General features: G+C 35.5%; 56 protein-coding genes, 1 tRNA gene and 2 other RNA genes (1 of these 59 only partly in view). 35 read left to right on the top strand and 24 right to left on the bottom strand.

Translation table 11 applies throughout. The features are described from left to right. The 4 genes from uvrA to ssrS all read right to left on the bottom strand — a co-directional run. A protein-coding gene (gene uvrA, locus HAW63_01580; GenBank protein MBE8162662.1) for an excinuclease ABC subunit UvrA crosses the window boundary here: on the bottom strand, positions 1-1,921 show its 5' portion. 917 nt of this gene lie to the left of the window's left edge; 1,921 of the gene's 2,838 nt are visible here — the first part of the coding sequence; it begins with the start codon at positions 1,919-1,921; its stop codon lies beyond the left edge, outside the window. Positions 1,922-1,934: 13 nt separating this feature from the next. Further along, positions 1,935-5,138: a penicillin-binding protein 1A gene (locus HAW63_01575; protein ID MBE8162661.1), complete on the bottom strand. Its 3,204-nt coding sequence runs from the start codon at positions 5,136-5,138 to the stop codon at positions 1,935-1,937. A gap of 92 nt (positions 5,139-5,230) precedes the next feature. Next, on the bottom strand, positions 5,231-6,730 hold the full coding sequence (locus HAW63_01570) for a hypothetical protein (GenBank protein MBE8162660.1): 1,500 nt from the start codon (positions 6,728-6,730) through the stop codon (positions 5,231-5,233). 18 nt (positions 6,731-6,748) lie between these two features. Further along, a non-coding RNA gene (ssrS, locus tag HAW63_01565) (6S RNA) lies at positions 6,749-6,907 on the bottom strand. 191 nt (positions 6,908-7,098) lie between these two features. On the opposite strand from ssrS, the gene xseA reads away from it, so the two are divergent. Genes xseA through HAW63_01550 form a run of 3 tightly spaced genes read left to right on the top strand, consistent with a single transcriptional unit; the run spans position 7,099 to position 9,651 of the window. Next, positions 7,099-8,445, top strand: coding sequence for an exodeoxyribonuclease VII large subunit (gene xseA / locus HAW63_01560; GenBank protein MBE8162659.1), 1,347 nt, complete (start codon positions 7,099-7,101; stop codon positions 8,443-8,445). Positions 8,446-8,459: 14 nt separating this feature from the next. Further along, the gene (locus HAW63_01555; protein MBE8162658.1) at positions 8,460-8,669 is read left to right on the top strand and encodes an exodeoxyribonuclease VII small subunit; all 210 of its coding nucleotides are present in this window, start codon (positions 8,460-8,462) and stop codon (positions 8,667-8,669) included. 34 nt (positions 8,670-8,703) lie between these two features. Beyond that, positions 8,704-9,651 carry a polyprenyl synthetase family protein gene (locus tag HAW63_01550; protein MBE8162657.1) on the top strand — a complete coding sequence of 316 codons (948 nt, stop codon included), beginning with the start codon at positions 8,704-8,706 and terminating at the stop codon, positions 9,649-9,651. On the opposite strand, the gene HAW63_01545 is transcribed toward HAW63_01550, so the two are convergent. Together HAW63_01545 and HAW63_01540 are read right to left on the bottom strand one after the other, a co-directional pair. Then, the gene (locus tag HAW63_01545) at positions 9,610-10,620 is read right to left on the bottom strand and encodes an arginase (protein ID MBE8162656.1); all 1,011 of its coding nucleotides are present in this window, start codon (positions 10,618-10,620) and stop codon (positions 9,610-9,612) included. The two genes, HAW63_01550 and HAW63_01545, sit on opposite strands and share 42 nt — an antisense overlap. A 48-nt stretch (positions 10,621-10,668) precedes the next feature. Next, positions 10,669-11,262 (bottom strand): DedA family protein, encoded by a 594-nt coding sequence (locus HAW63_01540; GenBank protein ID MBE8162655.1) that lies wholly within the window; start codon positions 11,260-11,262, stop codon positions 10,669-10,671. A 154-nt stretch (positions 11,263-11,416) separates the two neighbouring features. On the opposite strand from HAW63_01540, the gene HAW63_01535 reads away from it, so the two are divergent. The 5 genes from HAW63_01535 (at position 11,417) to HAW63_01515 (ending at position 17,968) form a co-directional block, all read left to right on the top strand. Next, a complete protein-coding gene (locus HAW63_01535) occupies positions 11,417-13,027 on the top strand; it encodes a peptide ABC transporter substrate-binding protein (protein MBE8162654.1) in 1,611 nt (536 codons plus the stop codon). Positions 13,028-13,045: 18 nt separating this feature from the next. Then, on the top strand, positions 13,046-14,083 hold the full coding sequence (locus HAW63_01530; protein ID MBE8162653.1) for an ABC transporter permease subunit: 1,038 nt from the start codon (positions 13,046-13,048) through the stop codon (positions 14,081-14,083). A gap of 24 nt (positions 14,084-14,107) precedes the next feature. Further along, the gene (locus HAW63_01525; protein MBE8162652.1) at positions 14,108-15,133 is read left to right on the top strand and encodes an ABC transporter permease subunit; all 1,026 of its coding nucleotides are present in this window, start codon (positions 14,108-14,110) and stop codon (positions 15,131-15,133) included. 68 nt (positions 15,134-15,201) lie between these two features. Next, the gene (glpK, locus tag HAW63_01520) at positions 15,202-16,701 is read left to right on the top strand and encodes a glycerol kinase GlpK (GenBank protein MBE8162651.1); all 1,500 of its coding nucleotides are present in this window, start codon (positions 15,202-15,204) and stop codon (positions 16,699-16,701) included. Then, complete coding sequence (locus tag HAW63_01515; protein ID MBE8162650.1) at positions 16,676-17,968, top strand: aminopeptidase P family protein; 1,293 nt, start codon at positions 16,676-16,678, stop codon at positions 17,966-17,968. Before glpK ends, HAW63_01515 begins: the two co-directional genes overlap by 26 nt. Positions 17,969-17,984: 16 nt before the next feature. Here the strand turns inward: HAW63_01515 and HAW63_01510 are convergent, their stop codons facing one another. Continuing rightward, a complete protein-coding gene (locus tag HAW63_01510; GenBank protein MBE8162649.1) occupies positions 17,985-18,962 on the bottom strand; it encodes an alpha/beta fold hydrolase in 978 nt (325 codons plus the stop codon). A gap of 3 nt (positions 18,963-18,965) precedes the next feature. Continuing rightward, positions 18,966-19,706 carry a haloacid dehalogenase-like hydrolase gene (locus tag HAW63_01505; protein MBE8162648.1) on the bottom strand — a complete coding sequence of 247 codons (741 nt, stop codon included), beginning with the start codon at positions 19,704-19,706 and terminating at the stop codon, positions 18,966-18,968. Positions 19,707-19,734: 28 nt separating this feature from the next. On the opposite strand from HAW63_01505, the gene HAW63_01500 reads away from it, so the two are divergent. Continuing rightward, positions 19,735-21,351: an FAD-dependent oxidoreductase gene (locus HAW63_01500; GenBank protein MBE8162647.1), complete on the top strand. Its 1,617-nt coding sequence runs from the start codon at positions 19,735-19,737 to the stop codon at positions 21,349-21,351. Positions 21,352-21,373: 22 nt separating this feature from the next. On the opposite strand, the gene HAW63_01495 is transcribed toward HAW63_01500, so the two are convergent. Then, positions 21,374-21,931 (bottom strand): hypothetical protein, encoded by a 558-nt coding sequence (locus tag HAW63_01495; protein MBE8162646.1) that lies wholly within the window; start codon positions 21,929-21,931, stop codon positions 21,374-21,376. A gap of 148 nt (positions 21,932-22,079) precedes the next feature. On the opposite strand from HAW63_01495, the gene HAW63_01490 reads away from it, so the two are divergent. From HAW63_01490 to HAW63_01475, 4 genes are all read left to right on the top strand, one after another. After that, complete coding sequence (locus HAW63_01490; protein MBE8162645.1) at positions 22,080-24,344, top strand: aconitate hydratase; 2,265 nt, start codon at positions 22,080-22,082, stop codon at positions 24,342-24,344. 80 nt (positions 24,345-24,424) lie between these two features. Beyond that, entirely contained in the window at positions 24,425-25,129 is a 705-nt protein-coding gene (locus HAW63_01485; protein MBE8162644.1) for a hypothetical protein, read from the top strand. A 75-nt stretch (positions 25,130-25,204) separates the two neighbouring features. Then, on the top strand, positions 25,205-26,053 hold the full coding sequence (locus tag HAW63_01480) for a purine-nucleoside phosphorylase (protein MBE8162643.1): 849 nt from the start codon (positions 25,205-25,207) through the stop codon (positions 26,051-26,053). 30 nt (positions 26,054-26,083) lie between these two features. After that, entirely contained in the window at positions 26,084-27,454 is a 1,371-nt protein-coding gene (locus HAW63_01475; GenBank protein ID MBE8162642.1) for an amidohydrolase, read from the top strand. Here the strand turns inward: HAW63_01475 and HAW63_01470 are convergent. After that, a complete protein-coding gene (locus HAW63_01470) occupies positions 27,451-27,954 on the bottom strand; it encodes a hypothetical protein (protein ID MBE8162641.1) in 504 nt (167 codons plus the stop codon). The genes HAW63_01475 and HAW63_01470 overlap by 4 nt on opposite strands. 197 nt (positions 27,955-28,151) lie before the next feature. On the opposite strand from HAW63_01470, the gene HAW63_01465 reads away from it, so the two are divergent. Both HAW63_01465 and HAW63_01460 read left to right on the top strand, forming a co-directional pair. Then, positions 28,152-28,796 (top strand): matrixin family metalloprotease, encoded by a 645-nt coding sequence (locus tag HAW63_01465; protein ID MBE8162640.1) that lies wholly within the window; start codon positions 28,152-28,154, stop codon positions 28,794-28,796. Between the two features lie 100 nt (positions 28,797-28,896). Next, positions 28,897-29,145: a hypothetical protein gene (locus HAW63_01460; GenBank protein ID MBE8162639.1), complete on the top strand. Its 249-nt coding sequence runs from the start codon at positions 28,897-28,899 to the stop codon at positions 29,143-29,145. 24 nt (positions 29,146-29,169) lie between these two features. Here the strand turns inward: HAW63_01460 and HAW63_01455 are convergent, their stop codons facing one another. Continuing rightward, complete coding sequence (locus HAW63_01455; protein ID MBE8162638.1) at positions 29,170-29,586, bottom strand: hypothetical protein; 417 nt, start codon at positions 29,584-29,586, stop codon at positions 29,170-29,172. Between the two features lie 102 nt (positions 29,587-29,688). Between HAW63_01455 and HAW63_01450 the strand changes: the two genes are divergently transcribed. Beyond that, positions 29,689-30,273, top strand: a complete 585-nt coding sequence (locus HAW63_01450) for a hypothetical protein (GenBank protein ID MBE8162637.1) — start codon at positions 29,689-29,691, stop codon at positions 30,271-30,273. A 15-nt stretch (positions 30,274-30,288) separates the two neighbouring features. After that, on the top strand, positions 30,289-31,131 hold the full coding sequence (locus tag HAW63_01445) for an NAD-binding protein (protein ID MBE8162636.1): 843 nt from the start codon (positions 30,289-30,291) through the stop codon (positions 31,129-31,131). On the opposite strand, the gene HAW63_01440 is transcribed toward HAW63_01445, so the two are convergent. Both HAW63_01440 and HAW63_01435 read right to left on the bottom strand, forming a co-directional pair. Then, positions 31,128-31,505 carry a zinc-ribbon domain-containing protein gene (locus HAW63_01440; protein ID MBE8162635.1) on the bottom strand — a complete coding sequence of 126 codons (378 nt, stop codon included), beginning with the start codon at positions 31,503-31,505 and terminating at the stop codon, positions 31,128-31,130. The two genes, HAW63_01445 and HAW63_01440, sit on opposite strands and share 4 nt — an antisense overlap. A 112-nt stretch (positions 31,506-31,617) precedes the next feature. Then, positions 31,618-32,001 (bottom strand): histidine biosynthesis protein HisIE, encoded by a 384-nt coding sequence (locus HAW63_01435; protein MBE8162634.1) that lies wholly within the window; start codon positions 31,999-32,001, stop codon positions 31,618-31,620. Positions 32,002-32,309: 308 nt separating this feature from the next. Here HAW63_01435 and HAW63_01430 point away from each other — a divergent pair, with 308 nt between their 5' ends. The 8 genes from HAW63_01430 to HAW63_01395 all read left to right on the top strand — a co-directional run bounded on the left by HAW63_01430 (position 32,310) and on the right by HAW63_01395 (position 38,675). Then, positions 32,310-32,891, top strand: coding sequence for a hypothetical protein (locus HAW63_01430; GenBank protein ID MBE8162633.1), 582 nt, complete (start codon positions 32,310-32,312; stop codon positions 32,889-32,891). Positions 32,892-32,903: 12 nt separating this feature from the next. After that, the gene (locus tag HAW63_01425) at positions 32,904-33,332 is read left to right on the top strand and encodes a hypothetical protein (protein ID MBE8162632.1); all 429 of its coding nucleotides are present in this window, start codon (positions 32,904-32,906) and stop codon (positions 33,330-33,332) included. A 23-nt stretch (positions 33,333-33,355) separates the two neighbouring features. Then, on the top strand, positions 33,356-33,757 hold the full coding sequence (locus HAW63_01420) for a hypothetical protein (protein ID MBE8162631.1): 402 nt from the start codon (positions 33,356-33,358) through the stop codon (positions 33,755-33,757). Between the two features lie 55 nt (positions 33,758-33,812). Then, positions 33,813-35,039, top strand: coding sequence for a protein kinase (locus HAW63_01415; GenBank protein ID MBE8162630.1), 1,227 nt, complete (start codon positions 33,813-33,815; stop codon positions 35,037-35,039). A 39-nt stretch (positions 35,040-35,078) separates the two neighbouring features. Continuing rightward, positions 35,079-35,897: an undecaprenyl-diphosphate phosphatase gene (locus HAW63_01410; GenBank protein MBE8162629.1), complete on the top strand. Its 819-nt coding sequence runs from the start codon at positions 35,079-35,081 to the stop codon at positions 35,895-35,897. 49 nt (positions 35,898-35,946) lie between these two features. Further along, complete coding sequence (locus HAW63_01405) at positions 35,947-37,101, top strand: cystathionine gamma-synthase (protein ID MBE8162628.1); 1,155 nt, start codon at positions 35,947-35,949, stop codon at positions 37,099-37,101. 100 nt (positions 37,102-37,201) lie between these two features. Then, a tRNA-Phe gene (locus HAW63_01400) sits at positions 37,202-37,277 on the top strand. 159 nt (positions 37,278-37,436) lie between these two features. After that, complete coding sequence (locus tag HAW63_01395) at positions 37,437-38,675, top strand: VWA domain-containing protein (protein MBE8162627.1); 1,239 nt, start codon at positions 37,437-37,439, stop codon at positions 38,673-38,675. Here the strand turns inward: HAW63_01395 and HAW63_01390 are convergent. From HAW63_01390 to HAW63_01360, 7 genes are all read right to left on the bottom strand, one after another. Continuing rightward, positions 38,672-39,259 carry a gliding-motility protein MglA gene (locus HAW63_01390; GenBank protein ID MBE8162626.1) on the bottom strand — a complete coding sequence of 196 codons (588 nt, stop codon included), beginning with the start codon at positions 39,257-39,259 and terminating at the stop codon, positions 38,672-38,674. The genes HAW63_01395 and HAW63_01390 overlap by 4 nt on opposite strands. A 70-nt stretch (positions 39,260-39,329) precedes the next feature. Then, a complete protein-coding gene (gene recR, locus HAW63_01385; GenBank protein MBE8162625.1) occupies positions 39,330-39,950 on the bottom strand; it encodes a recombination protein RecR in 621 nt (206 codons plus the stop codon). A gap of 5 nt (positions 39,951-39,955) precedes the next feature. After that, the gene (locus tag HAW63_01380; protein MBE8162624.1) at positions 39,956-40,267 is read right to left on the bottom strand and encodes a YbaB/EbfC family nucleoid-associated protein; all 312 of its coding nucleotides are present in this window, start codon (positions 40,265-40,267) and stop codon (positions 39,956-39,958) included. Between the two features lie 32 nt (positions 40,268-40,299). Beyond that, on the bottom strand, positions 40,300-41,973 hold the full coding sequence (gene dnaX, locus HAW63_01375; GenBank protein ID MBE8162623.1) for a DNA polymerase III subunit gamma/tau: 1,674 nt from the start codon (positions 41,971-41,973) through the stop codon (positions 40,300-40,302). Between the two features lie 35 nt (positions 41,974-42,008). Further along, positions 42,009-42,105: signal recognition particle sRNA small type (gene ffs / locus HAW63_01370), an RNA gene on the bottom strand. 58 nt (positions 42,106-42,163) lie between these two features. Next, positions 42,164-42,835, bottom strand: coding sequence for a hypothetical protein (locus HAW63_01365; GenBank protein ID MBE8162622.1), 672 nt, complete (start codon positions 42,833-42,835; stop codon positions 42,164-42,166). Between the two features lie 5 nt (positions 42,836-42,840). Continuing rightward, the gene (locus tag HAW63_01360) at positions 42,841-43,488 is read right to left on the bottom strand and encodes a hypothetical protein (protein MBE8162621.1); all 648 of its coding nucleotides are present in this window, start codon (positions 43,486-43,488) and stop codon (positions 42,841-42,843) included. Between the two features lie 147 nt (positions 43,489-43,635). Between HAW63_01360 and HAW63_01355 the strand changes: the two genes are divergently transcribed. Then, the gene (locus HAW63_01355) at positions 43,636-44,877 is read left to right on the top strand and encodes a zinc carboxypeptidase (protein MBE8162620.1); all 1,242 of its coding nucleotides are present in this window, start codon (positions 43,636-43,638) and stop codon (positions 44,875-44,877) included. Positions 44,878-45,037: 160 nt separating this feature from the next. Further along, positions 45,038-45,628, top strand: a complete 591-nt coding sequence (locus HAW63_01350; protein MBE8162619.1) for a hypothetical protein — start codon at positions 45,038-45,040, stop codon at positions 45,626-45,628. 19 nt (positions 45,629-45,647) lie between these two features. Here HAW63_01350 and HAW63_01345 read toward each other — a convergent pair whose 3' ends face one another. Then, a complete protein-coding gene (locus HAW63_01345; GenBank protein MBE8162618.1) occupies positions 45,648-47,378 on the bottom strand; it encodes an aromatic amino acid hydroxylase in 1,731 nt (576 codons plus the stop codon). 1 nt (position 47,379) lies between these two features. Next, the gene (locus tag HAW63_01340; protein MBE8162617.1) at positions 47,380-48,327 is read right to left on the bottom strand and encodes a sodium:calcium antiporter; all 948 of its coding nucleotides are present in this window, start codon (positions 48,325-48,327) and stop codon (positions 47,380-47,382) included. Positions 48,328-48,581: 254 nt separating this feature from the next. Here HAW63_01340 and HAW63_01335 point away from each other — a divergent pair, with 254 nt between their 5' ends. The 3 genes from HAW63_01335 to HAW63_01325 are packed head-to-tail and all read left to right on the top strand — an operon-like array spanning position 48,582 to position 50,895. After that, positions 48,582-48,962 (top strand): TraR/DksA family transcriptional regulator, encoded by a 381-nt coding sequence (locus HAW63_01335; GenBank protein MBE8162616.1) that lies wholly within the window; start codon positions 48,582-48,584, stop codon positions 48,960-48,962. A 41-nt stretch (positions 48,963-49,003) separates the two neighbouring features. After that, entirely contained in the window at positions 49,004-49,924 is a 921-nt protein-coding gene (locus HAW63_01330) for a protoheme IX farnesyltransferase (GenBank protein ID MBE8162615.1), read from the top strand. Then, on the top strand, positions 49,921-50,895 hold the full coding sequence (locus HAW63_01325) for a heme A synthase (protein MBE8162614.1): 975 nt from the start codon (positions 49,921-49,923) through the stop codon (positions 50,893-50,895). The genes HAW63_01330 and HAW63_01325 overlap by 4 nt, the downstream gene beginning before the upstream one ends. Before the next feature lie 4 nt (positions 50,896-50,899). Here HAW63_01325 and maiA read toward each other — a convergent pair whose 3' ends face one another. Beyond that, a complete protein-coding gene (gene maiA, locus HAW63_01320; GenBank protein ID MBE8162613.1) occupies positions 50,900-51,538 on the bottom strand; it encodes a maleylacetoacetate isomerase in 639 nt (212 codons plus the stop codon). 129 nt (positions 51,539-51,667) lie between these two features. Between maiA and HAW63_01315 the strand changes: the two genes are divergently transcribed. Further along, positions 51,668-52,645, top strand: coding sequence for a 2-keto-4-pentenoate hydratase (locus HAW63_01315; protein ID MBE8162612.1), 978 nt, complete (start codon positions 51,668-51,670; stop codon positions 52,643-52,645). A 29-nt stretch (positions 52,646-52,674) separates the two neighbouring features. Here HAW63_01315 and HAW63_01310 read toward each other — a convergent pair whose 3' ends face one another. After that, positions 52,675-53,664 carry a hypothetical protein gene (locus HAW63_01310; protein MBE8162611.1) on the bottom strand — a complete coding sequence of 330 codons (990 nt, stop codon included), beginning with the start codon at positions 53,662-53,664 and terminating at the stop codon, positions 52,675-52,677. A gap of 253 nt (positions 53,665-53,917) precedes the next feature. Here HAW63_01310 and HAW63_01305 point away from each other — a divergent pair, with 253 nt between their 5' ends. From HAW63_01305 to HAW63_01290, 4 genes are all read left to right on the top strand, one after another. Continuing rightward, positions 53,918-54,559 (top strand): epoxyqueuosine reductase QueH, encoded by a 642-nt coding sequence (locus HAW63_01305; GenBank protein ID MBE8162610.1) that lies wholly within the window; start codon positions 53,918-53,920, stop codon positions 54,557-54,559. Between the two features lie 147 nt (positions 54,560-54,706). Then, on the top strand, positions 54,707-55,219 hold the full coding sequence (locus tag HAW63_01300) for a hypothetical protein (GenBank protein ID MBE8162609.1): 513 nt from the start codon (positions 54,707-54,709) through the stop codon (positions 55,217-55,219). 184 nt (positions 55,220-55,403) lie between these two features. Further along, entirely contained in the window at positions 55,404-55,754 is a 351-nt protein-coding gene (locus tag HAW63_01295; GenBank protein ID MBE8162608.1) for a hypothetical protein, read from the top strand. A 31-nt stretch (positions 55,755-55,785) separates the two neighbouring features. Continuing rightward, entirely contained in the window at positions 55,786-57,264 is a 1,479-nt protein-coding gene (locus tag HAW63_01290; GenBank protein MBE8162607.1) for a HAMP domain-containing histidine kinase, read from the top strand. The last annotated feature ends 18 nt before the right edge of the window (positions 57,265-57,282 follow it).

Raw genomic sequence — 57,282 nt, 5'->3', positions numbered from 1 at the left:
CACAAGTAAAACGATTTAAAGGTATTTCTAAATTAATATTTTTTAAATTATGTCCATGGCAACCTAGCAGTTTTATTTTTTTTACTTTTTTTAAGTGGCGAGGTTTGGCGTGCAGGGCAGGGGCGTGAACTAAGGCTTTTGCTGTGGGGCTAGAGGAGTTTAAAAAATCTTTTGTATTTCCCGAAAAAATAACCTCCCCACCATGAATACCCGATTTTGGCCCCATTTCTATTATGTGCGAGCTATTAGAAATTACCTCGGGGTCGTGTTCTACCACAACAACGGTATTGCCTTGTTCTCTTATTTTTTTTAAGGCGTTGATAATTTTATCGGTATCGGCAGGGTGCAAGCCTATTGTGGGTTCATCTAAAATATATAAACTGTCTGATAGTTGAGTAGAAATTTGTTTTGCTAAATTTAAGCGCTGAAACTCTCCTCCAGAAAGGGTTTTGGTAAGTCGATTTAGATGTAAATAAGATAAGCCCAAATTGTTTAAATAAGTTAAATCATTTTTTAATTTTTTAATAACCACCGCACCTTGCTGTGCATCGGTTGCTTTTAATAAGTTTTGTTTTTTTTGCAATTGAGTAATAAATTGCAAAGCTTCTTCTACGCGAAGATTTAAAATATCAGATATCGAATGTTTTTGAATAAAAATATTAAGATAGTCGGTTTTTAAGGCGCCTCCGTGGCAAGTATTACATAAACAAGGGCTTTTATATCGAGATAAAAAAATACGAACATGCATTTTGTATTTTTTAGTTTCTAAGTATTTAAACAAGCCCTTGATTCCAAAAAATTTTTTACTGCCATCCCAAATTAGTTTTCTTTCAAAAACTTTTAAGTCTTTCCAGTTAGTGTGGAGGTCGATATTTTCTTCTTCACAAAACTTTTTTAGTTTTCTAAAATCTTTTACAGCACTAGGCATATTTAGTGGAGCAATAGCCCCTTCGTAAATGCTTAGCTGAGAGTTGGGTATAATTTTTTTTTCATCAATTTCTAAAGTGTGTCCAAACCCAGAGCAAGAAGGGCAAGCTCCAATAGCACTTTGCGGGTTAAAAAAATGCGTTTGTATTTGCGACATTTGATAATCGCATTGCGAACAAGTTAAGTTCTCCGTTAGTTTAAGGGCCTTGAATGCAGATTTTTTAGAGCCCTTTTTTTCGCTGTTATTATTAAATATTAAGCATTGAGAAAATATAGAAGAAGGATTGTATTTAATAAAATAATGATAAGCACTTTGAATAGAATCACGCAGCCGAGATTTAAGTTGTTTAGGATCTTCGTTTAGCGACACGCGATCCATTACAATGTATAAATTTTTTGATTGTTTTTTGGTTAATTGCTCTACTTTAAAAGAAGACACTATTTGCTTTTTATCTTTGCTTAATTGGCATAGGCGGGTAAGGGCGTCGGTGGTTAAGGCCAACTTTAGCTGAGCAATATTTTTTACTTCCTCTAGCAGGGGAATTAGTACATAAACCCCCATGTTTTTATCTAAGTGGTTAATAACAAACGAACAGGCTAAATCTGCAGAGTAAGCGGTTAAAGCTTCTTTGTGGGTAGGGCAGTAAGCTGTTCCTAGCCGAGCAAATAACGATTGTAAATTAGCGCTAACTCCACTAAGGCTGGCTACGCTACTTCTACTATTTTGCACAGTATTTTTTTGTTCTAAGGCAATGGTGGGAGGAATGTTAAGAATATTTTCTACTTTTGGCTTAAGCGCTTTTTTAAAAAACTGTTTAGTATAGTTGGGTAAGCTATCAATGTATAATCGTTGCCCCTCTGCATATAAAGTGTCAAAAGCTAAAGACGATTTTCCCGAACCAGAGGGACCGCAAATAACCGTAAAAGTATTTTTTTTAATTTTAATACTTATATTTTTTAAATTATTTTGTTTCGCCTTAATAACTTCAATCATATTACAGTGTGCTTTATTCTGATAACTCTTCTTTAAAAAAGTCACTATCTTCCGAGCTAGGTTCTTCATTTTCTAAAGCAGAAGGTGATTTTTTTTCTGTGCCATCTTGTTCTGTGGGGTTTTCGTTAACTTTCCAATTATCGCCAATGGATTTGGGCTCTGTCCCTTCTAAAAAAGCTTGTTGTACTACTTCTTTAGATTGTGTAGTGGCTAACTTTCCAGTTTTGTTATCAATGTTTATAAATATAATTCCTTCGGGGACAGAAAAATTTTCTACTGGCAAATTTTCGTGAACACTCATCATATAACCTATCCAAATGGGTAAAGCGGCGCGGCCACCCACTTCCCCTCGGCCCAAAGTTTTTTCGTTATCAAAACCAACCCATACGCCAGTGGCAATTTGATTAGTAAACCCTGTAAACCAGGCATCATAATATGAGTTAGTGCTTCCCGTTTTTCCTGCGGTGGGACGATTTAATATTTGTGCTCTACGGCCGGTACCATGAGGGTCTGACACCACACCTTTTAGTAAGCTTAATGCAAGGTAGGCGGTGGTTGGTTTTAAAAGTTGGTTGGGGTCTTTAAAATATAAAGGGGGTTCTTTTTCTAAGTTAGCGCGAAAGCTTTGTCCGTCAGGAGTTTCTAAGCTTACCCAAGCCTGTGGTTTTTGGGGAGCTTTTTGAGCGTCTGTATTTTTTAAAGAGGTGTTAGTTTGATTTTTTTGATAATTTTCGTAAATGATTTTGTCTTTTTGGTATTGTAAATAAGCCAATCGTAAGGACTCTTGTTTTTGTTCAAAGTGGCTAGTGTATCGTTTTAAAGTGTCGGTTATCCGTATATTTTGAGCCAGAATTTCACCTTGTTTGGATAAAACTTTATGAATTAAAATAGGTCGAATGCGTTTTCCTAATCGACCAATATGAGAAAAACTGCGAGTCATTTCGTATAAAGTAATGGCACTGGAACCTAGGGCTAAGGTAAAGTCAGAATTTAAAGGGCTAAAAATCCCTAAGCGCCTAGCGTATTTTTCTACCCACTTAACCCCAAGTTTTTCAATCAATCGAACGCTAGGAACATTCATCGAGCGTATTAAAGCGTTGCGATATAAAATATCTCCAATAAATTTTTTAGAATGATTTTTTGGTTTCCAAACCTCTGCTTCTTTTTCTTCTAATTCTTCAGGCAAGTCTTTTGTTTCGGTAGCAGATAAAGCATTTTCTTTAGTGTTAATTTTTTTTGTAGCATTAGTATTTTGGCCCTCTAAATTTTCTTCAGTGGCATCGGTGGCTTCTTTAAAAATTAAAGCTGCGTCTAAAAGAGAGCTGTTGGGGCGATAGCCTTTGTCAAAGCCTGACAAGTACACTAAAGGTTTAAAGGCCGACCCTGTTTGCCGCTTAGCTTGTATTGAGCGATTAAACTTAGAAGTTTTAAAATTTTTTCCACCAACCAAAGCAATAAGTTCTTCTGTTTTTTGATCAAAAGAAAGTAAGGCCGCTTGAACTAGAGTTTTTTGTTCTAAAGTCACTTTTATAAAACGACTGGTTAATTGTTTTAAGTTTATGTTTTTGTGATTGTAGGGGTGTAAGGAAATTAAACTTTCTGTTTCTTCAAGAGGCTTTTTGAACACACTTTCTTTTTTTGTAGAAGTGTTAAAAAATACTAAAGGTTTATTTTGGTCTGAATAATAATTATCATTATATTTACGAATTTTTTTATTTAAATCAGAAGAAGAAAATACAGAGGCTGCAATCTTTACTAAAATAACATCACCCACTTTTAAAGCTTGGGAGGGTTTTTTTATTTCTTGTAAGGTATAAAATGTTTTAGGATCGGGAACTCTTGCCCACTTCATAGATTCGATATCTATAATGCCTTGGGCTTCGGCCACCCAAACTTTCACCAAACCCCACTGGTCATCAATGTCGGTAACTACGGCTTGTAGCACATCTTCGGGCTCTAAATAAGAAGGTAGGGGAGGTGTTGTGGAAGTTAAATTTTCAATGGTTTGTAAGTTTAATTCTGCTAAGGGTTTAAACTCACCGCTAGGAAGTAGTATTTTTTTTTCTGTTTTTTTATAAATAATATCAGTGCGCTGTTGATCTAAAAATTCTTTTATTTTTGCAAATTCTTGTAAGTTGCTTAAGCTACCTCTAAAACCTTGTCGTTTATCTAAAGCTTTTAAAGCTTTTTGTATTTCTTTTTGTGCGCTTTGCTGGGCTTTTAAATCTAAGCCTGTATAAATACTTACTCCTTGTTCTAGCAAGGCTTTTTCCCCAATGTTTTTTACTAAAACTTGCCGTAGTTGCTCCACATAATAAGGGGCAAGGTTTGTACTTTTTAAAGCATAAATGCTAATTTCTTCATTGATGGCTTTTTCTTGCTGTTCTTCGGTTATAAAACCCTCTTTTAACATTCGCGATAAAACATAAGTTTGTCGATTTTTTGCTTTTTTAGGGTGGCGGTAGGGGGAATAGGCACTGGGAGCTTTGGGTAACCCTGCTAAAATCGCAGCCTCTGCAATAGAAATGTCGCTTATATCTTTGTGAAAATAAGTGCGAGCCGCCACTTTTATTCCATAAGCTCCTTGGCCAAAGTAAATTTGATTTAAATATAAATATAAAATATTTTCTTTGGTTAAGGAAGACTCCATTCGTTTTGCTAAAATGGCTTCTTTAAATTTACGAATATAAGTTTTTTCTCTGGTTAAAAGCAAGCTTCTTGCCACTTGTTGTGTAATGGTAGAGGCTCCCTGCACTTTTTTACCTGCACGAATGTTGGCAAAAAGCGCTCGAAAGATGGCTTTATAATTAATACCAGAGTGTTGAAAAAACTGCGCATCTTCGGCTGCAATCACGGCCTGAATCATATGTTCGGGTATGTCTTCAAAGGGGACAACCACTCTTTTTTGTTTAAAAAAATGAGCCACAAGATTATTTTTACGATCCAAAACCTGTGACATTTCTAAAGGTTTATAGTCTTCAAGGCCTATCATTTGTGGCAAGGTTAAGTAGGCTTGCAGGAAAACATAAAACAGCACAAGCACAGTAAATAAACTAAGGCCAATAGCGGTTACCCATCGTTGTTTGCGGCTAGTATTTTTAACAAAGTAAAATAACCATTTAAAAAAAGGCGGCAAGTTATCTGGGGTAAGTTTTTGTCTTACTAACAGATATTTTTCTTTAATTAAGGAGGTGGTTTTTTCTGAAGATTGTGACATCTTCAGAATGTAGTTAAGCTAGGTTAGAAAGACAAGGCTGTAGGTGGGTTTTAGAGGGTGTAACGCGATGTGGCGACATTGGTTAGGGGACGCTACCTACGCGCCTCACCGGCTTGGCTAGCAGCAGAGGCACAGTCGATTGTGCCCTCCTCATTAAACTCGGTAAGGGTTTCTGCCGCTGTGGTGTAGGTTTCAATAGCCTTAATTTTTTTATAATCCCTTTTCTTTTTGCTACTTATAAGTGCTGCTTGTTTGGCAAGGTCAGAATGTTCAAGTTCGCCTAATTCATCGATGGTTGTATTTAGTAAGCCTTGCTTGTTTTTAATTTTTTCATCAAAGTTTTGAATTTTTCTTTCAAACTCTTTAGCTTTTAAGCCCACTTGCTCTGATAAAGCGGCCATAACTTTAGTATTTGCCTCTATTAACTCACCCCTTTCGATATGCTCTTCGTGGTCAATTTTTGCTTGGCTAGCCGAAGCTTCTTTCATTTTTTTAATTTCTGCCTCTTGGGCTTTTCTTAAGGCTTTTTTCTTGGTTAAAAATCTTTTGTGTTCAAAAGCTAATCGTTTTTGTTTGCTAGGGGCGTTAAGGCACTGGGCTTGTTTTTTTTGTCTGTACCGGCGGTCTCTCGTTTTTTGGCTAGTCTTTGCTCTTTTTAACAAAGTGGAAAAAGAGACATGGTTAGTGCCATTAAGCACTCTTTCTACTCGGTCTTCTCTGTACTTTTTTAAAGCCAGTGTGGACTGCTTGTAACACTGCTCTTCTCTTTTAAGGGCTACATCATTTTCTTCGACTAGTAGTTCTTGTATTGCTAAATCTATACCTTGAACAGTTTTACGATTTTGTTCTACGCTCTCTAACAGTTTAGTTATTTTGTCTTTGGTTGTTTTCTCTAAGTTTTTTATACTCTTTAAGTATTTTCGATCGTTTTTGGCGCCGTCTTCTTTTAGCTGAAAGATTTCGTCATCTCTGTTGCTCATAGCCACATTTTTTTTAGTTTTTAGCTCTTCAATAGAGTCTTTTATTTTTTCTATTTTCTTTCTTTTTTCGCTCACCTCGTCTTTGTTGCTCTCTTTTTCTTTTTGGTATTGGTGATCTATGTAAGCCTCAGCCAAAGGGCAGTATTTAGAAATTCCATTTTTGTGTATTTTTGCCTCAAGCTCTGTAATCTCTGTTTTATTTTCAGAGTTATCTGGCTCCTCTTCTGCTTGTAATTCGTCAAGGTTCTTTTTCCATTTTTGCAAGTCTTCAATTTCGCTTTTCTCTTTACCTTTAAACAGGCTTTCAATTTCACCGTCGTTTAAGGAGAAATTTTTTATAGCCTCACATTTTTTTATTTGTTCTTCGCATTCTTTAGCGTCACTTTTCTTTTGACCAATGCTTTTGCCATACAACCTACATACCGTTCTGAACTTTTTTGCTCTAGTTTCTTGCCGCTCTTCGCAGGACTTTTTAACAAGCGCTTCTGCGTCTGAGGTGCTGTTTAATACTAATTTAATAGAATCGTCACCTATACCCCGAGCAGCCACAAACTCAGTAACCACAAACACACTTAAAAAACAAAGTATCCATTTTTTATTGAAACCTTTCATAGCAACTCCTAAGAATAAAAAATACCTTCTGTGGTTTTCTTAAAGCCTTTGCTTTAAGTGGGCGACCATATGATAGTTTTAGGTTTCTTAGACATAGCTAAGCATAACACACCACCACCAGGGACAGTCCCCTGAATTAATATTATAGGCTTTAAAATTACGCCACAGAAGGTTATTAATCCTAACAATACAATCGGAAAAAAAACAGAGAACCTTAAACTAAAGCCCTGTTTTGTTTCACATTGAAACAAAAATAAGCCACTCAACAAAAGCGGTCTTTAGCCCTGCCGTAGGGTCCAAAAAAAGCAGAAAATAATTTTATCTAAATTCTCGTGCCTTTTTTTTAAAAATTTGCTATCACCAAGGCTATGAGCCAGTTAAGTTTTGAAGATGCCCAAAGCGCCGAAGACACAGAAAACCTTAAAAGCGATAAAGATACTAAAAACGCTCAAAGCGGTAAAGATGCAGAAAACCAAACGAATTCTGCACAAAAGCCAACTGCCTTTTCTGTATCTAGCCTTAACGCTTATATTCGTTCTTTATTAGAGGGTGACTTGCCCAACCTTTATATTAAGGGCGAAATCTCTAACTTTGTAGCTCACTCCTCGGGGCATTATTATTTTAGTTTAAAAGATAGTAAGTCACAAATTAGAGTGGTGATGTTTCGTGGTTATAATTCTAAATTAAAGTTTAAGCCCAAAGACGGAATGGAAGTTTTAGTAAAAGCAAAATTAAGCGTGTACGAACCACGCGGCACCTACCAATTATTTTGCGAGCATATGGAACCGCAAGGTTTAGGTGCTTTGCAACTAGCCTTTGAACAACTAAAAAACCAATTGCGATCAGAGGGTTTGTTTTTACAAGAAAATAAAAAGCCCTTACCCCCGTACCCTCAGCATGTGGTTTTAATTACCTCTCCCACAGGAGCAGCGCTTCAAGATATGTTAAATGTTTTACAGCGAAGAGCGCGCAATATAAAAGTCACCCTAATCCCCGCGTTAGTTCAAGGCGAAAAAGCCCCTGCGTCTTTGCTTAAGGCTTTTAAACAAATAACATTTTTAAAAAATGTCGATGTGATTATTATGGGAAGGGGAGGCGGTTCGCTAGAAGATTTATGGGCTTTTAACGACGAAGCTTTAGCTCGAGCTGTTTTTGCCTCGTCCATACCGGTAATTTCTGCCGTGGGGCACGAAATAGATTTTAGTATTTTAGATTTTGTGTCCGACTTGCGAGCTCCCACTCCTTCGGCGGCTGCCGAGCTGGTGGTAAAAAATAGCTTAGAGCTATTAGAAAAAATTAATTTTTTAAAGCTACAGTTAATTAAAAGTTTTCAATCCACACTACAAAGAAAAAAAGAAAAACTATTACAATTAGAGGCAAAAGTAATTAACCCGCAAACCGCTTTGCAGCAGGCCAGCCTAAGGTGTGATGAGCTTCGCCATCGTTTAGATTTATTAATAAAAAACACACTGCAAAAGCAAAAGCAAAAAATAAATACTTTTAATGCTGTTTTAGATTCCTTAAGCCCATTAAAAGTAGTATCTAGGGGTTATAGTTTGCTAACAGATGAACAGGGAAGTTTGGTAAAAAAAACCTCTCAAGTAAAAAAAGGAGACTTGTTACTAGCGCAATTAAGTGATGCACACCTACAAGTGGAAGTAAAAAAAATAATAAAAACAAACGAAAAAAAACAAGTAAATAAAACAAGCAAATAAAAAGGGAGAGTGACATGAGTTTTGAAAAAAAATTAGAAGACTTAGAAAAAGTAGTTTCTAAAATGGAAGAAGGTAAATTATCTTTAGAAGACTCTTTAAAACAATTTGAAAAAGGGGTTAAGCTTTCTAGAGAATGCCAAGACCAACTAAGCAAGGCAGAAATAAAGGTGCAAAAATTAGTAGCAGTTAATGAGCAAGGGCAAGCAAAAATAGAAGACCTGTAAAAACGCAACCACTTACTTTTATAATTATCCAATAATGACAATGCTTAACTTTCCCAACAAAGAAGATTTATTTTTTATCGAAGAGTTTAATCACTTTGCTTTTCAATATATAGAAACCACATTTAGTCAAAAAACTGCTCCACAGGCACGACTAAAAGAGGCTGTTGCTTACACTTTGCTTGCTAAAACTAAACGCTTTCGCCCTTTATTAAGTATTTATGTGGCCAAAGCTTTGGGTTTAAATTACAAAAGCGTTTTGCCGTGGGCTTTGTCTGTAGAAATGATTCACAATTTTTCTTTAATTCACGACGATTTGCCTTGCATGGATAATGATGACCTAAGAAGAGGTAAGCCAAGTAATCATAAAGTTTTTGGCGAAGCCTTGGCTTTGTTGTCGGGCAATAGCCTTTTGGTAGAAGCCTTTTCGGTGTTGACCAAATATTTTTCTAGTGCAGGGGCACAAGGTTTAGAGATGCGGGGCTTAAAGCCCTTCGACTTAAAATCACCAACAATAAAATCTTCAAATTTGTGTGTGTCGTTAATTACAGAAATTATCAATGCCACAGGTTCTAGCGCAATGATGTTAGGGCAAGTGGGGGATTTAGTTTTAGATAAAAAAATACCCAATGATAAAAAAGACAACAGCTTTCCGTCCATGCCTCGAAAAACCTGTAACGAATTAAAAACAGGAGCCTTAATTAAGGCCTCGGTATGCGGAGTAGTTAGTATTTATAAAAAGGCAAAAGAGGGCGAAGAAAAAATAGAAAGCCAAGCAGAACAAAAGTTATTGAATTTTTCTATGTATTTAGGAAGAGCGTTTCAATGGGCAGATGATTTAGTAGATAAACAGGGCGACAAAGCCTTTGTTAAAAAACAGCTAAAAGAGGATAGTGAAAAAGCCTTGCAATGTTTGCAGGGTTTGTCGGGCGACACACAGTATTTACAGCATTTGATTATGGCAAACCAAACACATTTTCAATAATAATCTAGCCCCCACATTTGCATCCCATTGGGAAGTGGAGCTTCCGCAACTGACTTCGCACAAATCAAAGCCCACCACTTTTTTGTTGTGTTTAGAAAGTGTAGCTAGTAAAAACACAAATTGGTTGTAACTTAATCCTCCGGGGACGGGAGTTCCTGTGTTTGGGCAAAGGCTGGGCTGAAGCCCGTCTACATCTAAAGAAATATAAACATTTTCGCCAAGTTCAGAAATAATTGCTTCGCATTGTTTGGCCCAAGAAGTTCCTTGAAAGCTAGCGGTTTTTAAATCTTCGTCAAAAAATATTTTAATATTTTCTTTTTTTTGAAAATAATCGTATTCTTGTTGGCAAAAATCACGAACGCCCACCGAGCATAGTTTTTCAGGGTTAGTACTTAGCTCCATAACATTATACATAATAGAGGCGTGCGAGTGGGCAAAGCCTTGGTAGTTTTTTCGTAAATCGGCATGGGCATCAATATGCAAAATGCTTAAATTTTTATAGATTTTTAAACAGGCTTTAATAGCTCCAAAAGATACCGAATGATCTCCTCCCAATAGGGCTGGAATTTTTTTGTCTTCTAAGGTTTTAAGGGTGTTGTTGTAAATTGTATTATTCAACTTTTCTGATTCGGAGTTAATTTTTTTTTGTAGTGTAGACAATGAACTGTCTATTGGATTGTCGCCATGTGCCCCGCAAGCTTGCATAATTTTTTGCGCGTCTTTTTGCAAGCTACGACTTAATGTTAAAATCTCGGGGTCGATTTTATGCATATAAACAAAGGGCTTGGGCTCATTTTTTTTAGCAAAATTAAAAAAATCCAATTGCGAGCTGGCTTGAACAATATTCTTGGGGCCTAAGGAGCTTCCCCCTCCATAAGAGGAGGTTACCTCCCACGGAGCCGCCTGCACCACCACCAAAGCGGTTTTGTAAGAGCTAGGTTGTGCAAAAAGGTTTTCTCCAGTGATCATAGTTTTTTATTAAAGACTTTTTGTAAAAAAAAGCAAGAAGCTTGTGCCTTACAGATACTTCCAAAGAAAAAAAACAAGAAGTAGTATAGCGCCTATGCCCAAACTAATGGCATTAAAGTATTTTTCTAAAAATACACCAGCCCTTTTGCCATAAAAGTGCATAAAAATGCCCTGAGGAACAAAACGGCATATGCGACCTACAATGCAAGCGAATAAATAAGGAACAAAGGGAGCTTTAATAGCTCCCGCGGTTAAGGTAAAGACTTTAAAGGGAATGGGAGTAAAAGAGGCTAAAAATAAAGCCAAAAAGCTATGGCTGTGAAATTGTTTAGTAATAATTTGTACTTTTTCTGGGCTAAAAAGATAAGTATAAACCCAGCCCTCTATGTACTGCCAACCCCACAAGCCCAATGCATAGGCTATGATAGCGCCCGTAACGGTGCCTGCAACAACTATCCAAGAATAGGCCCAAGCTTTTTTGGGTTTTAGTACACCCATTCCTATTAAAAGAGGATCAATGGGAAAGGGGAAGATAATGGCCTCTAATATGGATAAAAAAAATAAAATTTCTTTATTGTACTTGTTGCTTAAGTATTTTTTAAATTTTTGATAGTACCAATTTGTTTTATTTAAAGAAGACACAGGCTTGATTTTGCCTATTTTTTAAAGACTTTGCAAACAGTGATTTAGTGTAAGGCGGTATGGCTTGATATTTATGGTTCAAAGTGTAATCTTCTGTTGGTGGGAAGGAAATATTGAGAAGAAAAATAAATAGATAAATGTAAAAGGAAAAGTTATGAAATTACTATTATTACTCGCGCTGGCAAGTGTGATAAGCTGTAACTCTAAATCTACCAATAAAAACAGCGTAACTAAGAAGGAAAAAACCTTTTACATCGCTTTTTCTGCCGAACCCACTACCCTTAACCCTTTTTCTAGTTCTGATACATATTCTAGCCAGGTGCAGGTTTATGTTTTCGATACTTTGTTAGTTCGCAATATTAATAATTATAAATTAAAACCAGGCCTGGCAGAGCGTTATGAAGTTGGGCCAAAAGAAAAGTACTACACTTTTTATTTACGAAAAGGGGTACAGTTTCATGACGGAAAACCCTTAACAGCAGAAGATGTAAAATTTAGCTTTGATGCTATTATGGATGACGCATTTAAGGCGGCCCATCAAAGACCTTATTACGAAAATATAAAATCGGTAAAGGTAATTTCTCCGCTAGTAGTTAGGTTTTATATTAAAAAGCGCTATTTTCAAAATTTAAGCATTATTGCAGGTATGCAAATTGTTTCTAAGCATTTTTACAAAGATCCAAAAAAGAAACTGAATAAAGTGATTTTAGGAAGTGGCCCCTATATTTTAGGAAAGTACGACAAAGGGCGCTCTATTACATTAAAGAAAAATAAAAAGTGGTGGGGACATAAAACAAAATACTTATCGAAAGCTTATAAATTTGATCGCATTTTTATTCGAATTATTCGAGATGAAAATTTACGATTTGAATCTTTAAAAAAAGAAAAAATTGACTTTGTGGGCTTAACTGCAGACCAGTTTGTAAAAAAAACCAAAGGTAAACCTTGGGGAACTAAAGTATTTGCAAAAAAAGTGGCTAATAAATCAGGCAAGGGTTTTGGTTTTGTTGGGTGGAATTTACAAAAGCCAATGTTTAAAAATAAAAAAGTAAGACAAGCTTTAACGCATTTAATGAATCGAGACTTAATGAACAAAAAATTTAAACACGGCATGAGTACTTTGGCCACAGGCCCATGGTACATACAAAGTGATTACGCTTCGCCTCGCGTAAAGCCGTTAGAGTTTTCTTCTAAAAAAGCAGCAAAGTTATTAAAGTCCGCAGGCTGGAAAGATTCTAACAAAGATGGAATTTTAGAAAAAAATATTAATGGAAAATTAACGCCGTTTCGATTTACTTTATTGTTTGCAAGCGCAGCTTCTGAAAAATATTTAACTATATATAAAGAAGACTTAAAAAAAGAAGGGATTGATGTTGTTTTAAAACAAGTGGAGTGGAATTCTTTTGTAAAAGCTTTAGATGAAAAAAAATTCGAAGCCGTTATGTTAGGCTGGTCGGGCAGTATTGAAATAGACCCTAAACAAATATGGCACTCTTCTAGCAGTAAAAATGGTGGCTCTAACTTTATCAGCTATAGCAATAAACAAGTGGATAATCTTATTGAAAAAGGGCGATTAATTTCTGACAGAAAAAAACGCATACGCATTTTTAGAAAAGTTTTTGAGCTAATTGCTAACGATGCCCCTTATGTTTTTTTGTTTAATGATAAATACACTCTATATGGGCATACTGGTCGTATGGATATGAAAAAACCCACTTATAAATATAGTATAGGTACAGATTTTTGGAAAGCAAAAGCAGAGTAAAAAAAAACTTTTTAATTTATGTTTAAATATATTCTTAAGCGCCTTTTAATGATGATCCCTACTTTTATAGGAATCACCTTGGTTTCTTTTTTTATTATTAACGCAGCCCCAGGTGGCCCCGTAGAACAAAGGTTAAAAGAAATTCGTTTTGGAAATACTTCTTCGGGAGGAGAAGCTTCGGCCACCTCCACAAGTAATTCTAATTATGGAGTGTCTGACGAGGTTATTGCGGCTTTAAAAAAACAATATGGTTTTGATAAGCCCGTTCATATTCGTTATTTTATTTGGTTAAAAAATATTCTTACCTTAGATTTTGGAGAAAGTTTTTCTTATGAAGAGCCTGTTATTGATGTAATTATTAGCAAGCTTCCTGTGTCTGTGCAATTTGGAGTAATCTCTTTAATATTAACTTATTTAATTAGTATCCCCCTGGGTATTCGTATGGCAGTAAAAGAAGGCACGGCTTTTGATTTTGCGGCTTCGGGAAGTTTGTTTGTGTTGTATTCTATCCCTTCTGTTATGCTAGGAATTTTGCTTTTAATTTTTTTTGCAGGAGGTTCGTTTTTAGATTGGTTTCCTTTGGGAGGCTTGTACTCTGACCAATATTATAACTTATCGTTTTGGGGAAAAGTACAAGATCGCATTCATCATTTTATTTTACCTTTAATTTGTTACATGATTGGTGGCTTTACGGTTTTATCTTTACTAATGAAAAACTCTTTACTAGGGGAGTTAAAAAAAGATTATGTTAGAACCGCTAGAGCTAAAGGTTTAGACGAACGCAAGGTCATTTATAAACACGCTTTAAGAAATGCATTAATCCCTGTAGTAACGGGTATTGGTGGTTTTATTGGTGTTTTTTTTGCAGGCTCTTTAATTATCGAACAAATATTTAACTTAGATGGAATTGGCCTTTTGGGTTTTAAATCCACCTTAGATAGAGACTATAATGTTATTATGGCGTTATTATTTATTACGAGTTGTGTAACGCTAGTGGGTCGATTAATCAGTGATATTATTTATGTCATAGTAGACCCTCGTATGAACTTTAAATAAAATGTAATTTATCAAAGGACCAGTGTGTTAGAAAAATGGATTAAAAACGAACAGTCATTAAAGCGCTTGCGGCGATTTTTTGCCTCGAAGCGTTCTGTTTTTGGTTTGGCGCTGGTAGCGTTAATGATGTTTATTAGTGTTACCGCAGAGTTTTGGGTAAACAATAAACCCATAGCGTTGATATATAAGGGCAGTGTTTATTTTCCGGTAGTAAAAACCTATCACCCCTCAACCTTTAATCAAAACAAAGCCTTTGTTATGGATTATAGAAAGTTACAAAAACAAAATCCTGATACCAAAATGATTTGGCCACTAATTAAGTGGAACCCTTTTGAAACGGATAAAGCGTTAAAGGGCTATCCCGCATCACCCAGCTCTTCGCATTGGATGGGCTCTGATGATAGGGGTCGAGATGTGCTTGCGCGATTAGTTTATGGCCTTCGTTATAGTTTGGGGTTTGCTTTGTTGGTGTGGGTGACTAGCTACATAGTTGGTGTTTTTTTAGGTGCACTTATGGGTTTTTTTGGAAGTTGGGTGGATTTAATTGGGCAAAGGTTTGTAGAAATTATAGAATCCTTACCAGGGTTATTTTTATTAATTATTATGGTGTCTATTTTTGGAGCAAGCTTTCCTTTGTTAGTAGGATTTTTTGTATTTTTTGGTTGGATGGGCATTTCTATTTACATGAGAGCCGAGTTTTTAAAATTACGAAACCGCGAATTTGTAGAAAGTTCTCGCGCTATGGGGGGAGGTACTTTTCGCTTAATGTTTACCCATATTTTGCCCAATGCTTTAGTGCCAATTATTACTTTTTCCCCTTTTGTTATTGCAGGAAGTATTGCGGGACTTGCTACTTTAGATTATTTGGGTTTTGGATTACCAGCCCCCACTCCTAGTTGGGGCGAACTTTTACGCCAAGGAAAAGAGCAATTTACCGTAGCTTGGTGGTTAGCCATTTACCCTTCTTTGGCCATGTTTATTTCTATCATGGCTTTTAATTTTATTGGCGAGGGCGTAAGAGACGCCTTTGATTCTAAAAAAGTCATTTAGGGACAGGGTCTCTCTTCAAATACTTTTATAGGTTGTAAAAACTGCTATACCCAGTTTAAAATGTTTGTATGAGTGTGCAAAAATATATTTTAGCTATTGACCAAGGTACAACAGGAACTACTGTGGCCTTAGTTAATCATAAAGGCAGTATTGTTGCGCAAGCCAATAAAGAATTTTTACAAATTTTTCCTAAACCCGGCTGGGTAGAGCATAGGCCCGAAGAGATTTGGCTAAGTGTTGTTTGGGGAGTAAAGCAAGTTTTAAAAAAGTCAGGCGTTTTAGCAAGTAATATTGTGTCCATTGGCATTACTAACCAAAGAGAAACGGTGGTGGCCTTTGATGGGAAAACTGGAAAGTCGTTAAGCAATGCCATTGTTTGGCAATGTCGAAGAACAGAAAAATTTTGCAAGCAGCTAAAAAAGAAAAATTTAGAATCACTAATTTATAAAAAAACAGGCCTTCCTATAGACCCGTATTTTTCGGCCTCTAAAATGCACTGGCTTTTAAAAAACTCCTCTAAAATAAAAAATAATAAACATTTAAAAATAGGCACAATAGATGCTTTTTTAATTTACAAATTAACTGGTGGTGCAAGTTTTAAAACCGATGTGTCCAACGCCTCAAGAACACAGTTAATGAACATTGATACTTTAAAGTGGGATAAAGAGTTATTAAAAGTATTTAAAGTTTCCAAAAAAACTTTACCACAAATCATCGAAAGCACAGGTTTGTTTGGGGTCACGAAGGGTTTAAAAATATTACCTAAAGGTATTCCGATTACGGGAGTGGCAGGCGATCAACAGGCTGCCCTTTTTGGACAAGGTGCTTTTTTAAAAGGCGAAGCAAAATGCACTTACGGCACAGGAAGTTTTATTTTATTAAATACAGGAAATAAAAAAGTTCGCTCTAAAAATAAATTACTAACCACTGTGGCTTGGCAGTTTAAGGGTGAAAAAAAAGCCGTGTACGCCTTAGAGGGAGGGGCCTTTATTTGTGGAGCCAGTGTTCAGTGGTTAAAAGACAAATTACAATTTTTTAATAGTAGCGAAAAAATAGAAGCTTTGGCCAAAAAAGCAAAAAGCGCTGATGGCGTGGTTTTTATTCCAGCCTTTAATGGTTTAAGTGCTCCATATTGGCAGCCCAATGTAAGGGGAATGTTTTTAGGTTTAACCAGAGGAACTAGCCAAGGCAATATGGCTTACGCCTGTCTAGAAGCTTTGGCCCTACAAAATGTGGATATATTAAAAGCCATGGAAGAAGACTTGGGTTTATCGTTAAAGTTTTTACAAGTAGATGGAGGGGCTAGTAAAAATAATTTACTACTACAAATGCAAAGCAATTATTTAAATAAAAAAATTATTCGTTTAAAAAATGTAGAAAGCACTATTAAGGGAGCAGCCTTTTTATCAGGCCTAGGCTCGGGTTACTGGAACAATTTGTCAGAAATTAAAAAGTTTTGTAAACCAGACAAGGTATTTGTAAACAAAATGACCAGTTCTGCAAGAAAGGCCACTTTAGGCCGTTGGAAAAAGGCGATTAAGTGTGCTAGAATTTACCATGGAAATTAAAAATCGATTAAAAAAAACTAAGCAATTAATGGAAGAAAATTCTTGCTTAGTTGTGGGCTCTGCTAAAAATCATATTCGCAATAAAGATGTTGCACACCCCTTTAGACAAGATAGTTGTTTTTATTACTTAACGCAATTTGAAGAAGAGCATTCTATTTTTGTGTTTAGACCTGGCCAAGTTCCAGAAAGCGTTTTATTTTTACAGAAAAAAAACCCTGTTAAAGAACTTTGGGAGGGGGAGCTTTACGGAATACAAAAAGCCAAACAAGAAGGTTTAGCCGAAGAAGTTTACGATATAGAAGATTTTTTTAAAATAATGCCTTCTTTGTTAAGTACCTCTAAAAAAATGTATTATAGTTTTGGAAAAAATACAGAGATAGATGAAAAAATAAAAACCCTTCGCGGAAAAATTGGTCATACAAAAAAGGGGCAAGCGGTTCAAGACCTTTTGGATGCAAGAATTTTATTTAACCAATTGCGTGCTGTAAAATCAGAAACAGAAATTAGTTATTTACAAAAAGCGGCCGACATTAGCGCCTTTGGCCATATTGCCATTATGAAAGCCTGTAAGCCAGAAATAAATGAGCGAGAGCTATATGGTGTTTTTTTAAACACAATTATGAAGCATGGTTCTGACCGAGAAGCTTATGGGGCAATTGTTGCTGGTGGAAGCAATGCCACTTGTTTGCATTATACTTTAAACAATAGTGTTTGCAAAAATGGAGAGCTATTAACTGTGGACGCGGGGGCAGAGTATAACTATTACGCAGGTGATGTTACTCGAGTAATGCCTATTAATGGAAAGTTTAGCAACATTCAAAAAGAGGTTTATGGCGAACTTTTAAAAATTCAAAAAGAATTAATTAGCTTTGCAAAAATTAATAAATCTTTAAAAGAGATGCAAGATTACTCGGTGGATAAATTAATCGACTTAATGAAAAACTTGAAATTACTTAAACAAGAAAAATCAGAAATCACAGAAAAACAATTATACAAAAAATATTATCCTCATGGAGTTAGCCATTGGTTAGGAAGTGATGTTCACGATGACGGCCCCGAAGCTTTACACAAGTTTCAAAAAAATATGTGCATCACTGTGGAGCCGGGAATATATATTCCGCTTAATGACGAATCAGCCCCTAAAGAATTAAGAGGCATGGGCTTAAGAATTGAAGACGATGTGGTTATTACCGAGGGAAAAGCTTTAGTGTTAAGTGCTAAAGCCCCTAAAGAAATAGCAGAGATTGAAGCTTTAATGCAAAAATAAATTTTTAAACCAAGGTTTAAGAATTCAACTTTAATATATTTAATAGCGTTTGGTTAAAATGCAAAGCTTGTTGAAAGTGAGTATTATGGCTAGCATTCTTAATTTCTTGCAAGTTAACAGAAGAAATTATTTTTTTTAAATTTAAGCCAATAGCTTTATACTTAGTGTCCGTGTCACCATAAATATAAAAAACAGGGCAGTGCAGTTTTTTTAAAACATCTAAATAAGAATTTACAGTGCTAGAGCTATAAGCCTGCAAGGCTTCGTGCAAATGCTTAACATTTTGTTGCATGCGCGTTTTTAATAATAAAGAAAAATTTTTATTTTGATCTAAGCCTTTAAATAAATTTAAATTATACCAATTTAATAAAAAAGATTTAAAATTTTTGTGCAACAAATCGTCTTTGCTTTCGCTACCGATTTTTTCTTCTTTTTTAAAGTTATCTGTTAAACTTAATAAAGGTTTTAGCAAAAAGCAGTCTTCCTTCTTTTTTAAGTTTTGCGCCTCTTTGTTTTCCCAATGCGTAAAGCTAGATTCTAAAATTAAAGTTTCTGTACGAGGGTTTAAGTTTGCAAGTTCCGTGGCCAATCGTCCTCCCATAGAATAACCTAGGTAGTGACAATCTAAAGCCTCTTCTTTTTTTTGAATTTCTAAAACTTGCTGGGCTAATTTGGACAAGGAGTTATTAGAGCTATTAACGAGGTTTTGAATTTTGCTAAAATCGCCTGTGGAAATATTATTTTTTAAAGAATTAGACACTTCTTGAGTATGCCCCGGAAGTAAAATAGAAATAATTTTTAAAGGCCCTGACAATTGTGCTAGTAAAAAGTTAACTAAAGGGTTCCAGTCTAAGGTTGAGCCCATAAACCCGTGTAGTAAAACTAAATTTTTTGTTTTATCTGCAAAAGAGTTAGCAGAGCTTTCAGAGTTAGAAAAATTAGCAGAGCTTTCATAGACTTGGTAGTAAATATCTTTACCTCGCACCAAAACCACCCATCACCCCAACCAAAACCACCCCTTAGCCTTTGCAATAGAAAGCAATTTTGCTTCCGATTCAAGATTTTCTTCAGTAGTATCCTCCAAAGTCGCTTTCGAAATCGCCAAAGAAACGGCGCTAGCATTTTCTAGTAAAGCCAAATCGCCCATGCTATTTCCCGAAGCCAACAAAGGTTTAACTCCGTTAGTGTGTTTTAATAACTCCACTAACTTTTGATCTCCCCAAGTGATTTCTCCAGATTGAATGTCGGTAATAATTCCGTCATGAACTTCTGTTTTTACTCCAATGCATTGTTCGGGCGGAATATTTAAAAGTGCAGCAGCCACCTCCACAACCCATTTTACAGAAGCGGTAACTATAAAAACTTTTACTTTTTTTTCTTGTAAATAATTAATTAATTCTACTTGTTCGGGAATAAAGGGTATGGGTGCAATGCTTGCCACATAGTCTTTAACCCATTGTTGTAGCGTTGCAAGAGGAACGCCTTTATTAAGTTGGGCTAGCCACAAAAGCGCTTTGTGGCGGGTTTCTAAGTTTTCATATTCCTCTTGATGCTTTGCTTTAGCACCTTCGGTTAAAGTGGGTAGTAAATTTTGCTGAACTTGGTAGTGAAAAAAGCCAAAGCCCACATCAACAGACCAAACCGTTCCGTCGGCATCAAAAACGGCAACAGGGTCTTGTGCTTTGGTTAAGGCAGTGTCTATTTTTTTTTTAATATCTGATAAATTAAATTGAGGCATTTTATAAAATCCTTTAAGGTTTATATATATGTCCTTTACTTTAAAAATACAAACCTTAGAAAAAAAATATAAGCTAAATTTGGAAAGCTTTAATTTTGCCCGCCGACAGCTAAATAGAGAGCTATTGACCACAGAAGAGTTTGATATTGTGGTGGTTGGGGGAGGGATTGTTGGCACAGCCTTTGTTAATCAGGCCAGCCACGCAGGTTTAAAGGTGGCCCTTTTAGAGGCTTCACACTTTGGGTCAGGCACCAGCTCTAGAACTAGTAAATTAATTCATGGAGGTTTGCGTTACTTAGAGCAATGGGATTTTAAGTTGGTTTTTGAATCTTTAAAAGAGCGAAGTTGGTTACTAAAGCATAATGGACATTTGGTAAAAAAGTTGCCGTTTGTTTTTCCAATATATAAAGGCGATCGAATTCCTAAGTGGAAAATGTCTTTGGGGTTTTGGTTGTATGATTGTTTGTCTTTGTTTAAGGGAGGAAAACATACTTTTTTAAATACAAAAGCAATTTTAAAAAAATACCCGCACTTAAAAGCAGAAAATCTACAAGGTGCGTTTTTATATACAGATGCACAAATGAATGATGTAGCAGTAACTCGGGCTAATTTATTAAGCTCCCATAAGCAGGGAGCCGTTTTAAGTAATTATTCTGAGGTAATAAAAATCGAAACTGTAGCCAGTGCAGAACAGACCACCAAAACTAACGCAGAACAACCCACCAACGCTAACGCAGAACAGTCCACCAAAACTAACGCGTCAAAAAACCCTTCTCAAGCAGTAAATAAAATACAAGTGTATGATAAATTGCTAAATCAAAACTTTTCCATCACGGCCAAGCATGTACTTTTAAGCCTAGGCCCTTGGACAGACATTGTAGGAAAAAAATTATTTTCTAACTGGAAGCCTTTTTTAAGTTTAAGCCAAGGCTCTCATGTGTATATAAAAAAAGAGCGGCTTTTTTGTGAAGAAGCCATAGTTATAAACTCCAACAAAGACGGGCGCATTATTTTTGTAATTCCCAGCGGAGAATATACTTTAGTGGGAACAACAGAGACGCCTTTTTACAAAGACCCTAGTTTGGCAAAAACAGAAGAAGAAGATATTCAATATTTGTTAAGCGAAGTTAATGCCTTTTTTCCTAATAAAAATTTACAAAAAAAAGATTGCGTGTCTTATTTTTCGGGAGTTCGCCCCCTGGTTGCAACTACCAATAAATCCAATGGAGTTAAAAGTCGAGAACATTGGATTGGTTTAGTTGCACAGCATGTAAGCATGGTTGTTGGAGGCAAGTTTACCACTCATAGAAAAATGTCAAAAGACATTATAAATCATATTTACAAAGCCAATAAAAGCATAAAAAAAACCTCTCAAAAAAAGCTAGACACTTTACCTAATCTTGAGTCACCCAAGGATGTAATTAGTGCAGCCGCGGATGCTATAGAAAAAGGAATGTGTTTTTATCTGTCCGATTTTTTTCAATACCACACGACCTTAGATATGCGACAAAAATTAACAACAAAGGTGTTGTGCAAAGTGGAAGCCTTGTTTGCTCATAAATACTTTTGGACTAGCGAAGAATTAGAAAAACAAAAACAGTCTTTAGCAAAATACTTTAAAGACTGTGGAATAAAATTACATTAAGGGCTTACTTGCAATAAAAGATTTACGGTAAGGGTAAGCTAATATTCATTCGTAACATTTTATGAGAATTGTTAGCACTAGAGACAGTTACAGAATTACGTTTGTTAAACTTTCTCCATAAATATTCTATATTAATATTAATAAAGGGAGTTCCTGTAAAGGCTAGGCTTAACTTATAACTTTTTCCAGAAAAAGGAATAGTTTTAAATTGAAATTTATGGCTTAGACCGAAAGCAGCCAGTAATCGAATTCCTGGAAGTCCAAGGCCTGCAAATACAAAACTATCTTGTGGCGAAATCGCTTCTTTTTTCCATTGCGATTTAGATAAAGAGTGTTCTAGGCCTCCCACAAAGTTTAAAAAATTATAACCAACTCGAGCTCCAAAAAACATTCCGTCAATACGGTTATCTAATAAACCGGAAGAAGAATCTATTGGCCCTGTGGGTATTGGCGTTAAGATTGCAAGCCCCGCCTCATAGCCTAAATAAGGTTCTATAAACCAACCTGCAAAGCTTTGGTTAACTAAAGCTACATTAACAGTGGCAAATACAAAAACAGCAAATAGATTTTTTTTAAACATGAGAGCCTTTGGTTTTTATTTTTTACTGTAAGGCAGTGCATAAAATTTATAGCCTTTTCCCTACAAGAGTGCTACAAGTTTATTGCTATATTCGTTTAAAGTCAAAACGAAAGCATTTAGAAATAACAAAAACAGGAGAATAAGACCTATGTCTATAAAAACAGCAATCCACCTTGTAGAATCTGTTTATGAACAAGCCAATAAAAAAATAACTTTAGCTAAAAAAACTTTAAACCGCCCTTTTACCTATGCAGAAAAAATTCTTTTTGGACATATGGCCAATGTTGACGAGCCTTCTTTGCGCTCTGTAAAACGAGGAGAAAGTTTTGTGTTTTTAAACCCCGATCGTGTGGCCATGCAAGATGCTACGGCGCAAATGGCTATGTTGCAATTTATGTTAGCTAAAAAAGAAGAGGCCGCAGTACCTGTAAGCATTCATTGTGACCATTTAATTAGAGCAGAAGAAGGGGAGTCAAAAGATATGCTTGTGACTTTTCAAGAAAATAAAGAGGTGTATGACTTTTTATCCGCATCGGCTTCGCAATATAATATTGATTTTTGGAAACCAGGGGCGGGGATTATTCACCAAGTGGTTTTAGAAAACTACGCTTTTCCTGGTGGCTTAATGATTGGAACCGATTCGCACACTCCCAATGCGGGAGGTTTAGGTATGCTAGCCGTAGGTGTTGGGGGCGCTGATGCTGTGGATGTAATGGCAGACTTAGATTGGGAAATAAAAGCCCCTCGCTTACTAGGAGTAAAGTTAACAGGAAAACTACAACCATGGAGCTCGGCCAAAGATGTTATTTTAAAACTATGTGGCTTACTAACTGTTAAAGGTGGAACAAACAAAATTATAGAATATTTTGGAGACGGTTGCGAGTCGATTAGTTGTACGGGCAAAGCTACCATTACTAATATGGGTGCAGAGCTAGGGGCCACTTGCTCGGTTTTTCCTTTCGATAAACGAATGGCTACTTATTTACGAACCACAGAGCGGGGTGACTTGGCTAGTTTAGCAGAAGAGCATGCCACTTTATTGCAAGCCGACAAAGAGGTTCAAAAAAATCCAGAAAAATATTTTGACGAGGTGGTAGAAATTAATTTATCCGAATTGGAACCCTATATTGTGGGGCCTCATAGTCCAGATAAGGCCAGACCTTTAAGTGAATTAAAAAAAGAAATTGCCGACAACCAATGGCCAGAAAAATTATCTGTAGCCTTAATTGGTTCTTGCACCAATTCTTCTTATGAAGATTTGGGTCGAGCCACGCACTTGGCTAAACAAGCTTTGGCTGCGGGTTTAAAAATGAAGTCAGGGTTTTTTATTTCTCCAGGGTCTTCACAAATAAAAAAAACCATTTCTCGAGATGGTCAGTTAAAAGTTTTAGAAGAGGTGGGCGCTGTGGTTTTATCCAACGCTTGCGGGCCTTGCATTGGCCAGTGGAATCGAAAAGATATTGAACCAGGAAAAGTAAATGCCATTGTTAGTAGTTTTAATCGTAACTTTAAGTCGCGAAATGACGGCAATCCCGAAACGCTTTCTTTTATTGCCGGCCCCGAAATGGTAATGGCCATGGGCTTGTCTGGTCGTTTAGATTTTGACCCTCAAAGAGACAGCATTACCAAAGATAACGGAGAAGAATTTAAATTTGTTGCCCCTCAAGCCGAAGAGTTGCCTGCAGATGGTTTTGTTGTAGACATGCAATCGTTTCAAAAGCCCAGTGGAAAAAAAGAAAAGGTGGCGGTTAACGCAAAGTCGACGCGCTTGCAATTACTAACTCCATTTTTTGAAAGAAAGCCTGTGGAGTATCAAAACATTAAAGTTTTATGTAAGGTTAAGGGAAAGTGCACCACAGATCATATTAGCCCCGCAGGGCCATGGTTAAAATTTAGAGGACACTTAGATAACATTTCTGACAACTTGTTAATTGGGGCTAATAATGTGTACACCTCTGCCCCGGGGAAAGGAAATAATTTATTAAATGGACAAGAGTCTCTTCCCCTTCCACAAATTGCTAGATTTTACAAAACCAACAATCAACCTTGGGTAGTTATTGGCGATGAAAATTATGGAGAGGGAAGTAGTAGAGAACATGCAGCCATGACACCTCGTCATTTAGGAGCGGTGGCTGTTATTGCAAAAAGTTTTGCTAGAATTCATGAAACCAATTTAAAAAAACAGGGAGTGTTGCCTTTTACTTTTTTAAACCTTGAGGATTATAATAAAATTCAAGAAAAAGACACCATGTGTATTAAAAATATTGCTGAGTTAGCAGAGGGAAAAAACATGGTTTTATCCATTACTCACGAAGATGATACTAAAAACGAGGTGGAATTAGTACACTCTTTAAACACAGAACAAATTAAATGGTTTTGGGCAGGTTCGGCTTTAAACTATTTGCGTAAATAATTAAAAAACCTTGCATAGCCTATAGGCTAGAACTGTAAAATTATTATTTAGCTTTTGCTTACTTGTGCCGTTAGCTTGGTATGAGTAACAAAAGTAATATTATCAATTTTTCAGAAAAAATAAAAAAAACAGACAGCACTTTTAGCGAACCTTCTTCAAAAACGAAAGCAAGCGCTACTTCGAAAGAAGCAGAAAATAAAGAAGTAAAAAACATAGTTAACTTTCCGGGTTCTAAAACTACCAGCATTAAAAAAGCTTTGGACGCCGATCAAAAATTTAAAGCGGTTTTAGGCGGTCGTGTTATTTCTACCTTATTGGGAATGATTGTACTAACTGTTGGAGTGCAATCACTATGGTTATCTACTAACGACTCTAAAAAGGAAGGCCGCGGTTTGGCTAGTAGCATTGGTCGCAGTTTAGCTAGCATGGAAGCCTATTTAAGTGGATCAAAGCGAGGAGTGGCCAGTGTGGCAAAGCAGCCAAGCCAGTTAGAGGGTTTTATTTTTGGATCCCTGCGTGGCCGTTACACTGTAGAAACAGAAGGTTTATTTATTAAAGCGATTTCCTCTAATGGAAAGTTTATCCAAATTGCTAGCGCAGCTCGATTTGTAAAAAAGCACAAAGGATTATGGGCAGTACAATTTACAACCTTAAAACTGGCTCGATTTAACAAAAAGGGAAAAGTTTATATTTTGTTTAAAGGGGAAGAGGCTGTAGGTAGGGCTATTGTTAGTGTAGACAGGCAAGGGAACTTGCAGTCTTTAGAATTTAAAAAAAATCTTTAAGAAAGTTTAAGAAGGCCAACAAAAAAAATTCTCTTTTGTTGATTAAGTCTACAAAATGTACTAAAAGCTTTAGCTATGAGTGCATTTTTAAAATCAGAGTATAAAAAAGCCAATATTAATATTCCAGAAGTTCATTTTGTTTTGGGCTCAGGTTATGGGCAAGCCCTTAATAGCTTAAAGCAAGATCAGCGTTTTTCTGAGGTGTGGAAAGAAAAGCTGGTACTAAACTTTGCAGAAGTTCCTGGTTTATGTGCTACTTCTGTGGAGGGGCATGGCGGAGCTTATTATTATTTTGAAAATCAAAAAACCAAAGCGACTATTTGCATACAAGTGGGAAGGTTGCATGGCTATGAAGGTTTAGACTCTAAGCTAGTGGTTAAAACCGTTACCGAGCCAGCAATGGCAGGAACAAAAAAGTTTATTTTAACTAATGCGGCTGGCGGTTTAACAGAAAAATTTTCTGTAGGATCGGTAATGGTAATAAATGACCATGTTAATTTAACAGGAAAAAACCCTTTGCACGGCCCTAACCCAACAGATGAAAACAATGTAGCCTTAGGCCCTCGATTTTTAGATTTAAGTTCTTGTTATGACAAAGCTCTTACAAAAGCCGTAAAAAATTCTCTTAAAAAAGAAGACTTAGAGGTTAATGAAGGGGTGTATTTAGGCCTAAGCGGACCAAGTTTTGAAACTCCTGCAGAAGTGAGGCTGTTTGCCTCTTGGAATTTGCAAGCTGTGGGAATGTCTACCGTTTGGGAAAGCATAGCCCTAAATCATTTAGGGGCTACTGTGGCGGGGGTATCCTTAATTAGCAATATGGCTTGTGGTTTAGGAGACCAAAAAGCTTTAGAGCATAATTTAGTAATAGAAGCCTCTAAGCAATCGGCACATAAAATTTTAAATGCATTAGTAAACTTAGTGTAACCGACTTTAATAGTTGTATGGGGAAGCTTTATGTCTAGCGTTGTTCATTCAGTTGTTCATTCAAAGGAAAAAGATTTTTCTTTAGTAAAGTATTTAGTCTGCTCTAGGTTTTTATCTATGAAGCAGGGTAAAGCTTTTATCGAACGAGATAAAGTTATTGAAGTGGCTCAAGAAAAAATTAAAGCCATTTATTCTTTAAAAGAATTTGAAACTATTAAAAGCAAAAAAGATTTTTTAGAAAAAAGTGTTATTTATTTAAACCACCATGTGGTAATGCCAGGCTTAATTAACACCCATACGCATTTAGCTATGTCTTTATTTAGAGGCTTAGCTAACGATCTTTCTTTTCAAGATTGGTTGTTTAAAAATATTTTACCTTTAGAAGAAAAAATGGTCGACCCTCCCTTTGTAAACCTTGGAGTAGAGTTGGCTTTGTTAGAATTAATTCAAAATGGAACAACCACCGCTTGCGATATGTACTTTCATCAAAGCGAAGCGGCAAAAGTTTTTGACAAAATGGGTTTGCGCGCTTTTTTAGGAGAAGCCATTAATGATGGAAGAGAAGGTTGGGTAGAAAGAGTGGAGAGTTTACAAAACATATATAAAAACAACAACCGCATTACTGTTTGTTTAGCTCCTCATGCACCCTACACTTGTGGTGATGATTTATTAGAAGAGGTGTCGGGTTATTCTAAGTTACATAATACGCCTGTGTTTATTCATGTGTCGGAAACCGAGCAAGAAGTTGCAGAGTCTAAAAAAAAATACGGACAGACTCCTGTGGAGAGACTAGATCACTTAGGTCTAACTGGAAAAAACGCGGTATTTGTTCACTGTGTGCATTTGTCTGAAAAAGATATTCAAATTTTAAAAAATACAAAAACAGCAGTATCGCATAACCCCGAATCAAATATGAAGTTGGGGTCGGGAAGAGCGCCATTGGCACAATTATTAGAAGCCAATATTGCTGTGGGGTTAGGTACTGACGGTGCAGCTAGTAATAATAACTTAAATCTGTGGGGAGAGGTGGACACTGCAGCTAAGTTACACAAATTGCAAGATGTAGAAAATTTAAGTGTAAGCTCAGAGGCCTTACTAAATATGATGACCTATGGCGCGGCCCAAGCCATTGGGCAAGAAAATAATTTAGGAAGTTTAGAGCCTGGTAAGTTTGCAGACATTATTGCTTTAGATATTAACTATCCTCACCTAAGACCTTTAGAAGATTTAATTAGTCACCTAGTGTATTCTGCCTCTGGCTTAGAGGTGGATTTTGTAATGTGTGGAGCAAAGGTTATTAAATTTAAAAACAATATTTTAAATGTAAATGTAAGCCAAATTTTGGACCAAGCCGAACAGATGCGGCTAAAAATTAAACAGGCCCATAATAGTATTAACTAGTTTAGCGTTTGCGAGCTAAGGCCCAAGCTATGTAAGTGAGGTGTGTGAAAATTCCACTCCATACCTACTTTTTTTCCGCCATTTAATACCGCATTATAAACTTGGTTTAAAAACAAAAAGTCTTCCGAGTTTCCAGAATTGCGAAGACTAGCTTCGAAGGCTTCAAGGATGTTTAATAAATCTATGCTCGACACCACTTCTGGCAAGGAGTTTTTATTTAGTAATAAACTTTTTACTGGAGAGAAGCCAATTAAATCACTAGTTAATATACATTTAGTATTGTTAATAAAGTTTAATTGGATATAACTTTCTTTTCGTGCATCTTTAGAAAAAGAAATATAGTCAATGTGATGGAAAAAAATTTTTAAAAAGCTTTTGTCCTCTAACTGCTCTATTATAATATAATCGTTAGTACTTTTCTTTATTTGTAAGCCTGACGCCTTATTAATAAAACTGAGTAGCGTACTTTTATTTTCTAGGCTGAATGTTTGTGCTTTCATATACTGTTTCCTTATTGTTCCTATGAAAGCTATCGACATTTAGGCCTCTCTCTTAAGCTTTAGTTTCAAAACAATACAAAGAACTATGTAAAATATTTTAACAACAGGCAGGTGTATAATTGTTATACAGAAATTTCAAAAAAACATGACTAAGGCTAGTGTCTATTTTTTTAATTGTAGCCGATGACCTGGTTAGTATGAAAACACCTTTAATACTATTAGTATGCAGCTTCTTTTTAAGCTCTTGTTTAGAGGGAATATTTTTGTCCCCCGAAGAAGGTTGTAACTTTTCTCAATACAAAGGGCAGCGAGTGGCATGGAATAACTTGCCTATAAACTTGTTTATGGATGACGGGACTAATGAACTGCAGCGAAAGGCTGTAACCGAGGCAGTAGACGCTATTCATAAACAGCACAATAAAATATTTTTTAATATAGTAATGGGAGTTACGCCCTCTTTAAAATGGCAAAAAGCCTGGGGAAATAGTGCAACCATAGAACAAGATGGAAAGTCTGGTATTTATTGGATTAGCACTACATGGCCTAAACAATTTCATAGTAAACAAGCTATAACTCGTACTCGCTGGAGAGGGGCATCGATTATAGAGGCAGATGTTATAATTAATGCCTCGGCTTATGACTTTTTTTTAAAAGTGGCTAAACCATCGGGTGTGGATTTAAAGTCTTTATATATTCACGAGTTATTACATGTTGTGGGCTTAAAACACATAAAAGAAGACCCTGAAAGCGTGATGAACCCCGTTTTACCCTATGGCGCCCAGCCACAAAGACGCCAACTGTCTAGTATAGATAAGGCCTCTTTAGACTGTGAGTACAAATAAGAGACACTTTTTTGGCACAAAACTTGATATATAAATTGTAAGATTATTTAAGTTTTATAATCTTATAATTAATACTAAGCTAGGCTTGCTAGGAGTTATAGTGTCTAAGTTGTCGTTAGTAGTATCACAAGAAAGGGTTTTAAATTTTTCTGAAGAAGAAAAATTTTTAAGCATTTCTTCAGCGCGCAAGCCAAGTTTAGACTTTGCATCCAAGCCCATTAACCTTCATGCCTGCTCTGTGGACGAATTACTTTTTACATTGCAAAACTCTTTGGTTCAGTTAAAAACGGCGCAATCGCAAGTCAGCTTTTTAGCAGACGAATTACTAACTTTAACAAAAAAATATTAATAGTTTAACAACAGAGTTTTGTTGTTAATGACTGTCTTCTCGTTCTATTTCTTCCACATTAATTTGCTCACCATTTTGGTATCGCTGTACTAGATTTTGGTCTCGAGTGGGAAAAGAAAGCAACAAAGTGTGTGATTGAGCTTGCGAGTCTTCTAAGGTTACCGCGATATACCAAAATTTTTTCTCCACACTGTCTAGGGAGTAATCTTTAATAAAGCTAACTAAAATGTCTTGTTCGCCACTCATAGAGCGCCAAACTTCTGTGGGCTCTTCTATGCTGGCTTCTCTGTATTTGGAGTAGTCTTGAAATTGTGAGGGCGAAATGTCTTCGCTAGTTCTAAGGCTTAACATGGCATCATACAAGCCCACAGCAAGGGGAAGGTCTTGAAACAAAGCATCTCCATCGATAGCTGCTTCTTGGTGTTTTAATTTTTTTGCCATGCTTTTTTAGTTTAGAACTTCTTTTGTCTTATGGGAAGAAAAAAGTTTTGCTTTTAACGAGCTTTCTCCTTAATATAGTTTTATAATTTAAAGGAGACACTTATGATAAAATATATATTTTTAACTATTATTGCAATGACACAATTATCTTGTGGAGGTGGTTCTGGTGGAGGTTCTTTTGGCGAGCGTGGAAAACGATCTTCTGTAGATTTATCTTCCTTTCCTGGCAGGGTTAGTTATTCACGATCTTCTGCGATAGATTTTTTATGGCCAGCAGGTCCAAGAAATCCGGGTAATAATCTTACGGATATATTTTTTAAGGGAAGCCTAAGTTACTCTGGTCGTAATATTACAGGAGGGTCCCTTCAAATTGCATTCGAGGACCAGTTTCAAACTACCGAAAGAGGCGTATTTGCCCCTACTTTTAGGCACTATAATCCGGGCAGCACTCTAAGAAAGTACGGTAGGCCTTATGTAGAACTAGATAATAATGGCTGTGTTAGGCGCTTTGCAGCCTATTTGCAAGATAACTTTGGTACGATTATTATCAGCGGACAGTCTGGGAACTGGAATAATGGAAGGGGGCTAGGCGGGATTATAAATTTTGAAACTAAAAATGGGCTTTATAAGCCATTAGGAGATTTTATAATACCTTATGAAGATTTATTTTCAAGATGCACTAACTAGTAGAAAAGGGTCGTTATGAATATTTCTATTATTGGCGCTGGGCAAATGGGCTCGGGCATTGCTCAAGTTTTAGCACAAAAAAATCACAGCGTTACTTTAATAGACCAAAGTTCTAAAATTTTAGAGACAGCAGTAAATAGTATTTCCACTAGCTGTGACCGGTTAATTAAAAAAGAAAAAATTTCTTTAAAAGAGAAAGAAAATATTTTGTCTTTAATCACTTGTGCGCAAGATTTAAAATCAGCAAAAAATAGCGATTTTGTTATCGAAGCCGTTAGCGAAAACATTGCTTTAAAATTAAAAATTTTTAAAGAGCTAGATGCTATTTGTAAACCAGAAGCCATTTTATGCTCTAACACTTCTTCTATTTCTATTACTAAAATTGCAGGGCATACCAATAGACCAGACAAAGTTATGGGTATGCATTTTATGAACCCCGTTCCCATTATGAAGTTGGTAGAGGGCATTAAAGCCTTGCAAACCTCTCAAGACACTTTTTTAAAAGTAAAGCAACTAGCAGAAAGCTTAGAAAAAGTTTTTGTAAAATCAAGCAAAGACATGCCAGGGTTTATTATCAATCGCATTTTAATGCCAATGATTAACGAAGCCGTTTTTGTCCTTCACGAAGGGGTGGCTAGCGTGGAAGATATTGATTTAGGAATGAAATTAGGAACGAATCAACCCATGGGGCCGTTGGCTTTAGCCGATTTTATTGGGTTAGATACCTGCTTGGCGATTATGGAAGTTTTAGACACAGGTTTAGGGGGAGGAAAATATACTCCTTGTCCCTTATTAGTAAAGTATGTGGAGGCGGGTTGGTTAGGAAGAAAGTCAGGAAAAGGCTTTTATTCTTATTAAGCCGAGGTACCTGCATGTCCACAGTAGGGGCAAAATTTCCAATCTTGTTCAATTTCGCTAGAGCATTGAACGCAAAACTCATCACTATCATCATGCCAGTGATCTTTTTTGTGAACTAAAATTTGTCCAATAATAACAAGTACAGGGATAGTGGTTGCAATTTGCTTTACTAAAAATATGGTAGAGTCTTCTTTCCAAGCAGTATAAGTTAGTACCCCAAACCCCACGGCCAGTAATATGTGATACACCATGGATAAATCTCTTACTTCTTTATGTATGTGGATTTTCCATATTTGAAACCAATAGCTACAAGAAAGAATTACTATTGCAATCCATGAAATAACGGTAGTGGCATCAAAGCTAGTTACATTCATTATTATTATAGTACCTTAAAAATAGTCACTGTAAACAAAAAAAAAGGACTGTAAATTTACAGTCCTTTGATTTAAAAATTGCCAGCGTGTTTGTTTCGTTAAAAAAATATATTTATCTTTTTTTACGAGTAGTACGCTTTTTAGTAACTTTTTTTCTTTTAGTAACTTTCTTCTTTTTAGCAACTTTTTTTCTTTTAGTTACTTTCTTCTTTTTCTTAGTTACTTTCTTCTTTTTAGCAACTTTTCTTTTAGTTACTTTCTTCTTTTTCTTAGTAACTTTCTTCTTTTTAGCAACTTTTTTTCTTTTAGTTACTTTCTTCTTTCTTTTAGTTACTTTCTTCTTTTTAGTAACTTTTTTTCTTTTAGTAACTTTTTTTCTTTTAGTTACTTTCTTTTTAGCAACCTTTCTTTTAGTTACTTTCTTTTTAGCAACTTTTCTTTTAGTTGCTTTTTTTCTTACAACTTTTCTTTTAGTTGTTTTCTTTTTTACTGCCATAACATCCTCCCAGGAGTTTTTTTTAAATTGCATTCGTGCTGGCTTATTTTTTATTCTGAAACCTATAACACTAATCGTCAATAAAAAAATAAACTTTAGTGTAGTTGGATATATTTTTGCAGTTTTATAAAAATATGAACTTTTTTTCCTTTAGCATTTATGGATTGCATTTATACTTCGGATATTGGGTTTTATTTCGGACTTTAACAGCATTAAAAAACAAATCCTACTTTTCTAATTCTTTTTTAACGGGCCTTGTGTCCTTATATATAGGCGGTTGCATTGTTTTTATGGGTTTTTTTAGCCAAATGATATTTTGGTATTTGTGGATTTATGGCTTCAGCTTATTAATTATCTTAATAGAGAAACTATTTTCTATTTATAAAAGAAAGCAATTTTACATTATATTACTATCTTTTTTAGACATTTTGATTTTAAAAATACAGTTGGGAGAATCGTTTAGAGCTGGTGTTATTTATGCTACAAATCGGTTTGAGGGCTATGTTAGGGGTCAATTAGAGCATCTTTTACAATATATTATCTTAATGCACCAGCCTTCTAGGGCTAGTTATCCAAAGTATATTTTAGATTTTATTAAAGAGCTTCAATTTGCAGAAAAAAGCCCGCACCGAGCCTTAGAAACCTTAAAACATTATCAAGAATCGTTAAAATTTACTAATAATTTAAAGAAAAAGTATATGGATGTTACCTATCAGGTTTATGCTCAAACGATTATTATGGCGTTGTTATTTATAAGTTTATTGCTTTATACCATTTTTAATTACCATTTTTTTGAGCATTTAATTTTAATTTTATCTTCGGTGGCACTATTTTTTACAGGAATTTTGTTAGTTTTAATTTATGGAAAAAAATGGAAGTGGAAATTTTAAAATAAGGCATTTATGAAGCTACCTAGTATATTATCCTGCACTTCTTATATTACTTTAAGCCTAAAACAAGGGGTTTACTTAAAATTAAGTTTAAATACGTGGGTTTTTGAAAATTCAGATGCTTTTGCGCTAGAATTGCGAGAATTTTTGCAACATTGGGAGTCGGGCGCTAGCTTAGACGCATTAATAAAGAAAAAAAGTTCCTATTTAAAAAGTAGTTTCTTCGAGCTATTGCATTTTGGCTTACAGGGAAGAAGCGTGTATGCCCCTTTAAAAGCTTTAGAAAAAGAATTATTTGAAGAAGCTTGGCGACAGGCGCACCGCCAATTATCTAAATTACCCTATATTATGTTAGTTCCTTTGTTGTTTTTTCAATTACCCGCTTTTTTATTACTACTTTTTGGGCCATTATTGCAAAATTTTTTAAACCAATTGTCGTAAAATTATCACAAAAGGAGATTTAGGTGGAAAAGCTATTGTTATTACTTTTGCTACAAGAGCAAGGGGTGTTGGAAAGCAAACATTCGTTTTTGTTGGGCGTAAAAACCAAAAAAGAATATGCTAAAAATATTTTTTTAAAAAAACAAAATAAGCGATTGTTGGCTTTGTGTAAAAGAGAGGTACAATTGCAACACATCCCCCTCCATTGTTGGAAGTTAGAGGTGCAATGGGCTAGGTATTTTCCTGTTAATTTAAAGGCCAAAAAGGCTAGATTATCTTTATTAAGCCAGTTGTGTGCAAAAAATGTAACTGTAATAAAAAAAGAAAAGGAATTGTTAGGGCTAGACTTAAAAAGCTTACCTAAGGATTGCGCTAAAAAGGTAAAATACTCATTAAAAACAATAAGTTACAGAAAGCAGAAATAAGCTTTTTTTTATAGTTTTTTCCGTCTTTTGGTTAAATTATTGAATATTAAGGCTTATGCCTAAAAAATTTCAGCCTCAGTCTTTTTCCTATAATGTTTGTGCTAAAATAGGAGAAGGCTTGCATAGCGAAGTTTATAAGGTCGTAAAAGCCGATGAGAGTCATAATTTATCTCAGGTTATGGCTTTAAAAATTTTAAAATCTAAGGTTTTAGCAGATATTTGGAAAAGGGAATTTGAAAGCTTATCCAAAATTTTTTCTAACTATTGTGTTCGTATTTTGGGCTGGGAGTGGATATTAGGACGGCCGGCCTTAGTGTTAGAATATATTGAAGGGGTGTCTTTACAAAATTTATTAGATCAAGGTTCTTTGTCCATTTTAGAAATAAACTGTATTTGCACACAATTATATTGGGGCTTAAGCGATTTACAAAAATTTGGAGTTGCTCATGGAGATATAAACCCACGCAATATTTTATTTACTTTGCAGGGGAGTTTAAAGCTTATTGATTTTGGAGTGCAGGGAGAAAGCTTAGAAGTTTTGTACACGAGCCCAAAATTTTGTGCGCCAGAGCTATTTTACGAAAAGCAACCCTGCTATGAAAGTGATTTATATAGTTTAGGTATCTTAAGACAGCTTTTATTACAAAGCTCGGGCATAGAATTAAAAAAACAGGATTTAGAGTTTTTTAATATCTTAACAAGTGCTAATCCAAAAGAAAGAAGCTCTGCTTTTTTAGAGAAAAAAAATGCCTTGCAGGAGTGGTTTTATTCTGACGAAGAAGTAAAAAGTTTGTGTAAAAAAATTGCATATTCCTTTTTACAAAGCCAAAAGCATCAAGAAAAAACTAAAAAAATAGAAAACTTTCACTTATTTCCAGGGGCTGATAAAAACGAGAGGCTTAGAAAGATTATTTTTAAACTAAACCTATGGTTACCAAAGTCACTGCAGATTATAAAAGTTTCGCTGTTACAAAGCCTATTAAAATCATCTTTGTATTTATTTTTTATCGCCAATTTTTTAATGTTTATGCCTTACTCCTCTCCAATTAATAAGCCATTAAAGTTTGCACAAGCTTACTCTAGCTTGTCTATTTTTACAGACAGTTGGAAAAAGGTGTTTATTGACGAGGTGTTTGTGGGGTACACTCCTGTTATTTCTTTATCCTTACGGGTAGGCTGGCACCATATGCAGTGGGTTTCTGGTCAAGATAAGGGGCAAGCCACTTTTTTTGTACCCTCTAAAGCGCCGCTAATTTTGCAAAGTAGTTTTTTTAAAAGGTAAGACTTTGCTTTTACAGCTAACCTTAGGTAGCTTTAAAGAATGTGGAGCATAGTTATTTTAGCAATATTGCAAGGGGTAACAGAATTTTTTCCTGTATCTAGTTCGGGGCATCTATCCTTGTTAGAAAATTTTTTTTCCTTTAACCCCTCAGAAGCGCTAGGAATAGGGTTGGTTTTGCATTTAGGCACAGTGCTTTCTGTTTTGGTTTTTTATAGAAAAGTGTTATTTTTGTTTTTAAAAAATCTTGGTAAGTATAAAAAATTTATGTTGTGCATTATAGTAGCTTGTTTTCCCACAGGGGTTATAGGTTTGTTATTAAAAAACACAGTACAGGCAATGGTTTTTAATTTGCCATTAATTGCTGTATTCTTTTTTATAACTGCTGTGGTTTTATTATTTAGTTATTGGGGAAGAAAACGCTTTGGGCAAGGCGAAGGAAGTGTCGAGGGGGACTTTTCTTTAAAACATAATTCAAAATTATTACTATCTAGCTTAGATCACTTAAGTATAAAAGCAGCTTTTTTTATTGGTTGCGTGCAGGGCATATCTGTTTTTCCGGGGTTAAGTCGGTCGGGATTAACTATTGCTACAGGCAGGCTGTTGGGCTTGCCACCTTTGACGGCCGGATTTTTTAGTTTTGCTTTAATGGTGCCAGTAATTTTAGGAGCGTCTTTGTTAGAGTTTTCTACGGTGTCTTACACTTCGGTTTCTATGTTTAAAATGTTTGTAGGCTTTATGGTATCGTTTCTTGTGGGGCTTGTTGTATTAAAGGCTTTGCAGTCTATTTTAGTTAAAGATAAATTGTATTACTTTTCGTACTATTTATTATTGTTAATCCTTGGCATATATCTTATGTAATATTAGAATAATTTTTTATATCATTAAGCAGTAACAACAAAGGGGAAATATGAAAAACACTAAAAACAAACTCGGCTTTTCTACTCGTGCTATTCATGCTGGGCAAGAACCAGACAAAGAAACAGGGGCGGTTATGACTCCTGTGTATATGAGTTCTACTTTTGTGCAAAAATCTCCAGGAAAACATACGGGTTATGAATACAGCAGAACCTCTAATCCCACTCGAAAGGCTTATGAAGATTGTTTAGCTAGTCTTGAGGGGGGTTGCGCTGGTTTTGCGCTGGCCTCTGGTTCGGCTGCAACAAGTTTGGTTTTGCATTTATTAAAACCAGGGGATCATATTATTGCAGGCGATGATATGTATGGCGGTACTTTTCGATTATTTGACAAAGTATTTAAAAAATTAGGTTTAGAGTTTTCTTTTGTAGATTTGTCAAAAGAGGACTGGACCTCTTTTATTAAAGACAATACAAAAATGATTTGGTTAGAAACGCCCACTAACCCAACATTAAAAATTTTTGATATACAAAAAATTGCCGACCATGCTCATAAAAAAAATATTTTATTATCCGTAGACAATACTTTTATGAGCCCTTATTTTCAGCAACCTTTAAGTTTGGGGGCCGACATTGTTGTACACTCTGTTACTAAGTTTATTAATGGGCACAGTGATATTATTGGAGGAGCTATTGTAGTTAAAGATAAAGCTTTGTCAGAACAAATCGCTTTTTTAAGTAATTCTATAGGGGCTATAGCAAGCACTTTTGATTCTTATTTAGCCCTAAGAAGTTTAAAAACTTTAGCAGTGCGCATGGAAAAGCACCAAGAAAACGCTTTGTGTGTGGCTAATTTTTTAGAAAAGCACGAAAGAGTGGCTAAAGTTATTTATCCAGGATTAAAAAATCACCCACAACACCAGTTAGCCTGCAAACAAATGAGCGGGTTTGGCGGCGTTGTTTCTTTTTATATAAAAGGAGGCGTTAAGGATGCTTGTAAATTTTTAGAAAATTTAAAACTCTTTTTTTTAGCAGAAAGTTTGGGAGGGGTAGAGTCTTTAGCGCAACACCCAGGTATTATGACTCATGCTTCGGTGCCCAAAGAGCAAAGAGCATCTTTGGGTATTGATGATACGCTTATTCGTTTAAGTATAGGTATTGAAAACAAAGAGGATTTGTTGGCCGATATTAGCCAAGCCTTAGGTTAGCGCTTTTAAAAAGCCTATTTTTTTACTTAGTAGCCAGTTAATTTTTTAGGAAATTTGCTTGCCCTTAATAGACAGAGCTAGTAAATTAGGTTCTTGTTGTGGCTTGATAGCTCAGTTGGTAGAGCAGAGGACTGAAAATCCTTGTGTCGGCGGTTCAAGTCCGCCTCGAGCCACCACTTCTTCTTTCTTAAACTAACTTACAATCAGTGGTTGCAAAAACCCTCTAGCATTTAGTCTAGGTTTTTTTATTTTTTTATTTAATTCATTAATTGACCGATTAATTACATGAAAGAGAAAGTATTTAGTTAAAAAAATATTTAAACCATGGGTCAATTATGTGGGGACAGTTTTTTAAAGCGCTAGTATTAATGGGCTTTTCTTTTGGTGTATATGTTGGTTGCAGTGAGGTTAACTTTGAAGAAGGCGTGGGGCCTGTTTGTTCTCAATTGCGTAGGGCTCATGGTTCGCCTGCCTGTAAGCACACTGATGACGGATATCAAAAGTTTTCTTATCCCACAACAATTTTAGGTAGAGTAGATTTATTATTTGTTGTAGATAATTCGGGCTCTATGTCGGCAGAGCAAAGAAATATGGCCAAGAATTTTACTCGATTTTTAGCAGACTTAGAGAGCTTAGGCAGAGAAAGTATTTCGTATCAAATTGGTATAATCACCACAGATGTTACTCGCAACGCAGGAAAATTATTAACCTTTGGAAATAAAAATAATATTATTAGTAACGACGCTTCTAACCCTTATTATGCTGAAAATGCGGGGGCTTTGTTTCAAGAGACTATTCAGCGACAAGAAACTCTAGACTGTGAGAGCAGCGGTTTTAATCCTGCAAAATGTCCTTCGGGAAAAGAAAGTGGTATTAAAGCGGTAAATTCTTTTTTAGACAAAGGCTATAATTATTTTTTTAGAGACCATTCATTCTTTTCGATTATTATTATTTCTGACGAAGATGAAAACTCTAGAGGAAAAAATTTAAAGGAATATAATTTGCCAGAAACTTTAGTGTCTAAAGTTGGTTTACAGGTAAGCCCTAATAAAGCGTTTAGTGTAAATGCTATTGTGGTAATGCCAGACGACAGTAAAGGCGCTAAATGTTTAGAGGAACAAAATGCCTTGTGTGGAAAATATTACCGCAAAAATTCTCTCAGAGAACCCGTAAAAGAATGTAGTTTAAAAGAAATTATTAAAGACAAAAATTGTTACAGAGCTCCTTGCGCACACCCTGCTAACACCTATGCAAAGTTAGTAGAACCAACAGAAAAGTTAAAAAAAGGCACGGGTCTGTCGCCTGGAATAATGAGCGATATTTGTGCTTCTCAGTACTATTCACCAATAGGACTGGGGCTGATTGCCCGTTCCCTAAAAACTTACCGCGAACAATTGCCTTTGTATTGCGTCCCTGTCGATTCTAAAATAGAGGTGTCTTTGGCATCAAAGACCAATAGGTATAAACCTTATAGTGGGAAGGTTACGCGTCATGGAAAAACACTTAAATTTACTCCAGAATTACCCAGAGGGACAGAGGTTCAGCTAGCTTACAAATGCTTGCGCAGTATTTAACTTTTGGATTGAATTTGCGCCAGTATAAGTTGAGAAATGCCTTTAAAAGTATTTAAAACTCCCTCTCCCTTTATAGCTTTGGCTAAAAAATCTTTATTTTGGTTGCGGTTAAGGCTTAACCGCATTTCGTTAATATCTAAAGCATTAGGGCTGTCTGTTTTGTTATATTGAAATACAAAGGGCATGTTTTTAATGTTGTAACCAAGGCTTGAAAGAATGCCTTGAATATCTTTTAAAGAATCCATATTATTATTTTTTTGTTCGGGCAAGCAATCAGCAACAAACACAATTCCATCTACTCCATTTAAAATAATTTTTCTATTTTGTTTTAAATACAATTCGCCAGGCACGCTATATAAATGAAACTTTACATTAATCCCTTGAACTTTGCCTAAAGCCAGGGGAAGAAAATCGAAAAATAAAGTGCGTTCTATGTCAAAAGGTAATTGTATTACCTCGTTAGATTGTTGGCTTTGTAAGTTATGGTATATCCATTGTAAGTTGGTAGTTTTACCTGCACAAGAAGGCCCGCAGTATACAATTTTGCAAGTAATTTCATTAGCAACATAATTAATAAAAGACATATTTTATTAAAGCGTACTTTGTTTTTAAAAAGCAAGGCTTTGGTACTAAATCTATTCTTTAAGGTAGATTTTAAGAAATATCTATTCGGTTTTCTAAGGCCTTGGCTAAGGTTCGATAGCTAATGTATTCAATATCCCCTCCCACAGGGACTCCATGGGCAAGCTGAGTAATTTTAACATTAGGGTAATTGCGAAGTTGTTTAGAGATATATAAAATACTGGTATCTCCTTCAAGGTCAGGGTCTAAGGCAAAGATAATTTCTGTAATAGGTAGTTGGGTGGTTAATGATTGCTCTATCCTTTTAAAAAGTTCTGCAATTTTTAAATCATCTACCCCAATGCCGTCTAAAGGAGAAAGGCTGCCGTGTAAAACATGATACCTTCCATTGTAAACACCAGCGGATTCTATTTTTTGAATACCAGAGGGGTCTTCAACAACGCAAAGGCTTTGGGGGTTGCGCTTTGGGCTGGAGCAAGTGTAGCAAATTGTTTCTTGCTCTGTAAAATCAAAGCACTTTGAACATAAACGAACATTGGCTTTAATATTTTGTAAAGACTGTATTAGAGGAGGAATATTTTTAGAAGAATTTTTTAAAATAAAGTAAGCCAGCCTTTGTGCAGTTTTAACACCAATGCCAGGAAGTTTACAAAGTTCGTTAATAAGGTTTTGTAGCGAAGGAATGTGTTGCATAAATATTAAAACAAACCAGGCATAGCTCCGCCAGTAACTTGGTTCATTTGTGTTTCCGAATCTTTTTTTGCAGCTTTAATAGCCTCGTTGCTGGCAATAATAATTAAATCTTGTAGCGTTTCGCTGTCGGCATCTTTAAATAGCTCGTCTTGAATGCTAATTTTAGATAATAAATATTCGCCCGAAACACTAACGCAAACGGCATCGCCCCCGGCCTTAGCAGAATAGGTTTTTTGTTTTAATTCTTCTTGAATTTTTTTCATGCGACTTTGCATTTGATTGGCTTGCTTAAGCATTTGTTGCATGCCACCGGCCATATTTTTAGAACCTTTCATTTTTTATCCTTAGTTTAATTTTTTATTTTTTTTATGCTTTTAACATTAATCCCAAGCTCTTTTTTAATTTGTTGAACTAAATCATTTTGGTCAACTTTATTTTGTAACTCTGTGGTTTCGGCTTCCTCTTGTTGCTGTATTTGGCCACTAAGGCTTTTTTGATGTTCTGTGGCATAGCTTAAAAAAAACTCTAAATCATAGTCGCGATTCCAAAAGGTTTTAATATAATTTTTTAATTTTTTCGTAAAGTTTTTATCAGAAAATTCTTCTAGTAAAAATTCATGGCTTTTTGGAACTCCAATTTTAATAATTTTATTTTCTACGGTTTGTAAAAAAGTATGCGATAGCTTGCTGCTAAGGGGAGGGTTAATGCTGGCAATTTTTTTAACTAACGAAGTCCAATAATAAGCAAAATCGGGCTGTTCGCTAAAAGAGTTAGTTGGGGCCGAAGCCATGGTTGCGTTTTTATTTTTATCAAGAGTTTGCGTGCTATTTTTTACAGCAGAGGCTTTAGGCCCTGCTGTATTTAGGGCAGCAAAAGATTTTGTTTGTGTTGCGCCTACTGTTGTTGAAAAGTTTTCTAAATTATGAATTTGATAAGGCAGCTTTAATAAAAAAAACTCTAAAATCATAAAGGGGTCAGGCATTTTAGAGCAGTCTTCGTAAGCGTTTAACGCCTCTTTAAAAAGAAAATATATTTGTTTATGAGACAATTTTTTTGCAACGCCACTTAAGTGCTCTTGGTCATTTACGCTTAAGGGAATAAGATTTTCTACATTGCTGGGGCAGGTTTTTATTAAAAGCAAGTGTCTAATTTCTTCTATAAGCTCTCCTAAAAACACTTTAGGGTCTACGCTAGATTGAGATAAATTTTCAATAAGACTTTTCGATTTTTCTACCTCGGCGGTTACAAACACTTCTAAGCTAAGATTTAGCAACTCTCTTGGGGTGAGCCCTAAAATTTGAATACTTTTTTCTAAGGACAAGGTTTTTCCGCTAAAGGTTATTACTTGGTCTAATAAACTTTGGCTATCTCTCATAGAACCTTCGCCATGTTTTGCAATTAAAAATAAACTTTGTTTATCGGGAGTTATGTTTTCTTGCTTACAAATGTTTTCTAAGTGTTGGCTAATAACAGAAATAGAAATGCGTCGAAAATCAAATCTTTGGCAGCGAGACAGCACAGTGTCGGGAATTTTTTGCACTTCTGTGGTGGCTAAAATAAAAATAACATGGGGGGGAGGTTCTTCTAAAGTTTTTAATAAAGCGTTAAACGCACTATTAGAAAGCATATGTACTTCGTCTATAATGTAGAGCTTATAGGTTCCTGAAGAGGGCATATACTTTATGGTTTCTCTTATTTCTCTAATAGCATCTACACCATTGTTAGAGGCGCCATCTATTTCTAAAACATCTAAAGATTGCCCAGCAGTAATTTTTAAGCATTGGTCGCAAGCGTTACAAGGTTCTGCTTTAGACAGTTTGCTATTGTTTTCGCAGCGTAAAGTTTTTGCTAAAATGCGAGAGGCAGAGGTTTTGCCTGTTCCTCGCGGACCAGTAAATAAAAAAGCATGAGAAAGCCTTTTGTTGGTAATGGCATTTTTTAAAGTTTGGCTAATATGTTCTTGGCCTAACAGTTGATCAAAATTAAGGGGGCGCCATTTACGCGCAATCACTTCATAAGCCACTTATACCTTTTTCATTATTTTTTTATTGCAAAATAAGCGATCGAGCTACCCATAGCACATAGAATTTTTACTACCCTTGCTTTCTTTCGAACCTGGGGGATTCACAAACTCCCTATTGTATGGGACCCGACCACTAGTTTTATAGCACTATTCTCTATGACTCGCAACAGCCCCAAGCGGGAGCTTGTAATTAAGAGATAGTGTTTTTTAAGGGTTTTTTGTGACCATTATTGTTAGTCAGTTTGTCTACATCTGCAATATTATCTGTAAATTTTTGAACCAAGTTTTGAAGGTCAAAGTGGTTAAGTAAGGTGGAGTTAAGGGTGGAGTTAAGTTTAAAAGAAAGGCTGTCGCCTTGAATAGTAAATCGAGAAGCTAAAAAAAGTGGCGAACAAAAACCATGATAATTAACAGTGGGGCAAGAGGATGTAAAATCTAAAAAAGGAGCAATGCTAGCTAAAAACCAATTGGAGGTTAAAGGTTCAGACACTGCGGCTTTTTCATTAACGGCAATGTGGTCACTTTTTAGTGCTTCTTTTGTAAATGTGGCAATTCCTTTATCGTGTTGGTAGTTGATAATGGAGTGATTAAGTTCTATGTGAGGATTTTTTACAGGATAAGTGCAAATTAAAGAATCTATTTCTTTGGGCTTTCCATTTTCTATTCTTAATCGAAAGTTTGGAATTTCCCATTGCGCTTTAGACAAAGCATAAAGAAAAAAATGTACAGGCTTTATTTTTCGTTCCTTCACTTTAGGAATAAAATTAAACATACATATATCTACGGTAGTAGACATTACTACATACTCTGCAGTTTTAGCAAAGTTAAACCAAGGCATAGAGTTTTTAGTAAAGTGAGGCATAGCAGTTATTTATTTTGAGAGACCCATTGGGTAAGATTATTTTGTAGGCTATCTATAAATTGTGCGCTATGCAGGCCATCAACCAAACCATGATGAGTGCGAATAGTTAAACTAAACGATGTGCAATGGGTTTGTTGTGCTATTTTCCCTAGAGTGAACAAAGGTGTAGAGATATCCTTAGTATTACGAACAGGGCTTAAAGCAGAGGTAATGTTTAAGCGGGGCATGGCAACCACCTCTATTAAAGGGCTTTTAATATTTTGTTTTGTTTGAATATGCTCTGCCTTAGCGGCTTTATCTTCTTGCTCTTTAGCCTCCACAAGAAAATTATTTAAATGATTTTGGTAAGGAATGTAGCAAAAATTAATTTGGGTTAAGGGGCTTTGCACTAAATACGAACAGGTAACAGAATCTACCTCCATAAGAGTGCCAGCTTTTTCTCTTAAGCGAAACTGGGGAATATGCAAAGAAGTTTTAGCAAGATAAAACATTAAAAAGAGAGAAGGGTTTATTTGCTTTTTATTTAAAAGGGAAAGTAGTTCTTTAGGGGCTTTAACAGTAAAAGTTAAGCATAGCTGTGGTAGCTGAAATTCACTAAAAAAAGAAAAAAGGGGAAGGCGAGTTTTGGCAACAGAGGATGTTTCTTTTAACATTTTTTGAAATTAACACTATTTTTTATTACAAGCAAATATTTGCGCTTAATAAAGGTCTAGGCCAATAGTCCAGTTTGCAAGGCTTTGTTTGTAGGGCGGGTTTTTACTTTATAGCATTGGGCGTGCACTACAATCATGGAGGGTTTTATGTTGCGTACTTTTTTTGTGTTTTTTATAATGGTTTTTTTTAGCGCTAATCTTTTGATAAAAGCTAATCAGGGGCCTTATTTTGATAATGGGCAACGCCATACCGTAAAATTTTTAGCAAAAACGAAACAGCAAAGAAATGAAATTGCAAATTTTGTGCATCCCGACAGCTTAGAGGGAGACTATATATACAGTGTAGTTAGCCCTTATGATCTTAAGCAGGTTAAAAAGCATTTATCAAAATATATTGTATCTACTAAAACATGGAATTTAACACAGTTTTTTCCTCCTATAGATTTTGGAGACCAATTTCCTTCTGGCGATGAAAGATATCACACTTATAAAGAGGTGGTAACAGAGCTTGATGCATTGGCAAAACAATTTCCTGATATTTCTAGTCGTTTTTCTTTAGGGACTACGGTAGCAGGAAGAGAGATTCCAGGAATTAGAATCACCGCAAAAAAATCATCAAACCAATCATTGCCAGGAATTTTTTTTGTTGGAGCCCATCATGCTAGAGAACATTTGTCTGTAGAAATTCCCATGATGACATTAAAAACCTTGTTAGAAAATTATTCTAAAGACGAAAAAATTAAACAGTTGATAGACACTAGAGATATTTATTTTGTACCCATGTTAAATGCCGATGGTTCTATGTATGATATTGAGGGGCGAAATTATAAGTATTGGAGAAAAAACAGAAGTTTAAATCCCAGAGGAAGCTTTGGGGTAGACCTTAATCGCAATTATCCTTTTGGTTGGGGGACGGGTGGTTCTTCTAAAGAAGAGGGTAGTGATGTATTTATGGGCCCTAAACCCTTGTCAGAGCCAGAAACCGTGGCGGTTAAAAATTTTGTAGAAGGGCATAAAAACATTACTATTTTACTTTCTTTTCATACCTTTTCAGAATTAATTTTGTACCCATGGGGAGGGAAAGATGCTCAGGTGGGAGGCCGTGATCAAAAAGTTTTTGAAACCATGGCACAAACCATGGCTAAGTGGAACAATTATAAGCCCATGAAGGCTTCTGATCTTTATGTTGCCTCGGGAGACACTTGCGATTGGGCTTATGGAGAACATGGTATTTTTTGTTTTACCTTTGAGCTTTCTCCAAAACAAAGTGCAGGGAGAGGTGGTTTTTACCCTGGCGCGGGAGTCATCGATAAAGTGTATAAAGCAAACATTAAGCCTATTTTATATTTAATCGAACAAGCCGGAAACCCTTACGGAGTTTTAAATTAAGTAAGAGGGACAGACCCTTGAAATAATTACAAACTCTTTTTTACGCAAGCCCTATTGGTAAAATTTTGTTAAAGTCTTACCAATGCGTATAGTCTTTATTGTTGTCTATTTTTTTTGTACCTCCATTTATGCTAGAACTCCAGGCTTAAAGACTTTCCCTATGCGGTCTTCGCAGCAATTGATCACTTATTATTTACAACCTATAAATAACCCTGCAATAGAAAGTACCAAACAAAACCCTGCAATAGAAAACACCAAACAAAATTTTTTAGTTGTAGAATGTATAAGTGCCAGTAAAAAAGCAAAACCACATTGCCAAGTATTTAGCTCGACTACTTTTTCTTTGTCTCAGTTGGAGGTGTTAGCAGTGAACTTAGAAAAATGGGATAATTATTATTTAGGCTTAGATGTGGGAGTTTTTGTAGGCCTAATTTTTAAAAAAATTAGACGCTGGGCTTGGAAGAACCCTGTTGGGCGAGTGGTGGCCTTACTAGCCTTAATAGGTGAGGTTAATGACTTTATTATACAAGGCAAACAAGGCGTGGCTTATGCCGTGATAAATAAAATTGACCAAAAGCAGATAGAGTTAAAAGAGTTAGAGCAATCTCCCTTATCCTTGGTGATAAAAGAACCGCTACAAAAGGCTAAGACAAAAAACAGCGAAAGATTGTTGCCTAACAAGCGTTGGGTTTTTTTAAAAGGTTTTACAAAGCCATTCATTCAACGATTATTAGCTATACTAAATAATTAGGTGTAAATAATTAGCGGTGTTAAACGGTGTTCAGCCCTCTTTTTAAGCAACGGCTATCATGAGTGTTTAACTCTAAATGTTTTAACAAAGAAAGCACATCACTTTGCACAGGGCTGTTGCTCCAAACGCTAAGCTCATAAAGTTCTAATAAAACAAGCCAATGTAGTTTTTGATTTTTTATTTTTGCAAAAAGGGCATCAATATTTTTTGTAACCGTGTTTTTTTGCAAAAAAGATTGTCGTATATGTTGCAATTCTTCATATAGCAAAAAGCGGTTTTGCTGTTCAATGCTGGGCTTTGCCTTAGCAATACATTGTGGTTGAGTTTTTACATCCACATTGTAAGTCGCGGTATCGGCGGGGCCAGAAAACACAGAAACAATTTTTGTTCCCACAGCAAGATCAAAGGCGCCCCATGTAGGGTCAAATAATATTTGCTCTTTGTACTTTACACAACAGTTTTCAAAACTAATTAATAACAATTGAGAGCCTTTAAATAAAAGGTCAGTAATAGTACCGGTTAATTGTATATTGGAGTCAAAAGCTAGCAAAACTTTTTGGCCCACTTTTATATTTAACTCTTTTAATTCTTTGGAGGAGGCTTTTGCTAAGTCAATATTTTTAACAGTGCCTAAGGGAGTGCTATAACCAGTGGCGTGATAGTTTTTACTATGGCCTTTTAACTCTTTGTTTTTATAAGCCAATTGAGTGGGCCCCTCTAGTTTAAAAAAAATAGCACTGTGATTGCTTTCAGCTAAGCCCGTGGTTTTGCAGTTAATGCTGTTAGTTAATTTTCCAGAAATTTGTAACCCAGAATTTAACTCTATAGTATTTACTAGTTTTGATGATTGGGCTTTGTTAAGGGCATAGTCGCCTCCAACATTACAAGCCAGAGTTTTGGAAAATTCATTTAAAGTGTTGTGTAAATTTTTAAAATCTTTAGCAACAAATAACTGAGGTTGTGGTTTTGTAATATCATAGTTGTAGTTTATGCAATCTATGGATAAAGGAATTTTTTTTACCGCAGGTTTTAAGCAATCTTCGGACTCTAGTATAGAAGACAGCAAGCCTGCCCCTAAAACAGTGGGCTTATTTATATCTCCAAATAAAGCGTATTCGGCAGTCCACCAATTCATTCTTCCTAGGTATGCGGCCTCAGAAGTAAAGCTTAGCTTTTCGCCGGCCTGTTTTAAAGCTAACTCGGCTTTTTGTATTTGTTTTTCTGTGCTGTCTTTTCGTTCTTTTAAATCGCTAAGGTCTCTAATTTTTTCGTATAAGTTTAAATCTTCCCAACTTAATAAAGCTTTTTTAGCCACACCGGCATAACTTTTTAAATAGGCCGAATAATCGGAGCAAGCCAAAAAGGGGGCGTGCCCTGCAGCTTCATGAATAATATCTGGAGAGGGGGTGTATAAAATATGTTCTACGCTTCTAATTTCTGCAGCAATAGGCAAAATAGAATAAGACTGCAACTCCATAAAAACCGATGGCGGAATAAACCCGCTAACAGGACAAGCTTGCCAACCTATTTTTTGTAGAGCTTGGTTTATGTTACTAATACTGGGTATTTTTTCTACAGTAATTCCTGTTTTGCGCAGCCCCTCTAAATAAAAAGGATGAGCATGAGTTTTTAAAAAAGCGGTGAGTTGTCTTAGTGTAAATCTCCAAACGGCGTGATCTTCGGGAGTATAGGCCGAGGTTTCTTGTGTAATAATATAGGGTTTTAAGTGGAGGGGGATGTTAAGCTTCATATTATAATCTCCACGCTATAAAGCTAATATATAAACATAAGTAAATAATTCCAGTTATGCGAGAAATGGAAGTTTTGTATAACATCGTAAAAAGCAATAATACGGCGGCTAAAATAGAAACTAGTAGATCTGTTAGGTGTGTGATGTTTTTTGTGGGAGCGATGGGGTGAATAAGGCTTACTCCTCCAAGAACAGCTAGTAGGTTAAATAAGTTAGAACCCACAATACCACCAATGGCGATGCTAGAGTGTTTTTTATAAATAGCTACTATAGAGGTTATTAGCTCGGGCAACCCGGTGGCCACGCCCACTAGGGTAAGGCCAATAAAACTTTCACTCCACCCCAGCCACCGAGCCAAAATAATACTGTGGTTAATGGCTAATCTAGACCCCATAATCAGCAAGACAATTCCTAAAGCAATATAACCAAGCTCTATAAATATAGAAGGTAACTTAAAAGCTGTGCTGACTACTTTTTTACTTTTTAAAGCCGTATATAATAAACTGCTTATTAGTATTAAAAGTAAAATGCCTCCCTCTACTTGAGTAATAATATAGTGGTTAGGGGAGGGGGATTTAAAAAATAAATTTTTATTTAAAAAAAGCATAAGCACAACGCCAGAAAATATTAACAATACTAATTCTTTTACATACTCTAAGGGGCGGGTGTTAATGGGGCGTAAAAGGGAGCTTATTCCCAGTATGCCAAGAATATTAAAAATGTTAGAGCCTAAAACATTAGACAGTGCAATGTCTGGGCTAGTGTAGGTGGCTTTTAAACTGCTAAAAAACTCTGGTGCCGAGGTGCATATAGAGATAATAACTAGCCCCACTATAATATGGGGAATGTTGTAACGAGCAGAAAGGCTTAGGCAACCCTCAAGCAGTCTTTCTGCCCCTAAGGCTAACAAAGCAAAACCAAGTAACAGCAATAAAAGACTAATAACCATAAGAACGAAGATACTCTTTTTAGCAGAGAGGCCGCAAGCTTAATAAGCAAAAATAATAAGGACATTTTGGAGGGGCAAATGCAATAAGCGTAGCTTATGCTACTGCGTAGTTAATTTTATATAAAGCGGGCTAAACTAGACCTTAGTACTGATTTTAGTGTAACTTTCTTGTTTTAGCTATTGAAAGTTTTACAAATCTTCGGTTTAAGTATGTAACAAGCAAGCGAAACAACTTTAAGTTCAAGGAGGCTATTATGGCTGCATTATCTAAGAAGTTTATCACTGAATGTAAAAAACAGCTTTTGCTATTAAAAGCAGAGGGTCTAAATAGAGTAAATAGTGCCAAAGCTCAATTGGGCTATGCAGATTCTAGGGGAGGCGACATTGCCGACCAAACTGTAAAGGTACTTGCCGAAGAAGAATTTTTAAGAATGAGCACTCGCTTAAGATTGCGGTTACAAGAAATTGAATATGCCTTAGCTAGAATTGATTCGGGCGCTTATGGTTTGTGTGAAGAAACCGAAGAGGCTATAGAGAAAGAGCGATTACTAGCTATCCCATGGGCCCGCTTAAGTTTAGAAGGTGCTGAGCTTAGAGAATCCATGAACCGTCAGCGAATACCTGTTAACCACTAAATTATTATTGTCTTTTTATAAGAGCTGTGTCACTAAGGCACATGCTTTGTTTAAAAGATTTTTTAGTTTTAAGTAAATTTCGTATTGTTGTTTTTGTTTTAATTAGTGCGCTTTTAGCCTATGTCTGTGCCACTCCTGTAGGGGCGGAAATAAATTTTGGCACAATGCTTTTGTTTTTTATAGCTTTGTATTTATTTTCTTCAGGAATTTTTATACTAAACCAAGTTCAAGAAGTACACATAGATGCTAAAATGCTTCGTACCAGCCAAAGACCCTTGGTGTTAAAAACGGTTTCGGTTCCTTGGGCTTTGTCTTTATCTATTTTTTTAACCAGTATATCTTTTTTTTTATTTTTTCTTATAAATAAAGAAGTTCTAGTGTTGGCAGTAATCGGTTTATTATTGTACAACGGATTTTATACCTTGTGGTGGAAAAAAAAATGGGCGTTTGCCGCCGTCCCTGGAGCTATTCCGGGAGCAATGCCTGTATGTTTGGCTTATGTAGCGGGAGGGGGAGCTTTATTTTCTTCAGAGCTATATTATTTATTTTTAATTATGTTTTTATGGCAAATGCCTCACTTTTGGTATTTGGCTTTACATTATAAAGAAGATTACTCTCGAGGAAACATTCCTGTTTTGCCAGTAATTTACGGAGACAAAACCACTTTATACCAAATGGGAATTTATACATTTATATATATAGGCTTGGCGTTGTTGGCTCCCGTTTACATTCCTTCTCGTTATTTTTACTTATTATTAGTTATACCCGTTTCTTTTAAACTACTTTACGAATTTTTTCATTTTTTTTCTATGTGTTTAAAAAACGAATGGAAAATTAATAAGGCAACAGGAAAGCGGCAATTAGCTCCTTTTTTTATGTGGATTAATATTAGTCTTTTAGTTTTTTTAGCAGCGCCTGTGTTGGATAAATTACTTTTTTATTTTACAGCAAGGGCTCAATGACAAAATCATTCATAACAGCATACAAAATACTTTGTTTTGGTATTTTATTTTTAGTAACCTTAGGGGCAAGTGTTAGAGTAATGAATGCAGGATTAGCTTGTCCTGACTGGCCACTGTGTTTTGGGCAAATTATCCCCGACTACCATCCGCAAGTGTATTTTGAATTTTTGCATCGTGCTTTAGCAGGGGTTATTAGTTTGGTGAGTTTTTATTTAAACATAAGGTTGTTGGCTTCAAAAACCGTTTCTTTAAAAATCAAAACCATAGTGTATTTTATTTTTATAGTATTGCTGGCTCAAATTATATTAGGAGGGTTAACCGTCTTGATGGATTTACACGCCTATGTGGTGCTAGCACACCTTAGCTTAGGAACTAGCTTCTTATCTTTATCTTTTTGGATTTATTTTTTATTAAGCAAAGACTCTATTTTTTCTAAATTTTTATTACAAAATTCTAGTTTAGTAAAAAAAATAAAGACTACGCAAAGTATAGAGAAAAAAGAACCTTTACCGCTTGCTATAATTTTGCAAAAAAAAATAAAGTGCATTAAAAATCTTTCTTGGGTGGTTTTGTTTGTGGTTGGAGTGCAAATTATATTGGGTGGCTTAGTGGCCTCCCACTATGCCGCTTTAGTTTGTACAGACTTCCCTTTATGCCAAGGGCAATTTATACCTACCTTTAAAGGGATTATAGGTTTACAAGTTATTCATCGCTTAGGGGCTTATGTTACCGTATTGATAATTGGGTTTTTTCTTTTTAAAGCAAAGCCTATTATAAAAAGTTCGCTTATAGGTTATATTGCTTTATGTATTTTTGCACAATTTAGCTTGGGTGTGGCCAATGTTTTGTTATACACACCTCCCCTGTTAGCAGTGCTGCATTTAGCGGTAGGGGCCAGTTTGTTTTTACTAGTTTTTCGCTTTGCCTTTGAGCTGCAAAGTTTAGTTTTAAAAAAGCAACCCTTACAATAGTATTTTATCCAGGAAAGTCTACCTGTTGATTGGGGTGAGCATTAGCAAATGCTTCTATGTTTTTTGTATTGCTTTCTATTTTTTTTAAACAAGGAAAATCATTTAGATCTATATTATATCTATAAGCAGCATAAAGTTGAGGAACAATAAACACATCGGCCAAACTAACGGTGTTACCTAAGGCAAATTGATTAGACTTTGTTTGAAGTTTTTTTTCTAAGGCCACAAAGCCTTTTTTAATCCAAAATGGACACCACAAAGCCGCTTCTTCTTCGGATTTAAAATTCTTTTGCACTTTTTGTAGAACAGATAAATTTTGCAAAGGTTGGATGCCAGAGTTAATAATTTCACAAATTTGTAACACATAGGCTTTGTCTAAGGGAGGGGTGGGTAATAATTGGGGCTTGGGCTGTATGTCTTCTAAATATTGCGCAATGGCCATAGATTGTGTAATTACCTGCTGGTTATGCACAAGGCTGGGCACCTGCTGCAAGCTATTTATTTTTGTGTATTCTGCAGACCGGTGTTCGCCGTTATTATTGATTAAGTGCACAGGCACATACTTGTAATCTATTTTTTTGTAATTTAAGATTATTCGTACCCGGTATGATGCAGAGCTTCTGTAGTAGTTATATAAAGTCATAAAACGAGCTTATAACGAACTCTCTGTTTTGACAAAGCTTTGGCAATAATTATTATATTTTTATAAGCAAATATTTGCTTAACAACTTTATTAAAGAGATACTTAAGCATAAGCACTTAGGAGGGCAATGTGAAATTAGCAACAAAGAAATCTAACTCTAAAGACGGTACATTAATTGTTGTCAGCAAAGATAATAAAAAAGCCATAGAGGCCACCGGCATTGCCGCTAGTTTGCGTGAAGCCATGGAGGACTGGGCAAACATTAAACCGCAGTTAGAAGTTTTGTATAAAAAGCTAAATGAAGGCGAGTTAACAAATAGTTTTGTTGTTGATAAACAAAGCCTACATTCCCCCATGCCACGCACTTTTCAGTGGGCCGATGGTTCGGCTTTTATTCATCACATTAAATTAGTAAGGCAGGCTCGAGGAGCCGCGTTGCCAGAAACTTTAGCCACAGTACCTTTAATGTATCAAGGCGGAGGCGACAATTTTATTGCTCCCACAGAGGACATTTTACAAATAGACCCTAGCCATGGAACTGACTTTGAAGGAGAGGTGGGTGTTATTGTTAATGATGTACCCATGGGCATTACTCCTCAAGAGGCTTTAAACCATATTCAATTAATTGTCTTAATTAATGATGTGTCTTTAAGAGGATTAATCCCCAATGAGTTAAAGGCTGGGTTTGGGTTTTTTCATGGCAAGCCGTCGAGCTCATTTGCACCCTTTGCTTTAACCCCTAGCGAACTGGGTTCGGCATGGAAAGAGGGGCGAGTGCACTTGCCCTTACTTGTAGAATACAACGGAGAGTTTTTTGGTAAGGCAAATGCTTCGGCTATGCATTTTCACTTTGGAGAGCTAATTGCCCATGCTGCAAAAACCAGAAATTTAACAGCAGGAACAATTATAGGCAGCGGCACAGTGTCTAACGAAGACATGGCTATGGGAAGCAGCTGTTTGGCAGAAAAAAGAATGTTAGAAAAAATTCATGAGGGAGTTATTAAAACGGCCTTTATGAATAACGGTGACCAGATAAAAATAGAGATGAAAAATGAAGCGGGAGAAAACTTATTTGGTACGATTAACCAAAAAGTGAGAAAAATTTAGGCCACCTTTTGGTGACCTAAATAAGATACTTACTTTGCGTTTGTTTTGTTTTGTTGTTCTTGTAGTTCGATTAAGCTTTTTTTAAATTCTTCCCTAACATCGTTTTGCATTTTTGCTGCTTCTGACTGTGTTAGGTTTAAAATAACATTAGCTAAAGTGGTAATATTTAAAAAAGACACTCCTCCCCAGTTAGTCACTTGAGAAACTCCTACGCCCATAGCTTTTCCAGCCATTACAAAAGGAAAATAATTTGCATATTTATTTATAATTGTACCCGATTTAAAGTACTTTCCAGCAATAGCTAGGTTTCCTAAAACATTAGCTCTAGACACTGCTGCACCTATTCCAAAAAAATCTTTGGCTGCATGTAACTTGTGATTAGGGTCAAAAATAAGACCAACACCAAAGCGAGATTGGCCAATGCTCATTCCCTTTTTCTTTCCAGCGCCAATGGCAGGGTTGATAGCTATTTCGAAATCAAAGTTAGAAGCGTCGGACAATAAAGTTTCTTCAATAATTTTTCCTGTTTCTTTATCCCATACTGTTCGGCACTGAGGCACGATAATTACAGCTAAATTAGCAGAAGCTCCTATGCTTTTAAAAGCTCCAAAATTTTTTGCTCCACCTAAAAATACCAAATAGCCTCTTGGTGAATAAGCTTTTTCTGTAAGGTCTAGTGTTGAGCTGTTACCATCTTGCATTGTGGCAACCCAGCTATCTATGTACGAAAGAAAGTGATTAAGACGGTTGCGGTTTGTTGTTGCAATTTGCATTTCTGCTAAAATAGTGTCTTTGCTATTTCCTGCTGGAAATAAACTTCCTTTTAATTCTGAGGTTACAGCACTTAATGCCTTAAAGCCCACTTGAAATATTTTCTTTTGATTTTCTGTTTGATGACATCTAGTAACATATTCGATTTTTTTAAAATCGGATTTAATATATGTACCGTCTATAGCGTATGCCTGAAAAGTCATTAATGAGCTAAGCAATAGACTTATGATTAACATAGATTTCTTCATTTTTCTCTCCTTATGTTTACAGAATACATTTGTTCTGTAGTTTTGTTTTAAGATAGTGTTTAGGCTAGCTTATTTATTTGTTTAAACTAAAGCACCCAGCTTTTTAGCTGACAATTGTAAACAAAATAATTGAATTTTTTATACTATTAAATTGTATTTTTTTCTAATATAAGATAGCTATCTATGTATAAAGCAAGCCTTTGCTGGAGGGGAAAAGCCTTTCTTAAGGGCTTGGGTAACAGAGGTATTAAGTATGACTTATAGTATTGATCGTCCAAGCTTAAAGCTTCCTGCAGACAATATTTTATTACACTCTTGTTGTGCCCCTTGTGTGGGGGAGTTGATGGAGGGGATTTTAGAGGCGGGAGGAAAGATGACAATCTTTTTTTACAACCCTAATATTCACCCCAAAAAAGAGTATGAAATTAGAAAAGAAGAAAATATTAGGTTCGCTAAAAAGCTAGGCATACCTTTTGTAGATGGAGATTACGACTCCCAAAACTGGTTTCAAAAAACCAAGGGGTTAGAGGCCGAGCCAGAACGCGGGCTTCGCTGTAGTGTGTGCTTTGATATGCGTTTTGAAAAAACGGCTCAATATGCTGTGGCTAATGGTTTTAGCGTATATACCTCATCTTTATCTATCTCTAGATGGAAAGATTATAACCAAATTAATGATTCTGGGCATCGTGTAGCTGCCAAATATGAAGGTTTAAGTTTTTGGGACTTTAATTGGAGAAAAAAAGGGGGAGCGCAAAGAATGTTAGAAATTTCTAAAAAAGAAAATTTTTATAAACAAGAGTATTGTGGCTGCTCTTATTCTTTGCGAGACACTAATCAGTGGCGAACCAGTAAGGGGCGGGACAAGGTTGTTATTGGCAAAGAATATTACAAGTAAGCCGATAAACCTATTTATTTCTTAAGGCATTTTTGTAACCCGTGTTGCATTTTAGCATGTAGTTTGCGCAAGGGCTAAAGTCTTGAAAAATTTGTAGTGATTTTTCAATAAGTTGCTATTTATTTGTTTTTTTATTAGACTAAGGGCATGAAAAAGTCGCTTGCTATGTTGCTAACTATAGTTAGCTTTAGTTTAGTTTCCTGTGGCGAATCTAAACAATTGTTAAAAATGCAGGTTAGCCCCATAAGCCCTTTTGTTTTGGATCAAGATTTTACAGAAGACAAAAAGGTTTATAAAGCTAACTGGATATCTTTTAAATTTCAAATAAAAAACGAACATAGCCAAAAAATTACTATTGCGGGGCTTCGATTTACGGTTACTAATAATAGCTCTAAAGCAGAAAAAGTTTTTAATATTGGAGTAGGTCAAATTCTTACTGAAGAAGGTATAAAGGTTAAAGAGATATTTCCAAACGAATTATTGGCAAAAAGCAATGAAGAGGCTAGAGAAATATATTTAGATGGGCTGCCTAAAGAAGAGAATGTACAGAATGCTAATTATAGTTATAGCGTAAAAGTAGAGGTTCGAGGCTGGATAGGCACAGCCACAGAACCCGTCGGCAGGTTATCTGCTACTTACTTTTTCAACACACTCCAATAAATATTGGACTTTACCTAGCCTTAAGCGTTTAGACCTTTAAAGGGAAAAGGGCTTGTATAGTTTTTTGACACTGTTTTAATCCCTTAATCTTTTTAGCTTTTTTACTAATTCCTCCCAAGGTCGAGAAAAACTATACTCTGTTTTTTGTCCATTTTGTGTCAGTATATTTTTACAAAGGAGAAACATGCAATACTTTATATACATGCTAGAACACAGAAACGCAGTAATGAAAAAATTTTCAGAAATGAGTAAACAATTTTTAAATCAGCCAAGGTTACAAAAAAACTTTGAAGTGTTTTCGAAAAGCAGAAGAACGCTGTTAGAAGAATTGGTTCAAGTTTGTCAAATGGCAAAAAGCCTTTCTAAAACACAAATGGGTATGTACGAAGGTTTTGAAAAAGAACAACTAAAAAATGTTTTTCAAAAAAGTGATTTGCTATGGCACGATATTTATCACAGCGAAGAACGAATAGTATCTTTGTTAGAAGAAAAAGAAGCAAACGATGCTCAACCATTAGAAAAAAAACTAGCTTAATTTAAATTTTGTTTGTTATATATTTCTTTATATGAACACCAGATCGGCAGACTTAAAAGCTATATTTCATTTAGAAAGCTACGAAGACTTTTTACAATATTTTGTAAAGAAGTTGCTAAAGAAAAAAAATACACAGGCATATTTGCTGTATACAGATTTTAAATGGAATACAAATTTAATTTATTTTCAAAATAAAAAAATACATACAGAAATGTATTTAGATAAAAAATTTTCTTTCTCTAAAAATATACAAATAAAAAACGATAGTATCAATGGCGTTTTTAACTTGGCTAACCAAAGTGTTTGGTCTGATAATTATGGGCAGTTATTAAGAGATTTTTTAAAAAGGCCGGTATTACCTTTAGTGGTTATACCCTTTTTATCTCCCTCTTGTGTTTTGTGCCTAGAAGACTCCGAAGGTGAGCTGGCGCAAAGCAACACACAAAACAATTTTTTTGTGTATCACGATTGTTTGTCTAAAAGTTTGTTGCAAATTCAAGAACAAAATAAATTAGCATTTTTTAGTTTTTTATGGGAGCAATCTTTCGAAAAAAATATGGACCCTATGTTGATAGAAAACTCTGACTCTGTTCTTATAAAAGAAAACGAAATTTTTAAAACCTCTTTGTTACAAAGCTATTATTTAAAAAAAGTTTTAAAACAAAAGGAAGAAGAAGTTGCAGGAAAAAAGTATCAAGAAGCGGCAGTTATTAAATTAGAAGACCATATTTACGAACCTTCTTACTATAATATTAAAACAACAGACAATGATTGGGTGCGGTTTTGTCACTACAAAGACATTAGTAAAATTTTACTTTTAAGAGAAGATTTATTACAAAGAAAAAAAATGGAAGCTTTGGGAGGCTTGGCCAATCAATTATCTAACCAGCTTAATAATCCATTGGCGGGTATTAGAGGGCTGGTTCAAATTTTACAACCATTAGTTGCAAAAAACAAAAAGCTATTAGACAGCTTAAATGAAGTAGAGTCAGAAACTTGGCGTTGCCGCTCTATTATAGAAAATTTAAAAAACTTTTCTAATAAAAACAACAGCATTGAAGTTTTTGATTTAAATCAATTGGTGATAGATGTTATTGCTTTGTCTAAGGTGGCTTTGTCTCGATCGGCATATTTAGTTAATTTAGAAAAAAATATTTTAAACATTAAAGGGTCTAGACAGCTTATACAGCAAGTTATTTTTAATATTATTATTAATGCCATTCAGGCTATTAGCGCAGGGGATAAAATTACCATTAGTTCTTTTAAAAAAGGCAAGTCGGCAATTTTAGAAATTAAAGATTATGGAAAGGGCATGAGCAAGCATATACAGTCACAAATTTTTACTCCATTTTTTACTACAAAAAAAAACCAAGGAACAGGTTTAGGCCTAAGTATGAGTTTAAATATAATGAAAAAATTTTTAGGAACAATAACGGTAGATTCTGTTGAGGGAAAATACACGGCTTTTTTTCTAAGTTTTCCATTAGTCGACGGGGAAAGTAAAGGTTAAAACATATTTTAAAAGGTT

This window comes from Pseudobdellovibrionaceae bacterium (assembly GCA_015163855.1).
GTDB lineage: Bacteria > Bdellovibrionota > Bdellovibrionia > Bdellovibrionales > UBA1609 > JAAOIH01.
This window is presented reverse-complemented; position numbering and strand designations above follow the sequence as displayed.

Excerpts from the sequence above, each read along its gene's own strand:
- HAW63_01575 (MBE8162661.1), bottom strand. The coding sequence starts at position 5,138 with ATGTCACAATCTTCAGAAAAAACCACCTCCTTAATTAAAGAAAAATAT.
- HAW63_01570 (MBE8162660.1), bottom strand. The coding sequence starts at position 6,730 with ATGAAAGGTTTCAATAAAAAATGGATACTTTGTTTTTTAAGTGTGTTT.
- xseA (MBE8162659.1), top strand. The coding sequence starts at position 7,099 with ATGAGCCAGTTAAGTTTTGAAGATGCCCAAAGCGCCGAAGACACAGAA.
- HAW63_01555 (MBE8162658.1), top strand. The coding sequence starts at position 8,460 with ATGAGTTTTGAAAAAAAATTAGAAGACTTAGAAAAAGTAGTTTCTAAA.
- HAW63_01550 (MBE8162657.1), top strand. The coding sequence starts at position 8,704 with ATGACAATGCTTAACTTTCCCAACAAAGAAGATTTATTTTTTATCGAA.
- HAW63_01545 (MBE8162656.1), bottom strand. The coding sequence starts at position 10,620 with ATGATCACTGGAGAAAACCTTTTTGCACAACCTAGCTCTTACAAAACC.
- HAW63_01535 (MBE8162654.1), top strand. The coding sequence starts at position 11,417 with ATGAAATTACTATTATTACTCGCGCTGGCAAGTGTGATAAGCTGTAAC.
- HAW63_01530 (MBE8162653.1), top strand. The coding sequence starts at position 13,046 with ATGTTTAAATATATTCTTAAGCGCCTTTTAATGATGATCCCTACTTTT.
- glpK (MBE8162651.1), top strand. The coding sequence starts at position 15,202 with ATGAGTGTGCAAAAATATATTTTAGCTATTGACCAAGGTACAACAGGA.
- HAW63_01505 (MBE8162648.1), bottom strand. The coding sequence starts at position 19,706 with ATGCCTCAATTTAATTTATCAGATATTAAAAAAAAAATAGACACTGCC.
- HAW63_01500 (MBE8162647.1), top strand. The coding sequence starts at position 19,735 with ATGTCCTTTACTTTAAAAATACAAACCTTAGAAAAAAAATATAAGCTA.
- HAW63_01495 (MBE8162646.1), bottom strand. The coding sequence starts at position 21,931 with ATGTTTAAAAAAAATCTATTTGCTGTTTTTGTATTTGCCACTGTTAAT.
- HAW63_01490 (MBE8162645.1), top strand. The coding sequence starts at position 22,080 with ATGTCTATAAAAACAGCAATCCACCTTGTAGAATCTGTTTATGAACAA.
- HAW63_01485 (MBE8162644.1), top strand. The coding sequence starts at position 24,425 with ATGAGTAACAAAAGTAATATTATCAATTTTTCAGAAAAAATAAAAAAA.
- HAW63_01480 (MBE8162643.1), top strand. The coding sequence starts at position 25,205 with ATGAGTGCATTTTTAAAATCAGAGTATAAAAAAGCCAATATTAATATT.
- HAW63_01475 (MBE8162642.1), top strand. The coding sequence starts at position 26,084 with ATGTCTAGCGTTGTTCATTCAGTTGTTCATTCAAAGGAAAAAGATTTT.
- HAW63_01470 (MBE8162641.1), bottom strand. The coding sequence starts at position 27,954 with ATGAAAGCACAAACATTCAGCCTAGAAAATAAAAGTACGCTACTCAGT.
- HAW63_01465 (MBE8162640.1), top strand. The coding sequence starts at position 28,152 with ATGAAAACACCTTTAATACTATTAGTATGCAGCTTCTTTTTAAGCTCT.
- HAW63_01455 (MBE8162638.1), bottom strand. The coding sequence starts at position 29,586 with ATGGCAAAAAAATTAAAACACCAAGAAGCAGCTATCGATGGAGATGCT.
- HAW63_01450 (MBE8162637.1), top strand. The coding sequence starts at position 29,689 with ATGATAAAATATATATTTTTAACTATTATTGCAATGACACAATTATCT.
- HAW63_01445 (MBE8162636.1), top strand. The coding sequence starts at position 30,289 with ATGAATATTTCTATTATTGGCGCTGGGCAAATGGGCTCGGGCATTGCT.
- HAW63_01440 (MBE8162635.1), bottom strand. The coding sequence starts at position 31,505 with ATGAATGTAACTAGCTTTGATGCCACTACCGTTATTTCATGGATTGCA.
- HAW63_01435 (MBE8162634.1), bottom strand. The coding sequence starts at position 32,001 with ATGGCAGTAAAAAAGAAAACAACTAAAAGAAAAGTTGTAAGAAAAAAA.
- HAW63_01430 (MBE8162633.1), top strand. The coding sequence starts at position 32,310 with ATGATATTTTGGTATTTGTGGATTTATGGCTTCAGCTTATTAATTATC.
- HAW63_01425 (MBE8162632.1), top strand. The coding sequence starts at position 32,904 with ATGAAGCTACCTAGTATATTATCCTGCACTTCTTATATTACTTTAAGC.
- HAW63_01415 (MBE8162630.1), top strand. The coding sequence starts at position 33,813 with ATGCCTAAAAAATTTCAGCCTCAGTCTTTTTCCTATAATGTTTGTGCT.
- HAW63_01410 (MBE8162629.1), top strand. The coding sequence starts at position 35,079 with ATGTGGAGCATAGTTATTTTAGCAATATTGCAAGGGGTAACAGAATTT.
- HAW63_01405 (MBE8162628.1), top strand. The coding sequence starts at position 35,947 with ATGAAAAACACTAAAAACAAACTCGGCTTTTCTACTCGTGCTATTCAT.
- HAW63_01395 (MBE8162627.1), top strand. The coding sequence starts at position 37,437 with ATGTGGGGACAGTTTTTTAAAGCGCTAGTATTAATGGGCTTTTCTTTT.
- HAW63_01390 (MBE8162626.1), bottom strand. The coding sequence starts at position 39,259 with ATGTCTTTTATTAATTATGTTGCTAATGAAATTACTTGCAAAATTGTA.
- recR (MBE8162625.1), bottom strand. The coding sequence starts at position 39,950 with ATGCAACACATTCCTTCGCTACAAAACCTTATTAACGAACTTTGTAAA.
- HAW63_01380 (MBE8162624.1), bottom strand. The coding sequence starts at position 40,267 with ATGGCCGGTGGCATGCAACAAATGCTTAAGCAAGCCAATCAAATGCAA.
- HAW63_01365 (MBE8162622.1), bottom strand. The coding sequence starts at position 42,835 with ATGCCTCACTTTACTAAAAACTCTATGCCTTGGTTTAACTTTGCTAAA.
- HAW63_01360 (MBE8162621.1), bottom strand. The coding sequence starts at position 43,488 with ATGTTAAAAGAAACATCCTCTGTTGCCAAAACTCGCCTTCCCCTTTTT.
- HAW63_01355 (MBE8162620.1), top strand. The coding sequence starts at position 43,636 with ATGTTGCGTACTTTTTTTGTGTTTTTTATAATGGTTTTTTTTAGCGCT.
- HAW63_01350 (MBE8162619.1), top strand. The coding sequence starts at position 45,038 with ATGCGGTCTTCGCAGCAATTGATCACTTATTATTTACAACCTATAAAT.
- HAW63_01345 (MBE8162618.1), bottom strand. The coding sequence starts at position 47,378 with ATGAAGCTTAACATCCCCCTCCACTTAAAACCCTATATTATTACACAA.
- HAW63_01340 (MBE8162617.1), bottom strand. The coding sequence starts at position 48,327 with ATGGTTATTAGTCTTTTATTGCTGTTACTTGGTTTTGCTTTGTTAGCC.
- HAW63_01335 (MBE8162616.1), top strand. The coding sequence starts at position 48,582 with ATGGCTGCATTATCTAAGAAGTTTATCACTGAATGTAAAAAACAGCTT.
- HAW63_01330 (MBE8162615.1), top strand. The coding sequence starts at position 49,004 with ATGCTTTGTTTAAAAGATTTTTTAGTTTTAAGTAAATTTCGTATTGTT.
- HAW63_01325 (MBE8162614.1), top strand. The coding sequence starts at position 49,921 with ATGACAAAATCATTCATAACAGCATACAAAATACTTTGTTTTGGTATT.
- maiA (MBE8162613.1), bottom strand. The coding sequence starts at position 51,538 with ATGACTTTATATAACTACTACAGAAGCTCTGCATCATACCGGGTACGA.
- HAW63_01310 (MBE8162611.1), bottom strand. The coding sequence starts at position 53,664 with ATGAAGAAATCTATGTTAATCATAAGTCTATTGCTTAGCTCATTAATG.
- HAW63_01305 (MBE8162610.1), top strand. The coding sequence starts at position 53,918 with ATGACTTATAGTATTGATCGTCCAAGCTTAAAGCTTCCTGCAGACAAT.
- HAW63_01300 (MBE8162609.1), top strand. The coding sequence starts at position 54,707 with ATGAAAAAGTCGCTTGCTATGTTGCTAACTATAGTTAGCTTTAGTTTA.
- HAW63_01295 (MBE8162608.1), top strand. The coding sequence starts at position 55,404 with ATGCAATACTTTATATACATGCTAGAACACAGAAACGCAGTAATGAAA.
- HAW63_01290 (MBE8162607.1), top strand. The coding sequence starts at position 55,786 with ATGAACACCAGATCGGCAGACTTAAAAGCTATATTTCATTTAGAAAGC.